Here is a 57,671-nt window from a genome sequence, read left to right as displayed (position 1 = left end):
TGCTCTGTAGATACGATCTTTGATGTAATTTCGATTCGGCAACTTAGTCAATTGATCAAAGAATGCAAGTTCATTAATTTGATCCTGATCTTTCTTACGATTGCTAATATCCGTGATTGCCCCAATCATTCTTAGCGGCTCGCCACTTGCTTTTCTTTCAACCACTCGACCGCGATCCTGTACCCAAATAATATGGCCATCCTCACGCACCATACGGTACTGCACTTGATAGGGTGCATTATTAAGTAAGGTAATCTCGAGGTGATTTAATACCATACCTAAATCATCGGGATGTATATGCATCTTGAAATCATTGTGGGTCATTACTCTTTCGCCAGAACTGTGTCCGACAATGTCATGCCAGCGTTCGTTATGTTTAACTTCGCCAGTGGCAATATCCCAATCCCAAATACCATCGCCCGTAATATCCAATACATAGCGTAGCTGCTGCTCTGATTTGGCGATCTTTTGATCAGCTAAATCTAATTTCAATTGATTTAACTCTTCAGCAATGCTGATTCTTTTAATCTCTAATAATTCAATTGCCAGACCACCAAAAATCATAAACCTTAAAATCGATACAATTAAGAGGGTCACAAAAATTACACTATTGATCGCACCACCTTCAAACGCAAATCCAGCTTTAAGCTGAACCACGACAATAAAGCGGATGAACCAAACTAAAGCGGATATTAAGAATGTAATACTGAGGGCTGCGGCAAGACCCAGTTGATTCTTTCTATAAAACCTTAGAGCCAGTAAGAATCCATGAAAATTCACAGCGGCTAAAAATACAGCTACCACTGCCGGTTGATAGTTTGGGCCAATATATTCACGTACAAACCATAAGCAGGCGAGTAATATGGCTGTAGTAATCACATAATAAATAATCAAGCGCTTAAAAGGACGCTCGCACTGAAGCAGAATGGATATCGAATGATTAAATAGGAGTGATGCTACGAAAGCACAGATCACACTAGCTTGATATGCGAGAGCCTGATTCAAATATGGAATGGATGCAGTAATTAATCCGCCTATACCCATTAATACGCTTGCAGCTATCCAATACATCACGTATTTACGCTGGTCTTTCATGTGATAGAGACTTAATAAAGCAGCACTAAAAAATGAAAAAAGGCTAAAGAAAACTAAGATGGTTTGGGATAGATTGGTATACACAATGATTAATCCAATAAAGGGCTTTTCTCTATATTATTTTGGATTGCTGAAATCAATCAAATAATTGAGAGCAAAAAATAGTCTATCCCCATTACAAGGCGCCTTTTGCTGCAATGCCTTGTTCATTTCAGAGGCGCTAAGGGGCTTGGCTGCGAACTCACGATCAGCCTGAGTCTGAATAAATATTTCATATATGAGGCCTGACGCAGCATAGGCTGAGCAATTCGCAATTGCATCCAAATATAGATCTCGCTCTGCTTGGATTAATTTATTGGTACCACTGCCATTTTGCACCCAAAAACGGGCCTTAGATTGCGCCTGAATATTCTCTAGCATGACTGCATAACGCTCAGGCGTCATGTTCCCTGAAAAGAAGCTGGAGATATAAACAGGGATGGGAAGAATATCGCCTAACTCACTAACTTGACGCTTTAAGTAGTGCGTTAACTCTGCGCGTGCAGACATATCCCTCCATTGCCGATCATCCACCTCTAAGGGTAGATACCATCCTATGATGGAATTTTTTGGAATCACTTTTGCCCATTGCTGAGCCAAATTCAAATTCAACTCATTGAGCTTTCGGAAATAACTTCCCACAATGGGTGCTGGCTGCTTTAAACGCTCAAATGTATCCGGGTCACTACTAAGACCGATGACCAGCTTAAGATTTGCTCCCGCTGCTTCTAACATACGGTCTTGCAACCACTTCTGATTTTGAGGAGATGCAAATACATTGTCAAAGCGAGTCCATTGAATCACAAGCGTATTAAATCCGCGCGCTTTAGCAAGCGTAAAGATCTTTGGCCAGTTTTCTGAAGGAATACTAAGATCAGCTTCTCGTGGCTGAAAGATAATGCCGTCTATCTCACCTGCATGGTTTAGGCTAGATAAAAAACAGAACAGAAGTGCAATCAGAATGCGCATCACCAACGACCCCCTAGGCTCAATAAAACAGCGCTCTTATCATTCAAGTAGGTCTTGAAGGCGTATTGATATTCCAATCCCACTAAAATTTTGCTTGGATAGGCATTGTATTTGGTTTGACCCTGCCAGATATTCCAACGAGCCCCCACCCCAACACGTTCGTCCACTCCATTCGCTTGATTTAGACTAGTCCACTGCATATGCACATAGGGCTCAATCGTTTGACCCTCTTCAATCTTGTGGTGATAACTAACACGATAATCTGAGACTAGAGATGAAACTGATGTAGAAAGATAGTAAGCGGCATCTAGATATAAATTTTGTGCAAACCAACCAAGGCCATTAGGATGCCAATCATCACTGTATTTACCAGAATTCAGAAACGAAGCACTAGCACGCAGCATCATCGATGTCTGAGTATATTGACCTCGATCTAAAGGGGTTTGCTCTTCGACCGCCAAATTAATAACATAGTCAGATAGAGGCTTCCAACGCAAACCACCCGCAATCATGGGGGCATAGATAGGGGCTGCTGAGTTATTGAGCCCTCCCCCAGCAAAAATACGGGCATAAGCAGATAGTGTTTTGCCATTATCTACAGCAGGATCGCCCAGACGATAAGCAGCCTCTGCTTGCGAGTAACTACGATAATTGCTACCAGGCTGCCCCACATTGGGCGCTGCAGTTACTTGGTTACCACTCATGGCATCAGCGGTAAAAGACCAGCGACGCTCTAGATCCTCATGCATCCTCCTCATGCCAAATTGCTGACTATTAATCTCTGCAGTCTTCTCTGTCGGACTGTAGCGATTAAAACTATCGATTGCCTCTTCGGCATATCGAATGGCTTGTTGATTGTTTCCTAGCTTTTGATTTGTATAGGCTAGCTGCTTGACCAATTCTTCATCATCGGGTCGTGTTTTAAGAGAAGCTGTCAGAAACTGCTTCGCACGTTGATACTTACCCTGCCGATAATAGGCGTACCCTAGAGATGCTTGGGTCACGCTGTCATAGGGATTAAGTAATAGGGCTTTGTCAAAATATTTGATGGCTTCGTCAACCTTACCCTGCTCCATTAATACTGAGGCAATCTGGGAATAGTAAGTCACTGATGGCTGAAGACTTGCAGCGCGGTGCAAATCCTCAAGAGCTGCTTTTGGATCTGACTTCAATTTCGTTTGCGCCGATAGCCACCAGTAGCGGTCAGTTTTTAGACCTTTTTTGTCAACATAAATTTGCAGCCACTTATTTAACTCTCCAAGATCTCCGAGTGATTGCGCAGTAGTCGCAGCGCTAAGAGCATCGGTATCAGTAATTGAAGCCAGTGGTATGGAATTCCAGGCAGTGATTGCCCGCAGATAATTCTTAGCAGTAAACGATTGATACGCTACTGCTCGCTCTTTATCAGGTCCTGGCGCAAGTTCCTCGGCCCGCTCAAATGCATATAACCCCAAGCCCGGAACCTTATCGCCATAACAATATCCAAGACGAGACCAATCTTCAGATTTATAAAAAGCTGAGTGATCCCCCAGTACCTTACGAATATCTGGGCAATCCTTCAAAATCGACAACAAGCGAACCTGAAGTGATCGCAATGCCGGCGTATCAAGTGGCACGCTAAACTTTACCGGGATACCATTGATTGCATCATTGTGACGCTCTACCAGCGTTATCAAGCGATTCATTAACTCTATCTTTAGGGATTCATTAGCGCCTCTAAATGGGAAGCTATCCACCAGCAATTCAACTGCCTGGTGTTCACCATTCTCATTGAGTAATTGATAACTTAAATGATCTATAAAGATAGGGTTGTGCTTAATAGCACTTGGTAAACGCCCTATATAGGCATCAGCCTCTGCTTGACGTCCGGACATGAGCAACTTTTGCAATACCTTTTCGGCTTGATAGATCCGGTTGGATTCAAACTCCGGCTGATAGCTCAGGAGTAATTCAGGCTGCTTTACAAAATCCGTGATTAAAAGATTAATCCAATTTCTCTCATCAAAAGCGTTTTCAAAGCGATATCTCTTTTCCTTTAGCCCTTCTAAAAATTGAGCCGGATCTTCCTCTTGAAGTACCTTTAAGCGCTGCACCTCTTCATTGGCAAGCTCTTGGTTCACAAACTTGAGCTTTTCTTTGGCAATGAGATTATTTGCGTTAACACGAAGCTCTTCTTGAAGCGATTGTGCGGCGGCTAAATAGTCTTTTTCCAAAATCAAGGTGTTAGATAGCCTAATACGAATCTGCCGATTCTCTGGGGTCATGGCTAACTGCTGCTCTAGAATATCTTTAGCCTTGGGGAAATCGTCATCCTGAATATAGGCATTGGCGAGATATAGGGCCGTGACTGGACTCTTAGGCGCTTTTTTGCGAGCCCATAAGAACTCATCAATCGCCTTACTCATATTCCCGCTCTCTAGAAAACTTAAGCCTTTATCGATATGGGGATAAATCAGAAATTTTTGATAGGAAGTGACGCCCGGGCCGAAATCAATCTGATTAGGCTTCTGTGCGTAGACCTGATTAATACAAAAGAAGAGGCTTAATACCCAAATCCATCTCATGATCTTGCATCCTGCAGTGGAATACCAGATGCAATTAATTGCGACATATCAGGTTGAAGCTTACGTTGGAGCTCAAGCGCCTTTTCTAGAGTCTCTCTCGAGATAATATTTTTATCTACTAAAAAATCACCCAAATATAAGTTTGTAACGGAATGTTGCAGTAGTAGGGCTCTTAAAGCAGCTTCATTAATGTGGCCTAGAGATTGCAAGATCTCCGCTAACAAGAGCTGCCTTGATACATAAAATCGCCAAATCTCTTCTGCTTGATTGGGCTTTATTTTTCCTGAACTTAAGGCATCGTCTAGCGCTTGACGAGGGTCAGCCGACTTATTGCGGGCGTACCATTTTCTCAGGCCAATAGTGACCTGCCCCTTAGGCACAATGACGTACAAGATTTGACGGTGTAATTTTCGACTAATGGCTGCAAGCGATATAGGGTCTAAGGCAGACTCACTAGCAACAACCAATCCAGAGTCTTCTAATCGAAAAGGCAATATCGCGTAATGCAAGGCAATTGCAGGGGGAATCATCTCTATCAGATCTTTGGAAATGGCATAAGGATCAATCGATTCAGCAGAGACACCCGCCTGGATTGCAAGAGCATCCGCTAATTCACTTGAAGTCAAAATACCTTCATGTACTAATGCACTGCCAATCTTCATACCAGTCTGCTTGTGCATCAATACGGTATTCAGTTGATCACCAGTAATCACACCGCGATCCATCAAAATCTGTCCTAATTTCTTACGCTCAGCATTCTCTAGGCCAATAGTTGGAAAGTCATGCGTGGTCTTATCCCAGGCAATACGGCGGACATCCCCATGTGCAATAACCTGCTTCACAGCTTTCCAATTAGCCATGAAATTGATGTAGTTACCCCAAAACAATCGAGGAACTGAAAGTAAACCCTCAAATAATCCGTAATAAGACGTCACAAAAAATATTCGCTGGGCAATACGATTCATCATCAAAAAGAAGTTCAACCACAGAAAGCCCATCAACCATTCACTTGATTCAAAAATGGATAGGAAATGATACGCACCAGGCCATAGATTTTGATATAGCCAAAGCAAAATCAATTGCATCAAAATGATGGTGGCAATAAAGCTAATGAAATTGGTGATCGCCCCTTTTCGATCTCGCCATAAAAAGTAATTCAAGATTGGATTACTTGTCCAGTGATGGGTTTTATATCCCTGAAAAACAATGCCTGTAATCCATCGTGATTTTTGTCGAATGGCAGTAGTGATGGTATCTGGAAAATATTCTCGAACACAGATCACGTTCGACTCTCGAATACTTTGTCCGACCAGGAGCTTTTTTCTAGCCGCCGCTGAATCATCCAGGATGACCGGAAAGCGAACAAAGATTTCATTTAGACCTTTGGCTTTCAAGCGAAAGCCAATGTCATAGTCTTCCGTCAAGCTTTGTGCATCAAATGCAATACCATCACCATCCTCTAGTAACGCCAGTACTGCCTTACGGCTAAAACAAGTGCCTACTCCTGCGCTTGGTACCTGCCCTGCTAAGGCCTCTCTTACCACTACGTCTTTGCCATGCAACTCTGCAAATTCATCTAGGTAGTGCATACAAGTAAAGTTTTTCCAGCTTCTTTCAAATGGGTAGACCGGAATTTGAATCAAATCCTTCTTCGGCAGGAGATAGTTAAATAGGCGAAGCTCCAATGGGGAAAGCACATCTTCGGAGTCATGCAAAATAAAGCCAGAGAACTCTAAGCTCGCTTGCAATTCAAACTGCAGAATGGCATCTAATACATTATTTAAGCAATCCGCCTTGCTGGTAGGCCCTGGTCGCGCGCACACCACCTTATGCACATTAGGAAATACCGCACAGACTTTATCCACATCCAATTGCGTATCTGGATCGTTTGGGTAGGTACCCACAAAGATATGGTAATTCTCATAATCTAAGGTGATGGCTGCTAACTCAGCCATCTTGCCAATGACGCCAGTCTCATGCCACGCCGGCACCATAATTGCGAGAGGTTTTTCTGGAACATCGAATAAAGCGGAGTACAGCATACGAGGATGCTGACGGTAGATTGTTAGCGCACGAATCAGGCGACGACCCCAATATACACAGTCAATTATTAAGTCGTCGATACTACTAATGGAAATGATGATAGCAACTGCAATAGCAACGTATTTCAGTATAAAAAGATAGCTCGCTACTATATCAACCCAATACATAAAATTAACTTAGGTGTGCCTCAAGAGTTTGTGCAATACGCTCGCTTGCACGACCATCCCCAAAGGGATTACTGAGTGGTTTCATAGCCTCATACAGAGATGTATTACTCAAGAGAGACTCAACTTCATGAATAATCGCCTCGCCGCTCGTTCCAATAATCTTAGCGCAGCCGGCCTCAACTGCTTCAGGCCTTTCAGTTTCCTTTCTCAACACTAATACCGGCACTTGGAAGGTTGGCGCCTCTTCCTGTATGCCGCCAGAATCCGTCAGGATGAGCCATGCATTTGCGATGGCTTGCTGCATCTCTAGGTAACCCAAGGGATTTACTAGAGACACATTAGGTAGACCACCTAGGATGGGGTCGACTGATTTCTTCACTACTGGATTCAGGTGCACTGGAAAAAGTACATGGAGATTAGGATGTCTCTTGGCAAGGCTTGCAATCGCTGTGCAAGCCTCCTCAATATCACTACCCCAGTTCTCACGCCGATGCATGGTGACAAGGATATTTTTGTACTGGGACTCTTCCTTATGGATTTGATATTTCTCTATCACCCATTTTTGCGCATCAACTACAGTATTCCCTGTAATGACAATATTTTTCTCCGGAATAGCTTCACGGATTAAAGCAAGTCGTCCACCCTCGGTGGGTGGAAAATGGAATTGGGTAATACGCGATAGCATTTGACGTAGACCTTCCTCAGGGAAAGGTCTCGTTAAGTCATACGTTCTCAACCCTGCCTCAACATGCGCTACAGGAATACGCTGATAGAAAGCCGATAAACCACCCAGAAAAGCGCTTTCAGTATCCCCCTGAACAATGACAGTGCTCCATTTTGAGGATTCCATCACCGCATCCAATTGCTGACGACATCCAATACTAAATTCTGAAAGCGAGCTTCCAGCCCTCGTCAAAACAATGTCGGGGACAATATCAAAGCACTCTAAAATTTGCTCAGCCATTTCTTGATGCTGGCCGGTATGCAACCATGTCACCTCGCACCAATTTTGGGTGCGTAGAAAATGGTAAACCGGAGCTAATTTAATGATCTCGGGGCGAGTCCCACAGACAATTAATATCTTCATTGGGATCAACGACATACTTGCCTTGTAAAGAAAATTGTTACTAATAACAAATCTCAAACAAAACACCTAAATAGTTAGGCCCAAAGCTTTGAATTGTCATCCTTATTGTAATGATTATTGACTTTATGGCTAATAAAGCAGCCTATTCAGTAAGGACCTACAACTCTTGTGGTTTCTCTTAAAAGCCTCTTTTTGGTGCAAGAAGTGAAGGCGGCTCTGAGCTTCAACTTGCGCTAGATGGCCCTAGCAAATTCATACCCTACCAATGTAGGGCCTAAGGTCTGATGCATGAAAGCAAACTTCTCAAGTTCAATCCAAAAAAGGACTGGGTTACCAATTACTGATCTTCAGGAGTGGTTGAATCAATTACTCTTCTCTATTCGATACTCATTGCAAGCGGTTTTCTCACCAGTATGCTTCAGTAATCAATATATATAGCAGTAAATTCACACGTATAGAGACTTACTAGCGCTTGATAAATCATGGGAATATCAATTGCCTATTTAATTTAAAATGGGTGCATTGCTGTATTAATCAACCTCCAAAGGAATATGAATGAGTCTCGTAGATAAATTACAGTGGCGCTACGCTACTAAAAAGATGGATTCAAGCAAAGTAGTCCCCGAAGCAAAGCTAAAAAATATTCTGGAAGCCATTCGATTGAGTGCCAGCTCAAGTGGGCTTCAACCTTATGAGATCCTTGTTATTAGTAATAAAGCCATCCGTGAAAAAATCCGCGCTATAGCCTCGGATCAATCTCAAATAACGGATTGCAGTTATTTACTTGTCTTTGCCGCCTGGGATAACTACACGGCTCAGCGCATCAATGACGCATTTGATATGACGGAGGAAATGCGTAAGCTTAAGAGTGAAGCCGGGACAGCATATCGCCAAAACCTCCTGAAAAATTACACCGCAAAAGACGCTGAAGTGAACTTCAACCATGCTGCCAAGCAGGCCTATATTGCATTAGGCACGGCCTTGATTGCGGCAGCGTTCGAAGAAGTCGATTCCACACCGATGGAAGGATTCAATCCGGCTGCACTGGATGAGATCCTCAATCTGAAGGAAAAAGGACTGCGCAGCGTAGCCCTACTCCCTTTAGGCTATCGAAAGGCAGATGAGGACTGGTTAGTAAATCTGAAAAAAGTAAGACGTCCTATGGATCAACTGATTAGCAAGATTGAATAAAAAATGAGAGCGGGCAATGCATCAGCACTGCCCGCTCTAGCTTATTTGCTTACTACTTAATCAAGCTGAATATTATTGTCCTTAATAACCTTTGCCCATTTAGCGGATTCTTGATTTAGAAATACGCCAAACTGGGCTGGTGAACTAGCAACAACCTCATTCCCCTGCTCAGCCATACGAGCTTGAACGGAAGGATTTTTCAAAGCTTGTGCAAAGGCATTATTGATCTTGTCAATAATAGGTGCCGGTGTTCCTGCAGGAACCAATACACCAACCCAAGAGCTCACATCAAAGTTACTTAGACCTTGCTCACTTGCTGTAGGCACTTGAGGCAAAGCAGGTGTCCGCTTCTTGCCTAGCACTGCCAAGGCTTTTAAGTTACCGCCCTTAATTTGAGGCACTGTAATCACGGCACCCAAAATCGTTATATCAGTCTCACCACCAATTGTCGCAGTCATTGCAGGGCCACCTCCCTTGTATGGAATGTGGGTCATCTCAATACCTAAATTGGTTTTGAGTAATTCAGCTGCGAGGTGTCCCGAGCTACCCGCACCACCACTAGAAAAGGTAATCCCATTGCTTCTGGATTTCGCTAAGTCAGCAAGCTCACGTAAATTATTGGCTGGCAACTTATTTCCCGCTACCACTACTAATGGAATTTTCACTAACTCAGTGACTGGAGCCAAATCTTTAAATGAATCAAAGGGGAGATTCTTATAAACGTGGGGATTCACAGCGAAGGTGTCATACACCATCAAAATGGTGTAGCCATCAGCTGGAGACTTAGCAACAAAGTTTGCGCCAATCGTGCCACCAGCGCCGGGCTTGCTTTCAATCACAATTGGCTGACCCAAGATTTCTTGTAAGGTAGGCGCCAACATACGTGCCATCGTGTCAACTGCACCACCAGCTGCTAATGGATTAATAATTCGAATCGGCTTATTAGGGTAAGAAGCTACATCCCTGTTTTGCGCATTCACTAAGCCAATGGCACAAAATTGAATTAAGCCTGCTACTACTACTTTTTGAAGTGTGTTTTTCATATTAGTCCGCCTTTATATTGCCATTTTTAACAATCTTGCTTAATCGCTGCATTTCTTTTTGAAAATATGCGTTGCTCTCTGCTGGTGTGGAGATATTCATCACCTCACCACCATCATTTACCAACTTCTCTTTAAATGCAGCAGAAGCAACTACTTGCTCAAGAGCTTTACTTAACTTACTCACGATTGGTGCTGGCACACCGGCTGGCGCCCAAACAGCATAGACAATTGACATCTCATAAGCTTTTAAGTTGCCAGCCTCCTCAATCGTCGGTACATCCGGTAAAAGCTTTGCTCTAGTAGGTCCTGTAGTCCCTAAAGCAATGAGCTTGCCACTTTTGACATGTGGCAAAGCCACACCAAATGCAGAAAAACTCATTGGGACTTGACCACTTAAGGTATCCGTAATTGCAGGAGCCCCGCCTTTATAGGGGATATGAGTCATTTTGATACCCGCTTGGTTTGTAAATAGCTCGCCAGCTAAGTGACTTGCACTGCCATTACCAAAGCTCGCATAGGAAAGTTCATCCGGTTTCTTTTTTGCCAATGCAATGAGCTCTGCGATATTTTTAGCTGGCAAATTGGGATTAGCCACCAATAACATCGGCACTGAGGCCACTACTGCCAATGGAACAATATCCTTCTCTGTTGAGTAAGGAGTCTTGCCATACATGGTTGGATTAATCGCATGCGATGTGACCGATTGAAACATTAAGGTATATCCATCTGGCGCTGCTTTGGCAACTGCATCAGCACCTATCATGCCGTTAGCGCCACCCCGGTTTTCTACTACGATTTGTTGACCCAGAATAGGCCCGAGTTGATTGGCGACAGCACGTCCGAGCGTATCTGCAAAACCACCCACTGGCCAGGTAATGACCAACTTAATCGGTCGATTGGGGTAACTATCTGCTTGCGCATGCACTGCCGTCTGAAATACGCCGATTGAAGCAAGGCCAATCAGTAAGCTTGTTACTTTTTTACTTAGGACAGATTTCATTTTGTCTCCTCCGATCCCTGTATTTGGGACTTATTGAATTACTTTTTTATTTTTTAATTCCTTTAATTCACCTGCGCTTAATCCAAGGTAATGCTGTAATACTTTATCTGTATGTTCCCCAAGCAGCGGGGGAGCATGATTCTTGTTATTCACTGTTCCATGCATTGTGAGTGGTGACGCCAATGATTTGAACTTACCTACTTTTGAGTGCGCAATCTCAAGCACCATATTTTTAGCAGCAGTCTGCTCTGATGAAAGCGCTTGCTTAACGGTATTTACCCTACCAATTGGAATGCCGTTGGCTCTAAATAAATCAATCAATTCATTGCTAGGAAATAATTTCAACTGTTCTGCAACGAGACCGTCAATCAGCTCCCTGTTTTGTACCCGTGCAGCATTGGTTTTGAAACGATCGTCTTCCGCCCACTCGGCATGACCTAAGAGTTGCGATAACTTCACAAATTGCTTGTCATTGCCTACCGCAAGCGCAACCATGCCATCAAGGCAATGGAAAGTTGTATAGGGAACAATCGTAGGGTGACCATTGCCATAGCGTCCAGAATCTTTTGCCGTAGCTAGATGACTATTACCTACATTAGCAAGCAAGGCAATGGATGTATCAAATAGGGACACCTCAACCGCCTGCCCTTTGCCCGTTCTATATCGAGCCAATAAAGCAGCCTGAATTGCATTCGCTGCCATCATGCCTGTAGCAAGATCCACAATCGCAACTCCATACTTCGTTGGCTCTCCATCTACTGCCCCAGCAATACTCATCAAGCCAGATTCAGCCTGCAAAATAAAGTCATACCCCGGTAATGCCGAATGCGCTCCACGACTGCCATAGCCAGTGATAGAGCAACGCACTACTTTGGGTGCATTTTCTTCAAACCAAGCCGAATCAAATCCCCATTTATCTAAAGTACCACTTTTGAAGTTTTCAATCAGAACATCAAATTGAGGGATTAACTCTGCTAATAATTTTTTTCCTTCTGGACCTGAGAAATCAATCGCCACGCCTTGCTTGTTCCGATTGCAACCCAGAAAGTAGGCAGACTCACCCTCCAAAAAAGGAGGGCCCCAGGTACGTGTGTCATCACCACCAGCAGGTGACTCAACCTTGACTACTTCCGCACCCAAGTCACCTAACAACTGACCACACCAGGGCCCAGCTAGCACACGACTCAGGTCGAGCACTTTAAATCCTGCTAAAGCGCCTTCCTGGATCATTGCACTGGCCTGAGCTTCTGATTTCATATGCTGGACTAATCGCGCATATCTGGAGGTGCGTTCAAATTCTTTCTAAAGCCATCCATGTAATCCTCTAGAGCAGCTTTATTTTTTAATCTAAATTGCTGGAAGTCTGGTTTACGTCCCTCCAGGAAGGCATTCATACCCTCAAGACTTTCTTCTGATCCCCATACATAGGCAAGCAATTCCATACCATGCTGCCATGATGCATATAACTGATCTGATTCAAAGTTCAAACTCTTCTTAGTCATGCGAATTGTTTGCGAGCTATTGCTCTTAATGTTTTCACACCAAGCCAATGTTTCCGTGAGGAGATCTGCCTCAGGCACGCACTTATTGATCAGACCAATTCGCTCGGCTTCCTTAGCGTCAAATCGTTTGGCCAAGAAAATCATCTCGCGTGCAATACGTTCACCAACAATACGTGGCAGATATTGGGTTGCACCCACCGTTGGGCAGGCACCTACTTTTGCTCCTGTTTGACCAAAAACAGATTTTTCAGAGCCAATGACCAAATCACACCACAGGGCGAGCTCATGACCGCCGCCAACACACCAACCGTTCACCATCGCAATCGCTGGAATCGGAACACCACGGATAGCCATTGCTAAGCCGAGCATTCGATCATTCCACATAGAGCCGTTAGTAAAGGTAAGACGCTTCATGGCATAAAAATCACCGCCTGCAGAAAAGGCTTTATCACCTGCGCCTGTAAACACAATGCATGCAATCGATGGATCTTCTCTGGTGAGTTTGACTGCATCAATCATTTCATCAAGCGTTTGCTCTCTGAAAGCATTTAACACTCTTGGGCGATTAATGGTGATCCACGCTACCTGATCTTTGACTTCAAAGAGAATATCCTTGTACGGTTTTTCTGGCTTAATGCTCATCATGTCTCCGATATATTTGTTGTGGATTTTCTGAAGTAAATATAAAGATATTTACACGTTGAGTAAATAATACCCAAAAAAATCTGATTTGTGATGAATCAAATATACGGATAAGTTTGGCCTTCAGGCCTTACCAATTGGGCTAACTGGCGTTACTCAAGCCTACTGTCATTCCGCCGCAAACATAGAGCGTTTGCCCTGTTACAAAACTAGCGCGCTCATCCATTAAGTAGGATGCTGCATGCGCAATATCTTCAGGTTGCCCCATGCGCTTGACAGGAATACTTTCAATGATCTTGATCGTTTTAGGCGCTCCCGGTGGATTCCCCGAGGTAAATAGCTCTGTGGCAATGGGGCCTGGACCAATCGCATTCACCGTGATGCCAAACTGGGCCAACTCTAGAGCCCAGGTTCTAGTCATGCCCTGCACGCCAGCCTTGGTAGCAGAATAGGCAGTGCGCTCCTCCTTACCCAAGGCAGCACGGCTTGCAATATTCACAATTCTTCCAAAATTTGCCTTGCGCATCTGTGGCAGCAAGCATTGAGCAAGCACCATAGGCGCCTTGAGGTTTAGGGCGTAGACCGCATCAAAATCGTTTTCTACGACATCCTCAAGCGCCCCTGGTTTAATCATGCCCGCATTATTTACCAAACGAATCACCTCAGTACGACTCGTGATTTCTTGAATCAAGCTTTTCACTGCATCGCTATCCGTAATATCAATACAGTGAAATTCTTCACCAGCCAACAAACTAGTCGGGGCAGACTTATCAAAATTAATAATTTGATAACCCTCTTCGGTTAAGCGCGTAGCAGTTGCCCTTCCTATTCCACGACTAGCGCCAGTGACGAGTACTTTTTTCATATCAAGGCTTTTCTTTCAGAATTATTTTTCAAGGCCCGGCTAATGTCTTAGTCAACCGTAGCACCAGAAGTTTTCACTACCTTCTCCCATTTTTGGGTCTCATTAGAAATGAGTTTGCCAAAGTCTTCTGGAGTACCTGGAATTGGAGTGCCTCCCAAGTCTGCCAAGCGCTTCTGAATTTTTGGGTCTACTAGCAACTGATTAATAGCCACATTGAGTTTTTCAACGACATCACGTGGAGTTCCCTTAGGAGCACTAACACCAAACCAAGCGCTAGCCTCATATCCAGGCACAGTCTCGCCAACAGTTGGCACATTTGGCAAGGAGGCTTCACGAGTAGCTGTGGTTACTGCCAATGCACGAATACGACCATCCTTAATAAAACCCGCTGAAGATGGCAAGTTATCAAACATCACTTGCACTTGTCCTGCAATTAAGTCATTTAATGCAGGGCCTGCGCCTTTATATGGGATGTGCGCCATCTTGCATCCAGTCATGATCTTAAATAATTCGCCAGATAAATGAATGGAGGAACCACTACCGGAAGAAGCCATGTTGACTTTAGTCGGATTGGCTTTGCAATAAGCGATAAATTCTTCAACGTTTTTGACTGGCAATGAGGGGGTGACCACCATCACATTCGGAGTCCGAATAATGCCAGCTACCGGAACAGTGTCATTAATAAAGTTGAATGGCAAATTTTTATACAAAGTAGCATTAATTGCATTTGCAGGATTTGTCATATTGAGGGTGTAGCCATCTGGCGCTGAGCGAATCAGAAATTCCGTACCAATATTATTTCCGCCACCAGGCCTGTTTTCTACAAGCACTGTCTGACCCAATTTTTCTGTCAAACCTTGGGCCATGATCCGCGCGAGGATATCGGTTGTTCCCCCTGGAGACCAAGACACAATCAATTTGACCGGCTTTTCTGGATAAGGGGCAGCCATTGCAGGACCGGAAGTCATTGCTAAAGCACTGAATAACATCACCATGTAACGGGAGAATTTCAACATTTTTTAATGCTCCTTTGTTTGACAATCAATTGATGCAGTTGTGTTTATAAAATATATTTACTAAATTTACTTACTATGTCCACTTACTAAGTGATGCACATCGGCGGCTTCCTTTGAGCAAAGTGAGTCAATTGCTCAAAGGCGTAAGCCAACTGCAAAATTCCAAAATCATCTCGGTGGCGACCCACAATCTGAATACCAACAGGCAAATTGGTATTGGTAAATCCGGCTGGAACTGAAATTGCAGGATTACCTAATGCGCTAATGTGATAGGCCGACTTTTGCCAGTCAATATAAGTCTTCATTTTTACTCCGTTGATTTCTTGTGGATACTCTTGATCAATCGGGAACGGAGCAACTTGAGAAACAGGTAGGACTAAAAATTCATACTTATTAAAAAACTCGCGCATCCGGTGATAGAGCTCAGTGCGTTTAGCTTCAGCTCGAACCAATTGAGGCCCAGTAATTGATAATCCTTGTTCAGCATTCCAAATTACCGTATCTTTTAGTAATGCACGATGATCTTTGAGTAGCGGAGTAATGCGTAACTCCGTTCTCCAGGCACGCCAAAGCATAAAGATCTCATCAGCCTCAGAGATATCAGGTTCATCATTAATCACTTCGCAACCTAATTCCTGAAAAACAGCCCTAGTTGACTCGACTACTTTCGCCACTTCAGGCTCAACAGGTAAGCCACCAAGGTTGGCACTAAATGCAATCTTGCAACCTTTAAATGATCTTGCCAAAGGATTTAAAAAGATTTCGCCAGGCGCTTCTAATGCAATTGGGGATCGATCATCCGGCCCTGACATCGCCGCCATTGCTAAAGCGACATCTTGTACGGTGCGAGCCATGGGGCCGGGAACACTAAATGGATACCAACCTAAGGATTCTGGCCAAGATGGTACCCTTCCTACTGAAGGTCGTATGCCAACCAAATTACAAAAGCTAGCGGGATTACGTAAAGAACCGCCGAGATCAGTACCATCGGCGATAGCAACCATGCCACTCGCTAGGGCAACTGCACCACCACCAGAAGAACCACCACAAGTCTTCGTCAAATCATAGGGATTAGGAGTTGAACCAAAAACGGCATTAAAGGTTTGACTGCCGGCCCCAAATTCAGGGGTATTTGTTTTGCCCAAACTAATACCGCCTGCCTTTTTAAGACGCTCCACAGGCAAGGAATTCATATCAGGTACAAAATCTTTGTATGCGAGCGAGCCAAAAGTAGTACGAACGCCTTTTGTTAAAAATAAGTCTTTGTGTGCAACGGGTAGTCCATGTAGCACTCCCAACTTATCACCCTTCTCTTGGGCTTTATCTGCGGCATGTGCTTCGGCCATTGCAGAGTCCGCCGTTAAGGTGACGATCGCATTGAGAACGGGATTGTATTTTTCGATTTGATCTAAATGCGCACGAATCAGCTCTTGTGCTGAAATCGATTTTGCGCGAATGAGTTTTGACTGCTCAGTCGCAGATAAAAAACACAACTCTTCATTAAGCATTTTTGACTTTGTCTCAGGGAACTACTTTTTTATTTATTTTTATAGTATAGGTGAGACTATTTCATCTGCTAGAGATAATTATGGTGCAATACAGCAATCTAGAAAGATCAACTGATTGCACCAAGAGACAGCTAACAACCCTTTTGCTTCAGAACAGCATCAATCCATTTGTCGTTATAGCTTCCATCTTGAATCGATTTCAAGGTAGCCTGTTCTTGGGCCACTTTTTCTTTGCCTAATTTGGCAATTTCCAAGGCTTGCTTTGGTGAAAAAGCGACCACGCCATCCGAGTCACCTAAGACAATATCGCCTGGGTTAATCAACATGCCGCCGACAGTAACAGGTACATTCAATGAGCCAGGACCCTCTTTGTATGGCCCTCTTAAGTTAACCCCTTTGGCCCAACACGGAAATTTAGCTTCCTCAAAAGCATCCACATCCCGAATGGCGCCATTAATGACGGCGGCTAGTGCACCTTTTGATTTAGCAACGCTCATCATAATTTCTCCAAAGAGCGCACGAGAGAGATCACCCTCTGCATCTACGACCAAGACATCCCCAGGCTGAAGCACTCTCAGTGCAAGATGAATCATGAGATTATCGCCAGAGCGTACTTTGACCGTCACTGCATTGCCACAGGCTGTAACTGGACTCCGGTTCACAGGATGCAATCCTTCCGCACCAACCATGCGCCCCGTCACATCACATACGATGGATGTTGGGAGCCCAGTGAGAGCCTTAATACCTTCAACTGATGGCGCTACGCGATCTTTAATTTCAAATCCATTCAACATATACATTCCTTAATACTGAAGTTTTTTATTTCTACACTTGGGCACCATGGCCCAACACTTTATTTCGGAATATATTTGGTATAGAGCACTTGAGTACCATCACGCGCGCACCCTTTAGCAACCAAATCATCATATAAACGTTTTGCCAGTGATACCGCAGGCATATCCAACTGAATCTTGCCTGCTTCATCAAGCGCAATACCCAAGTCTTTCAAAAAGTGTTCAACATAAAAGCCTGGAGCAAAATCTCCAGCGATCATCTTCGTTCCTAAATTGAGTAGCTGGAAGCCAGATGCCGCGCCACCACCAATAGACTCCATCACCTTGTTAGCATCAAGGCCTGCCTGCTTGGCATAAGCCAGTCCTTCACTCACACCCATGATGGTTCCAGCGATGACAATCTGATTACACATCTTGGTATGTTGCCCAGCGCCTGGACCACCTTGCAAGACGATATTGCTGCCCATGATTTTCAAAATCGGTAGTACAGCATCAAAGTCTGCTTGCTTACCACCAACCATGATTGAGAGTTTGGCATTACGTGCGCCAATGTCGCCACCTGATACTGGCGCGTCTAGAGAATGACAACCCCTTTTCTCGGCCTCTTGTGCAATACGCGCTGCCAATGAGGGACTAGACGTAGTCATATCAATAAAGTAAGCATTGCTTGCTCTGTCTAAAATCTTGCCAGTACCAAAGTAGATCTCTTCCACATCGGTTGGATAACCCACCATCGTGATGATCACATTAGAATTTGCAGCGAGGTCGCCTACGGTGTCATACCACTTAGCGCCTTTTTCTACTAAAGCATTGGTTTTGTCTTTTGAGCGGTTATATACATTGACCGGATAGCCAGCAGCGAGCAAATGCCCTGCCATGCTGGAACCCATAATTCCGAGTCCAATAAATCCAATGGTTGGTTTCTGATTTGAGTCCAAGCTAATCCCCTATTTACTAGTCATATTGACCATCTATAGTAATGGTAAGTAAGCCTTCTTACTTAAGCCAGCTTGTGAACTCATCCACTTTGGCGCGAGGCGTCTGAAAAGTATTGACCTTATCCGCTTGGTCGGCATAACCCAGCGCCATACCGCAGACCAACATCTCCTCTGAAGTGGCGCCAATAGCGGGGAGGATGATTTTGCTAAATTTATTCCATGCCGCCTGAGGACAACTGGCTAAACCATGGCTTTGAGCTGAGACCATGATGTTTTGCAGGAACATGCCGTAATCCAAAATTGAGCCTGTACCCAAATCCCGATGAATCGTAAAAAAGAGTCCCACTGGTGCATCAAAGAATCGAAAATTACGCTGGTGCTGCAAAAACATTTTCTCTTTCTCGCCTTTTTCAATACCTAGCAAGCCATACAGACTCCAGCCATTTTCACGTCGACGATCAATGTAGGGGCTAAACCATTTCTCTGGATAGTAGCTATAAGCTTCTTTATATTGATCTGCCAATTCGGGATTATTGGATATTGCCTCATAGGCATCACAGACTTTGTCACAAAGCTCAGCAAGAATATTTCCCTCTAATACATAAACCTTCCAAGGTTGAGTATTCGTGCCGGATGGTGCCCTACTGGCCACTTGCAATATATGTTGAATCAATTCGCGAGAGGGCGCCTCGGATGTAAATGCTCGCGCAGACATACGCGCTTGAATCACATCATCTACTGTGGAATTGCTCATCTTCAAATCCTATATTGATCTGCTGGATAAAAACTCTACTTTAGCTTTAGGAGATATCCTGGCTCGATCTTGCCATATTCTGCTGCGCTGCCACATGCAACTTCGAAAGTTATCCGCACTAGTTTGGCTCACGCTATAGCAATGCTACAAAGGACGCCAAAATTAACTTGGACTAAAAATGATGTTGATCCATTAGCCGATGAGTGAAGATATACGCTGAGAGAATATCGCTTGCTCATCAGGCAATACCCTTACACACTAGTGTGGTTATTACGGCCAAAGAATGCTTAAATAGTTGCTTGAATTAAAAAAATATTAAGCAGTTACTCATAGAGAGATAGGAGGCGTTTACATGAAGCAGATTAATGAGCCAATGATGAAGAGATTTTTCCCGGTTGCAGCCATATTATTAGTGTCTTCCGCTATTGGCCTACAGGGTTGCTCAAGCACCAATGAAACCCCTAAAGCAGCGCCTGCAACGCCTGCAGCTAAACCCGCAGCCGCTGCCCCAGCTCCGGCATGGAAGCAAGGCATGGGTGCAGATATGTCTACCTCCAAGTTAGCTCCTTTAGCAGGCAAGATGACTGCAACTCCAGCTAACGAAATTCCATTAAATAATTTAAAACTTCCACCAGGCTTCAAAATTGAAATCTATGCAACTGGCATGCCAGGTGCTCGCGAAATGGCCATGGGTGACGATGGCAAGATTTATATCGGCACACGTGGCATCGGTCGTGTTTATGAAGTTTCTGACAATGGCAAAACTAGCCGAGTAGTAGTTGATAAATTGGTTCAACCTTCTGGCGTGGCATATAAAAACGGCTCACTCTATGTCATGGCAATTAATAAAGTTTTACGCTATGACGGAATCGCTAAAAATCCAAACGTTGCACCAGTGGATCTCACAGCGAAATTTAATTTACCTCCAGAGCAACACCATAACTGGAAGTACCTTGCCTTTGGACCGGATGGCAAGTTGTATGTACCATTTGGTGCGCCATGCAATATTTGCGAACTACCTTCTCCAGAGTATGCGCAGATCCGTCGCTACAACCCAGATGGCTCTGGCATGGAAGTGCTAGCTACTGGCGTTCGTAATACACAAGGTTTTGACTGGCATCCCGTTACCAAACAACTTTGGTTCACAAACCACGGTCGCGACTGGATGGGTGATGATAAGCCGAATGACACACTGAATATTTTGAGCAAAAAAGGTGCGAACTATGGCTTCCCATACTGTCATGAAGGCAACATGCCGGATGATCAGATCAAAAAGGCAAATCCATGCGAAGGTGTAACACCCCCAATCGCACTCATGGGTCCTCATTCAGCTGTAATGGGTATCAAGTTTTACACCGGCAATATGTTCCCAGCGGAATACAAGAATGTGGCATTTGTTGCACGTAAGGGTTCATGGAATCGCAATACCAAGATTGGTTATGACGTTGTAACGGTTAAGTCCGATGCTAATGGCAAGAATGCCAAGGTCACTCCTTTCCTTACTGGCTTCATGAACTCTGGTGATCAGTCCTTCTGGGGTCGTCCAACATTCTTTATGCAAATGCCTGATGGCTCTATGTTGCTCACTGATGAGCAGTTAGGTGCTATCTACAGAATTACTTACAGCAAGAAGTAAGAAGTCGTTTTGACAGCATTAAAAGTAGCGGCGTTACTGTCGGGGGTTTATCTCTCGATAGTTGCGCCGCTTTCTTTTGCGCAAGATGTCAGCGCTAAGCTTATGGTGTGCGGCGCTTGCCATGGTGCTGACGGTAATTCCACAATGACTGGCTCCCCATCGCTGGCAGGCCAACCTAAGATTTTTTTAGAAAATAATCTCATCATGATTCGCGAAGGAATTCGAGAAATTCCTGTGATGAAAGGCCAATTAGATGGTCTGAGTGATCCTCAAATCATTGCCTTAGCCAAGTTTTACTCTAGCCAGACCCTAAAGCCAGAACCAGGTAAACGGGATGATGGGCTGTATGAGCGCGGGCAACTGCTCTCAAAGCAAGCCTTATGCGGCACATGCCATTTACCAAACTATGTGGGTAGAGAGCAAATGCCGAGGTTAGCTGGGCAACGTGAAGACTATCTATTGCACTCGATGCGTCAATTTACTAGTAATAATGCGAAGGGTCGCGACACCATCATGGCGGCATCCCTATACGGTATGAACGATGATGATCTCAAAGCTATAGCGCATTACTTATCCCAAGCAAAGTAAGTCTGAATTCATAAAGCAATAAGGCCACCCTTGGGTGGCCTTATTTTTAACCTACTTTATTAGTACGTTTTATAGGACAAATACTTTCCAGACAACACCACCTGAACACGATCTCCTTTAGGATCTGGTTCACGCTGTATATCCATTGAGAAATCGATTGCACTCATAATGCCATCGCCAAACTCTTCATGAATCAACTCTTTAATGGTTGTTCCATAAACACTCACAATTTCATACCAGCGATAGATCAATGGATCTGTAGGTACAGCAGTAGGCAGGGAACCTTTATAAGGAACGATTTGCAACCAAGCCATCTCCTCATCGGTTAATTCAAATAACTTACCTGCAGCCTCGGCTTGAGCCTTGGTGAAGGTCATTTGACCGAGGCAACCAGCGGTTACCCACTCCTTTGATTCGCCAATGGCCTTAGCGATATCACTCCACTTCATGCCTTTACGCACTTTAGCTTCGATAATTTTTTGTGTAACTACTGAACGGTCCATCATTTTTTTCTCCTTATTTGAAGTTTTAACTTATTGGGTAATTGGTGTATCAACACCGGGTCGAACAACTGTTGGCTGATATCCATCTAGCTCTCCAGCCGATCCTTTGACTTGCAAATCTTTTGAGCGATTCACTAAAAAATCTACTAGATGGTTGCGCATGGGGTAATACATTGGATCATGATGCAAGCTTGCACGTTTGCGATCTTTTGGCAGAGTATTGACAACAATTTCAGCAATCCTTGCATTTGGGCCATTACTCATCAACATAATTTTGTCTGCCAATAAGACAGCTTCATCTACGTCATGCGTAATCATGAAAACAGTTTGCTGAGTTTCGCCACAGATCTTCAACAACTCATCTTGAATGACGCCACGAGTTAAGGCATCAAGAGCTCCAAATGGTTCATCAAGCAATAACATCTTTGGCTCAATTGCAAATGCTCTCGCAATACCTACCCTTTGTTTCATACCACCCGAGAGCTCTGACGGCTTTTTATTTTCCGCATTCACTAAGCCAACCATTGCGAGGTATTTTTTAGAGTGCTCTGCAATCTTTTGCTTTGACCAATCAGGAAATTTAGACTTCACAGCAAAGGCAACGTTCTGCAAGGTAGTCATCCATGGCATTAAGGCGTGTCCTTGGAATACCACTCCCCGATCAAGACTAGGCCCCTTAATTTCGCGCCCCGTCATATAGGCGTATCCGCCAGTCGCATCCTCCAAACCTGCCAGGACATTCAGAATGGTAGTTTTGCCACATCCAGAATGGCCAATGATGCAAATGAACTCACCGCGCTCAATTTCAAAATTGATTCCCTCAAATACTGGGGGTGCATCAAGCTTGTAAGACTTGCTGAGATTCTCAACTTTTAAGAAAGTATTTTCAGTCTGCATAGGACACCATTTTTTGTAATCTTGCAAAGGCTAAATCTAATAGCATCCCCACTACACCAATCATGACAATCGCAAAGATCACGCTTGATAACGATAAGTTATTCCACTCATTCCACAAGAAGTAACCAATTCCTGTACCGCCAACGAGCATCTCTGCTGCCACGATAACCAACCAAGCAATGCCCATGGAGATGCGCATCCCGGTAAGAATTGTTGGCGCTGCAGCAGGCAAGATCACCAAGAAAGCCTTGCGTAATGGAGAAACTTCTAAAGTTTTAGTGACATTCAATAACTCCTTACGAACATTGGCAACACCAAATGCAGTATTGAGTAGCATTGGCCAAACAGAACAGATGAAGATCACAAATATTCCAGAGATTGAAGAGTCCTTGATGGTGTAAAGAGCGATTGGCATCCAAGCCAAGGGTGAGATTGGTTTGAGAATTTGAATAAACGGATTAAAAGCCTCGTACGCTAAGGGCGACATCCCAATTAAAAATCCAAATGGAATGGCTACCAACATGGCCAATAAAAATCCTAGCGCAACACGCCCTAGTGAATAGGCCAGTTGAATACCAATCCCCTTGTCATTAGGACCATTGTCATAAAAGGGATGCGAGAGTTGCTTGTAAAATGTTTCTCCCATTTGGGTCAAGCTTGGAAAGCCAGACTTTTCTACAGTTGCTCCCCCGCTTCCTTGACCCATTAGCGCCTGGTACTCGCTGGACCCAGAAGCAGTAACCGGATTAACAACTACTTTTGGAACAGTAGCCATATGCCAGATGAGTAAAGCGACGATCAAGATCAGCAGCGAAAGGATTGCGCCTTTCGCTTTTATGGATAACTTTTTCATGAATAACCTTGCTTATCCCTTGCTTCCAGGAAATGACTTGAGGTAAGCCACTGGCTGAGCTGGGTCAAACTCCTTGCCCATGATCTTATCTTTCTTGTAGCCCGCTTTAGCCAAAGGTGGAACAGCAATACCTGTCTCACCCATATACTTCTTAGCATCGGTCAATAGAAATACTTTCTCAGAAATATCCTTATAGTTAACATCGCCTTTGACATAACCCCAACGTTGCATTTGGGTCAACATCCAAGTAGCCATTGAATACCAAGGGATTGGATTGAAATCAATACGATCTGGCACATTCTGAACATTACCCAAGCCATCTGCATACTTACCAGTGAGTACTTGCATTACTACAGTCTCAGGCTGATTGAGGTAATTCGGAGCAGAAATCACTTTTGCAATTAATGGTCTGTTGGCTGGATCGCGCGCCATGGTTGAGGCATTTAATACTGCGCGATATAAGGCTGCAAAGGTATTTGGGTTCTTCTTAATAAATTCCTCAGAAGTTCCAAAGGCGCAGCAAGGATGTCCATCCCAAATTTGTTTTGTCAGGATATGAATAAAGCCAACTTCATCATAAACAGCACGCTGATTAAATGGATCAGGCCCAAGGAAACCATCAATATTGCCGGCGCGCAAGTTCGCAACCATTTCTGGTGGAGGTGTTACACGGATTTGGATATCCTTATCAGGATCCAAACCTGCTTGAGCTACGTAATAGCGCAATAAGAAGTTGTGCATTGAGTATTCAAATGGCACAGCAAACTTCATACCCTTCCAGTTCTTGGGATCGCGATTATCTTTATGTTTATTGGCTAAGGTAATAGCCTGACCATTCACGTTTTGAATAGTTGCTACACGCATTTGACTTGGATCTGATCCCAAGCCCATAGACATTGATAGCGGCATTGGTGAAAGGAAGTGTGAAGCGTCATGCTCCTTATTGAGCATCTTGTCGCGAATCAAAGCCCAGCCTGCAGTCTTATTCAAGGTGACGTTCAAGCCTTGCTTCTTATAGAAACCCAATGGGTCAGACATAATTAAAGGTGTAGCACAGGTAATCGCAATAAAGCCAATCTTTAAATCAGGTTTCTCGAGTGGCGCCTTTTCTTGTGCCATCGCTTGCAAAGAACCTACTGGCAAGAATCCAGATAAGGCGCTCATCGCACCTCCCGCGCCGACCGCCTTCAAAAAGGCACGTCTACGATCTTCTTGTGGAAACAAGGCTTTGACTAGGCTAGCCTCCACAAAATCAGCGCTGACCTTTTCTTCATCAATCTTCGCTGATAAATCCAGCGCATGATCAGCATCAGATGCGTGACGGCCGCAACTACAGCGGCTACTAAACAAAGGCCTATCAGGATCAAAGGGGCGATATGAATTCATTTGCATCTCCAAGTAGTTTTATTAAGACGATTTAAATATCAAAATCTATGCATCATTGTTAACAATGGGTCATCGCATGAAGATGCCCATATGCACCAAACAATTTCGGATCACCAATACATGCACCAAAAAAGTGAGTAGCTATTTGAGAGTCAAAAAAACGGGGTTACTCGACTTAGCCCTTCAAATTGAGGCATCAGGGCTATTTATAGGCGCCAAATTACGCCCCAAATCAGTGCTTTATCTGGAATGGGGGTACCAAATAAGATTTCATAAATCACTAAGCTAATGACTTCATTACTTATAGATAAGAAAGAGCGGGTCCAATAATGGAACAAAAATTGCCACTACCCCCATTTACCAAAGAGACAGCAATACAAAAAATTCGAATGGCTGAAGATGCATGGAATACGCGCGACCCAGAGAAAGTCTCGCTGGTTTATACCGAGGACACCATTTGGCGTAATCGCTCTGAATTTCCAAGAGGTAGAGAGCAAGTGAAAGAATTTCTACGCCGTAAATGGGCAAAAGAATTGGACTACAGACTAATTAAAGAGCTTTGGGCATTTACAGACAATCGCATCGCCGTGCGGTTTGCTTATGAATGTCATGACGACTCTGGAAACTGGACTCGTAGCTTTGGAAATGAAAATTGGGAATTTAATGAAAATGGTTTCATGATGCGTCGCTTTGCTAGCATCAATGATTTACCCATTAAAGAATCTGATCGTAAATTCTTTTGGCCTCTTGGCAGAAGACCTGATGATCACCCATCACTCAGCGACTTTGGTTTTTAATCAACTTAATGGAACTACGTATTCACTATTGATCCCAAAGACTCCAATTTAAAGATGGGGGTGATGCTTGAGTCCAAGATACCGGATATTTTCTTGAGCCCACTCCCAGTCGACTCCAAATATAGGCCACTACGAAAATAATCAATACGCCTGTTAGTACGGTAATACCGAGGTGTATAAAACTCGCATGCGCTTGAATCATAATCAGTGGGTTGGCACCTGCCGGAGGATGAACACATCTAGTGATTAACAAGACGCCAATGGTTACTACTAACGCGGCGACATACACCCAAAACCCATCACCAAATAATTGATAAGCAATGATGCCAATCAAGGCTCCAATCAAGTGGGCACCAAACACTGCCCTTGGTTGGGCAGCAGGAGCGGTAGTTAATACAAATAAAAACAAAGTAGTTCCACCCAGAGAAGCTAATAAGAGCGGAGAGTTTGCTTTAGTAGCCCACAAAGCCAAGCTGATTGCAACCGTTGACCCAAGCAATACCCAAAGCAAACGTAGGATGAGTAGCTTCATTCTTTACTGCGGCAACTCATCTTCCTCTACGACTGCCCAAGTACTATCGCCCAGCTTTTTAACGGCCATCGAGTAGACCCACCCATCCGGAATTCCGCAGCTCCAATTCTGAGGGCCGTTTTGAATCAAGATATTCGTTTGGTTGCGCTCATCGTAATAGAGGAAATAAATCTTGCCATGGATTGGGTTAAAGCTAAATTTGGCGCAGTGAACCATTTCGGTTGCATCTAGTCGGGCTTGCAAGGCTTTCGCTTGCTTCATCAGTACTTCTGCCTGCTCCATAATGCGGTCGTACTCTAACTTGGCATTCTGGCGCGCGACATTCACTGCCTTATCTTTCTCCTCTACTACCTTAATCGGTGCAAAGACAGGAGCGCTTACCTCCATCGGGTATTCAATGCCAGCATGTCTTGCTGGATCGGTATCTTCTATTCTCACATTGACTCCTTATTTCTTAATTAAGCACGCTATCTTTTAGCTTTGCGCTTTTGATAATCTGGATTTCACCAACCAAAGGGCGCCCGGTCCAAGCACTCTGGAAATCGCATGCCGATTTTTTGCAAAGAATCGATATCCTATTTGTAAAACAGGTTGCACTGTCTTTCTAGAAAATAACCAAGCTAAGCTTGGTAAATTAGCTCTTCTATAGGCTTCCTGAAAAACTGCAGGTCCATTAATGAGAGAGCCATCTGCGTATTGACCATACATAGAATCCAAAGCCTCCTCACATGAAACACCCACCTTCAGAGGATCATATCCATCAGAATTGATATCGATAAATTCCAATAAATTGGCTTGATTACGACCAGATAAAAAGAGGATCTCTGCCTGACACAAAGGGCAAGCACCATCAAAAAAGAGGGTTAATTTAGGCAGATTAGCGGGCATTAGGTAAGTTTAAGACTTATTCAATAAACTAGCTGAAGACCCTTCACTACCCAAAAGAGCTTATGGCATTGCTTTCTCAACCCTATCGCGCACTCATTATTGGCTCTACCGGCACCATTGGCTCTGCTTTTATGGAGCTACTTCAAGATAAACCAACCTGCTCAGCGGTCTTAGGATTGAGTCGTCAATCGCCTCACCCCATTGATTATCAAAATCCAGACTCTATCGAATTGGCAGCCAAATCTCTGGTCGATACAGGGCCCTTTCAGCTCATTATCAATACCATAGGGGTGCTCCATACGGATCACTGGATGCCAGAAAAACGCTTGGATGAGCTCAATTCTGATCAACTGATGGAGCTCATGAAAATCAATGCCATCGGTCCTGCATTAACTATTCGGCATTTCTCTAAGCTCTTAGATCCAAGCAATAGCGTCATGGTCACCCTCTCTGCAAAGGTAGGCAGCATTGAAGATAACCGTCTTGGAGGTTGGTATAGCTATCGAGCATCCAAGGCGGCACTCAATATGCTCATCAAAACTGCTTCTATTGAACTCGCTAGAAGCAAACCCAATACTGCCCTGATTGCACTTCATCCTGGCACCGTCAATTCTAGACTCTCGAAACCATTTCGTGGCGAGCAAATTGGTAGACCGCCACTAGATGCAGCGAGCGATATGCTTCAGGTCATAGAGAGTCTTAATAAGGAAGACTCAGGTAGTTTTATTAGCTACTCAGGTGAGCGCCTACCTTGGTGAATTCACATCTTCCTAAGATTTAATCTTCGGAGCATTCTTTCTGCAGGCATCAGAACAGTATTTAACAGACTCCCAATTTTTTTCCCAAGACTTTCTCCAAGTCATTTCTTTTTTGCAAATCACACAGAGTTTGCTAGGCAAATAACTTTTATTACCCTTAAAAGTAGATTGCGAACTACCCATTAAAGATCATCCAAGTGATTGAGGATATTCTTGGCATGCGCCTGAATGGCAGCCTGATCACTATCACTAATTTTCTTTAGGTTTGCCGTCATTAAGCGTGTACGGGGACTGGCATCAAACTGATCGCGATGATTGATCAAGAAATTCCAATACAGATTAGTTACGGGGCAGGCAGATTCCCCATAACGCACCTCAGGCTGATATTTGCAGTCACTACAGTAATTACTCATGCGCTTGATATAAGCCCCGCTAGCAATATAGGGCTTACTCGTGAAGCGTCCGCCGTTGGCAAATAAAGCCATACCTGCGGTATTGGGCAGCTCTACCCATTCAATTGCATCAACATAGACCGCTAAATACCAATCACATACTGCGCTTGGAAGGATTTCTGCTAATAAGGCAAAGTTACCCGTCACCATCAACCGTTGAATATGGTGCGCATACCCATATTCCATGGTTTGGCCGATGGTATCTTTCATACAAGCCATTCCCGTTTGCCCAGTCCAATACCATTTAGGTAAAGCACGCTGATGATCATAAAAATTATCTTGCGCCATTTGAGGCATATCGAGGTAATACATGCCCCGCACAAACTCCCTCCAGCCCAGAATTTGACGAATAAAGCCCTCGATACTAGATAGCTCTAAAGAATATTTTTTCCAAGCCTGGAGAACTGATGCGATTACCTCTCGTGGATTTAGCAACTTCAGATTGAGGGAGCTCGACAAAATCGAATGCCAGCCAAACGGCGTCTCCGTCCACATGGCATCTTGATAAACCCCAAAGTTTCGCAAGCGATATTCTACAAAGTACTCAAGTCCTTCTAAAGCCTGCTCTCTCGTAACGGGCCAGTTAAAGTGAGCCAGGGAGCCAGGATGGTCAGGGTAAGTTTGTTCAACATAAGCTAAAACGTCTTGGGTAATGGCGTCTACTGCGAATGCAGCAGGCGCATCAATTAGTCCTGGACCTTTCTTGGGATAGGGCTTGCGATTATCTTGGTCAAAATTCCATTGACCACCTTCAGGATTACCATCACCATCCACTAAGACTTGATTTGTCTTGCGCATCAAGCGATAAAAGTATTCTAGTCTGAGCTCTTTTTTATCAGCTACCCATGCCTTAAATTCTTGAGGTGTGCAGTAGAAATGAGTGTCATCCCGAATCTCTAGCTGAATATTGAGTTCCAAAGTCAATGCTTCCAAAGCTTTTCTGATTCGCCATTCTCCTGGCTCAATACAAACCAAATGCGTTACCTTCTTACGAAGAATCTCTTGCTTTAAAACCTCGACAATCGTCAGGGGTGATTCTTGAATATAGGTCAGTGGATAGCTGTGCTCTCTTAATACCTGAGCAAAGTGACGCATTGCCGACAGAAATAAGGCGATCTTGACTTTATGAGACCACACATACTGAGCCTCATTAGAAGACTCCACCATAATGATTTCATCTGTTTGTGGATCAAAGTCTCGCAGAGCAGCACTCTGAATATCGAGTTGATCACCCAAAATCAAAATGAAACGCGCCTGCTTCTTTGCCACTTTCATTTGCTTTTGTATTGCGTGGGGCAATAGGCCCGCTGAACTTCTTTACTGCGAAGCGCGCTATGTTTGGTTGCTCTGCCCGTGACCCGCTTACGCCATAACTCAAAGGAGCTACGTTTTAATTGACTGCGCATGAGTTCAATCACCTGGGATTCAGATAGACCAAAGGATTTCTCAATAGCATCAAAAGGGGTGCGATCTTCCCAGGCCATCTCAATAAGACGGGAGGTATCGGACTCCGAAAGGGATTTAGCAAGTGATTTTGGCACCCAGCAAGTTTAAGGCTTATTTACTAAACTAGCAGAGCCCTGATTCTCATTGGCGACCAGATCAAAACCTGGCGCTTGCTACGGAACCCTTTTGCATGATTGGAAAAATTCGACAGAAATTAATCTCGCTTGAGCCGACTTTGGTCAAGAGCGATGCCATTTTGCTCTGCCCAATATGCGATCGAGCCATTCCAGACTCGCAAAAAGATGCGCACCATCTCATTCCTAAATCCAAAGGCGGTAAAGCTACAGAATTCCTGCACCGTATCTGCCATAAACAAATACACGCCCTCTTTACCGAAACAGAATTAGCAAATCAACTCAATCACGCAGCCATATTGAGAGAGCACCCCGATATGCAAAAGTTTATTCAGTGGGTTAAAGGCAAGCCTGATAGCTTTTATGAAAAAACTCGCAAGAGTGCTCGGATCAAAAGCAGCTGAGATTACTTCTGATCGTAATCCTGGCTTTGCAAGAAGTGATACTTTTGCAGTTTTCTAGCTTCATCCATGCGCATACCCTCTCGGATACTCTTTCTCACTTTATTTTCTCTTGTAACAATTTCTTCAGCATAAGTGAATACTTGTTCTTGCATAGTGCTTGGAACCACAACCACTCCATCTGGATCTCCGCAGACTAGATCGCCAGGGTTGACGCTCACGCCCCCTATTGTTACAGGGACTTGCAAGCCAACCAACTGAATTCTTCCCTTACCAGTTCGCATCCAGTAGCCGCTGCTATAAATTGGGTAATTAAGATCACGGCATAAAGAAACGTCGCGATTAATGCCATCAATAACTGTCCCAGCAATTTTTCTTTGGTGTGCCATTTCAGTCAAGATATTGCCCCAAGTGGTCATCTCATCACGACCTTGATTGTCGATCACGATGACATTACCAGGAGGGACATCATCGATATATTCACCGACATTCCCCTCCTCGCCTGGAACGGCCAAGCGATATAGCACAGTATAAGCATGCCCTACCATCCGAAACTTCGGGTCACAAGCAGCAATTTTGTAGCATTGACCAACAATTCCAGAACGATCAAGCGCATCACTAATAGCAGCACAATCCAGTTTCTTGGCTCGCTCAATCCATTGAGTAGAGGTATTCATATCATTCATTTATTTTAATCCGACTTAATTTAATCTACAGTGATATTGGCAGTCTTGATCACCTTAGACCAGTACTGAATATCTTTACGAATGGTGGCGTCAAACTGAGTTGGATTCATATAACGCAACTCCACACCAGATTTTTCTAGAGCTGCTTTCACTTGTGGGTTATTTAGTGTTGTTCTAGCGGCATCATTGAGAGTGGCAACAATAGCGGGCGGTGTACCTGCTGGAGCCAGGATTCCAATCCATGCCTCTAACTCAAAACCAGGAAATCCTGCCTCAGCAGAAGTTGGCACATCCGGCATTTGTGGAATGCGCTTCTTAGCGGCAACAGCTAATGCCTTCATTTTTCCCTGCTGTACAAACTGCATTAAAGAAGGTGGTGTTGCTACTGTCATTTGCACATTACCCGCAATCACATCCAGCATTGCAGGACCAGCACCACGATATGGTACGTGCGTAATATTGAGTTGATTTTGTTGTTTGAAGAGCTCCACCCCTATGTGGGGTACGGAACCATTACCTGAAGTGGCATAGTTGAGTTTTCCAGGATTGGCTTTGGCATAACTTACCAATTCTTGTAAAGAATTCACCGGTACAGATGGATTAACAGCCAATACATGTGGTGATACAACCAACATGCTCACTGGAGCAAAGTCTCTGATCGGATCCCAAGCCAAGTTTGCATACATTGAGGGATTGCCTACATGGAACATCGAATAACCCAAGAGCAGGGTATATCCATCGGGAGCAGATTTAGCAACTGCCGTAGCTGCAATATTTCCACCGGCACCTGTTTTATTCTCAACCACAATTGGCTGGCCCAATATTTTGGACATCTCTGGTGTAATCATGCGCGCTACCGCATCCAAGATTCCACCCGGAGGAACGGGTACAACTAGTGTGATGGGTTTATCAGGATAAGCTGCCGAAGCACTAATGGAAAAAGCGCTTAGCACTAGGAGTAATAGTTTTTTCATCTTCATTTTTTATCTCGTTTTAGTTTTTAGCTCGATTTAATTACTGTTAATCTACAGTGACTTCAGCGCTCTTCACTAGCTTGATCCAAAATTTCTCATCTTCAGCCAAAAATCTTACGAATTGAGCGGGTGAAGTAGATAAAGAAACATCTGTACCCTCTCGTTCCAATGCGGCTTTGACATTAGGCTGCTTTAAAGCAGTTTGTGCAGCATCAAATATCTTTTGCACGATTGCTGGTGGCGTGCCCACTGGAACAAATAAACCATACCAAAATTCAATAGCATAGTCTGGAAGTCCTGCTTCTCTCATACCAGGTAAGCTTGGCGCAAGAGGCGAACGCTCTTTTGCTGAAATCGCAAGGCCCTTTAGACGACCCGCCTGAATCATTGGGAGCACAGAAGGTGGCGTTCCAAAGGTGAGTTGAGTATCTCCAGCTATCACCGACTGAATTGCCAAGGATCCACCACGAAATGGAATATGCGTCATCTTCACATCCGCTTCTTGGCTAAATAATGCCGCTGCTAAATGGGGAGCAGAGCCATTACCTGAAGTAGCGTAGTTCAGTGCACCAGGATTCTGCTTCGCTTTAGTAATCAATTCCTTTATAGAATTAATACCTGTATTAGGGTTGACCGCGATGACTACAGGGGAGCTGGTGATCTTAGTAATAGGCTGGAAGTCGCTTGGCTTATATCCCAGCTTAGGACTTAAGGCTGGATTAACTGAAATACTGCTGGGGCTCGCTATTAAGATGGTGTAGCCATCTGGTGCTGACTTAGCAACCTGCTCAGCAGCAATGCTAGAGCCCGCGCCTGGTTTATTTTCAATCACAATCGACTGACCCAAGGCTTGACCTAAAGGAATGCTGATATTGCGAGCGACATAATCTGCAGCGCCGCCAGGTGCAAACCCGACAACCAACTTAATGGGTTTATTGGGATAGGCTTGCGCATATACAGTTGATGAACATATTCCCAATACAACTGCGAAAAGTAATGTAGTTCGATTCATGATGATTTCTCCTGTGTTCCAGCTAAGATAATTTTTCCAAGATGTTGATTTGTATCCATGATGACCTTTGCTTCAAGTAGTTGCTCAAAAGCCAGGGTTTTATAAATCACGGGCACGATTTTTCCAGAATCTACGAGCGGCAGAATGAGTTTCTTGAAATCCGGCATTGCCGCAGCGCGTTGTTCTGCAGTACGTAACTTATTTGACACTCCAAACAACTTCAAACGTTTCGCATGTAAAGCTTCAATATCCATTTCTGCTTTTAACACGCCATCTACATAACCTACGGTTGCCAGGCGTCCCTGAAATGCCATCGCACGAATACACTCAGCAAATACTGATCCACCAACGGTATTTACAACTAAATCCACTCCCTTGCCGTCTGTCGCCTTCATTAAGGCATCATAAAAGTTTGGCTCTCTCGTGCAAATACCCAGATCCAAGCCCAGCACTTTAAGTTGATCTAATTTTTCTTGAGAGCCTGAAGTACCAATGACTTTTGCACCCAATGCTTTTGCCATCGTGAGCGCAGAAACACCCACTCCTGAGGTAACCCCGGTGACAAATACCCATTCGCCCGGCTTTAAATTACCCTGCACCACCAACATATCAAATACTACCAATGATGTCAGTGGCAATGCCGCTGCTTGCTCCCAATTGAGTGATGCTGGCATCGCCATAGTTTCTGGCTCTGACATCAAAGCATATTCTGCAAAGGCTCCGGGGCAGCGGCCCATCACTCGATCTCCTGGCTTAAAACCAGTCACTCCAGGACCGCAGCTGATTACTTCACCAGCCGCCTCCATACCAATCTGCTTTGCAGTACCCGCCTTATGTAAGCCATGGCTCAGAATAAATTCTCCTCGATTTAAACCCGCAGCCCGTACCCTCACCAATAACTGACCAGGACCAGGGGTGGGTATATCTACATTACGTAACTCGATATCCGCATTGACGCCATCGCTTTGCATCCAATATGACTTCATCTTTTACTTTCTAATATTTTTTATTTGCCGCGGAATACCGGTTTGCGCTTTTCCATAAATGCGCGACGACCTTCTGAGTAATCTTCGCTCTCGAAACAATCCTTAATTAACTGACGGCACTTATCGTGATCAATCTCAGGTGAGGCTTTTAGGATCTCAGCAATGATGGCCTTACCTGCACGCACTGTAATTGGGGCATTCTCTGCCAAGGCTTTTTTGTATTCCGCCTGCACAGCCGGCAGCTCACTAGTCTCACATACGCGTGTAATCAGGCCAATATTGCGTGCCTCATTGGCATCAATCCGCCTAGCAGTGAAAAACAGATCCTTTGCCATGGCAGGACCAACTAGATCCACTAAGTTTTTCAAAGCTGAATAGCGATAACCCAAACCCAGGCGAGCTGCTGGAATAGCAAATACCCCATCGCTACTGGCAATCCGAATATCGCAACTCATTGCCACATTAACGCCGCCACCAATACAGTAACCCTTAATGCAAGCGAGTGTGGGTTTACTAAAGTTATAAATACCCATTAGAGCTTGTTCTGCCATTAACTCATAGCGAGCTACTGCTTCTTGAGCTGCACGCAGATCTTCAAACTGAGTAATGTCAGCACCCGATACGAATGCTTTCTCACCCGCTCCACTAAATACCACCAAACGAATTCGGTCATCGCTCTCAGCGGTGCTAAGAAGAGGCACGACTGCTTCCCACATATCTACTGAAAGCGCATTATGGCGATCAGGATTATTAAATTGAATTTGTAAAGTACTGCCATCTTCATCTAACCAAACTTTGACTCGCTCAGTAATAGATTGGTAAGTAACTGCGCTCATTAATAAACTCCCTTTGCTTTCAGATTCGAGAGTTCAGCCGCTTCTAGACCGATCTCTTTCAAAATTTCTTCACTATGCTCACCACGTTTTGGAGCAGAACGCGCGACAGTACTAGGTGTGCGCGTGAGCTGCATTGGCTGGCCAACCATTTTTTGAGGACCATGATGAATCGATACAACATCTTTCACGATTCCGAGATGCTGCACTTGAGCCTCTTCGAAAACCCCTTTGACATCGTTAATCAAACCGCAGGCAACACCACCCTCATTAAAACGCTCAACCCAATATGCGCAGTCTTGGGCAGCTAGGCGACGATTAATTTCTGCATTAATTGAATCTCGATTTATCGATCTACCTTGCTTATCTTTATAGCGCTCATCAGCAACCCATTCAGGTGCACCGAGAATATCGCAGAAACGCTCCCAAATCTTTGATCCAAATACAGCGATATTCATATAACCATCTTTGGCTTTATAAACCCCAGTCGGAATACTGGTTGGGTGATAGTTGCCAGCTTGAGTGGGGATATCTCCATCGATCAGCCAACGAGAGTTCTGGAAATCCATCATGTAAATCATGGATTCCAATAAAGAGGTGTGCAACCACTGTCCTTTACCTGAAGCATCACGCTCCAATAAGGCCACTAAGATTCCTTGGGCAGCAAAAATGCCTGCGCATAAATCGGCAATGGGGATGCCCACTCGCATAGGGCCATCTCCTGCCTTACCAGTTACGGACATTAAGCCACTCATCCCCTGAGCAATTTGATCAAAGCCCGGACGTTGAGATAGCGGGCCGCTTTGTCCAAATCCAGAAATACTGGCGTAGATCAAACCGGGATGATCTTTGCTCAAAGTTTCGTAATCAATCCCTAAGCGAAACTTCACATCGGGGCGAAAGTTTTCCACGACAACATCAGCGCTGGCAATTAGACGCTTTAGGATTGCAATCCCCTCTGGCTCCTTCAGATTGAGGGTAATGGAACGCTTGTTGCGATGGGTATATTGATAATCCGAACCATCTTGACCCCCGAGGGTGTCATCACCACGCATGTGATCAGGCATCTGCACTTGAATGACATCAGCACCCCAGTCCGCTAGTTGACGACAAGCAGTAGGGCCAGCGCGTACCTGAGTTAAATCAATCACGCGAAAACGGGATAAAGCAGTAGAAGCGGGCATGTGAGGCATCAGAATTACTCGATTAATAAAGGGATGGATTAGAGGATGGCATTAAGCCGCTATTTGATTTTTTAATACTTGACCATGGGCAAACAAACGCAGATTTTCAACAAATAATTCTAAAACGCGTGCCTCGTTTCCTGCTGAATGGCCGGCAGAATGGGGGGTCACAATGACCTTATCCATACCCCATAGAGGTGACTGAACATCTAAAGGCTCAGAGGTAAATACGTCGAGATAGGCACCAGCTAACTTCTCACTTTGTAATGCGGAAATGAGATCAGCTTCACAAATAATTTCACCCCGAGCAATATTGATGATGCGAGCGCCATCTGGCAATAAATCGATTGCGGATTGATCGATCAGATTACGAGTCTCATTACTTAAGGGGCAAGCGAGTACAAGCCATTGGGCTTGCGGCAGTACTTGTTTTAATTGAGAAATATGCACTATCTTAGAAGAAGCCAATTCAGAGAGAGCTTGATCTTTTAACGCAGCATTAAATCCTACGGAAATTGTATTGACCCCTAATACCTGCAAGACCTTCGCAATGCCATCCCCTATGGGGCCACGGCCAACAATGACAGCAGTCTGTCCAGCCAAGTCTGGCGGCAATGGATAGTTAATTAATGGATCCCAACGACGCTCTGCTTGGGCCTTGAGCATTCTTGGAAATTGCCTAGCCAACATCAGTATTCCGGCTATGGCATTTTGCATCACGATCGGCGCATTAACTCCCGAGGATCCCGAAATCGTCACGCCGCGCTTCATCAGATCTAAGTAAATTTGGCGATCGGCACCAGCTGAATGAATCTGAACCCACTTTAAGTCAGGTGAATTAAGCAATAAATCATAAAAGGACTGTGTAGAAGGAATAACTTTTTGTTTAGTCGATGTTGCCGTGACATCTCTTGATATCAGAGCAGCATCAAATTGCACACCTGGTGTTTGCTCATCACTATTCAGAAACTCCACATCTAAATCAGATGAATTTTTGACAAGCTTTTGCAAATCAGGCAATGCTTTCGGGCTAACTAAGATACGCATCGCTTACTCAGAGCTTTGGAAAATCGTAAAGGCGCGCTGGATTGCTAACCAAAACACGCTCAAGGTCTTGCGGCTTATCAATCCAGCGTGATAACAAATTCACCAGATTGCCATCATCAGGAACTAAGGCTGGGTCAAAGTAATTAATATGTGGCCAGTCAGTTCCCCAGACTACATTCTCAGGGTTAGCTTCTAAAAGTGCTTTTGCAAATGGGTCAACGTCTTGATAACCCTGCTTCACATTGCCAATTCGATCAGCCCCAGAAATTTTTACCCAGCCTTTTCCTTCGGCAAGTAATTTGTACAAAAACTGAAAGCCTGGATTATTTAATCCATGACTAGTATTCATGCGGCCCATATGATCAATGACTAATGGCAATCCCAAGGAAAGCAGTTGTGGGGCCAGCTCTGGCAAATCAGGTGCATGCGCCCAGATCTGGGCATGCCAACCACGCTCAGCAAACTTCGGTGCCAATTTTTTCAAGACCTCTAAACCGACTCCATTGCGATACATCGGCTTGCCGTCAATCTGCAACAGATTGAAGCGAGCACCTCGCACACCCAAGGCATGCCATTGATCTAACTCTCGATCGCTGACGTTGATGTCCGGCACGACTACTCCTCTAAGGCGGTCTGGGTACTGCTCCAAGCCCTGCAATAAAGAACCATTATTCGTGCCACAAACACTGGCGGTCACCAAGACCCCTCTTGTAAAACCAATATGATCTAGATGGGCAATAAATTGATCGGGAGAAAATTCCTGAGGGGTATAGCTGCGATCCTCCGCCAAAGGAAAGCGTGCAAAAGGTCCAAAAATATGGACGTGGCTATCGCAAGCCCCAGCAGGAACGGAAAAGTTAATCGCTGTGTACTCGGCCTGGGGAGGCAAACAAATCCTAGTCATCTAATTTATTCAGCCTTAATTTTTCCAGCTTGTACTAAAGCTTGAGAATTTAATGACTCTTGATTTAGCATGGCTGCCCACTCTTGAGGAGTAGAAGATTGTGCAGTACTACCCAAAACCCTTAAGCGCCCACGCACGCCGCTATCGTCAATCGCTTTTCTGAGTGAAGCATTCAAGGACTTCACCACGCTTGGCGGAGTACCTAAAGGCGCCAAGATACCGGCAGTGGTACTGGCATCTAAATCAACCCCCATTGCTTCACGTAAGGTAGGCGAATCTGGCAGGGCTGGATCACGGTCTTTAGAAAGTACCGCCAAGATACGCAGGCTTCCAGAATCTACAAAGGGTTTTGAGCTCGTTATTTGATCTACAACAAAATCAATTTGACCACCCATTAAATCCGTAAGAGCTGGTGCAGATCCCTTGTAAGGAATGACATTAAAGCTAGCCTTAGTCGCATCTTCCATACGCAAGATAGCAATATGATTCGATGTACCCTGACCAGCGTGTCCAACCGACACTGAACCAGGCGTGCCTTTTGCTGCCTGCAATAGTGCTTTTGCATTTGGAAAGCGCTTGTCATCTTTGCGGACCACTAATACCAAGGGGGTGACTGCTGCGAGACTAACTGGCTCAAAACCATCTGGCTTATATGGTGGAGTCTTGAGCATATAAGGCAATACTGAAATCGTATTCGTCGTTGCCACCAACAAAGTGTGCCCATCCGGCTCCGCTCTAGCAACATAAGTTGAACCAATGGCACCACCGGCCCCAGCTTTGTTTTCAACCACCACAGTTTGACCAGTTGCTTTAGCCAATGAGGGTGCAATTGATCGAGCAACTACGTCGATATTGCCGCCTGGCGCAAAAGGAACTATTAAAGTAATCGTCTTATTCGGATAAGTCTGTGCACTAGCCCAAAAAGAGCAGCAGAGCACGAGAGCCCCAAAGGTCCATCTTTGGAAAAAAGTTTTCTGCATATTTGTCTCCAGCTATTAGCGATGATGCTTTTATATTTTTATTGTTACTACTTGGCTTGCTGCCACTTACTAGAGATCGGATTAAGAAACTCCAGTAGTGATGCTACATCAAATTGGCTACTCTTGACTTAGTCCTTAAAACTGGGATCCATGCGCTCAACCATACGCAACAAACCAGGCCACTCCATCAAACCATAAGGCCTGCGAGTTTGCGGTTGGTAGTTCATATAAGTCTCCTCCAATATCGCAGGGGAAACTTCTTGGAGAGGTGTATTACAGGCCATTGCCGCTAACTGAGCACGGCAGGAGCTTTCAAGGCGATGCATCCAGTTAAAAGCTTCGCCGACTGTTCTACCCACAGTTAATAAACCGTGGTTACGCAAAATCATCGCCTCAGCATTACCTAAATCACGAACCAATACTTCTTGTTCGGCCATATCTAACACCACGCCCATATAGTCGTGGTAGCTAATTTTTAGGAAGCGCATCGCTGTTTGATTGATGGGGAGCAAGCCACACTTGAGAGAAGAGATCGCCATACCTGCAGGTGTGTGCGTATGAATGACGCAATCTACTTCAGGGCGTGCTTTATGAACGGCGCTATGCAAAATATACCCTGGCTTATTAAAGCCATAGTTCAAGTCACCAAAGTCAGGTTTAAATAAAACCTCTCCCTCATGATTGATTTTCAGAAAACAAGATGCCGTCATTTCTTCATACATCATGCCGTAGGGATTCGTTAAAAAAGCACCCTCTTCACCAGGCACACGAATCGTGATGTGATTGGCCATCATGTCCGACATACCGTAATGCGCTATCAAGCGATAACAAGCGGCCAAATCGACCCGAGCTTTCCACTCTTCTGGCGTCACTTGATCTTTCAGTGAAGGTAGTTTTAAGCGTCCTAAAGTCATGATATTTACCTGATGATTTACTAAGATTATTTTAGTTATTTAAATGGTCAATAACTCATTTTTGACCATAATTTAGTTAAATCTCGCACTGACAAACCAGATCCCCCGAGCAGCTCACCCGAGAGGGTTTGAGCTACTTGTAGGCCAACCCTTGGCTCTGCCAATTCGTGAAATTTATCCACTAACTCCTGATCCGTTAAAGGCTCGTCTGGATCTCCATGGCGAGTATGTTGATGGTGCGCATAGATCGAACCATCATTCATTTCAATCTCCACCTTCGCTGATCGGTGAAGCGGAAATTTTGCAGCGCATTCAGGATCAATACTCAACTCAATCTTCTCTTCCATGGACCGAATCTTCGGATTAGCTAGCGCTGTTTCTAAGAATGCGCGCTCTCGTACTCGCCCGAGAATAATCCGAGCGGATACGGTATAGGTCAAACTAAACTTAGCCTCGAATGGTGTTTGAGGATGAACATAGCGACATACTTCTGTAGTGGCCTTATAGCCACCCACCCGAATTTTCTGAATTTGCTCTGGATCAATTTGGTGTTCATTAAGCAAGTGCGATACAGCATCAATCGCAGGAAAATTATGTCCACAACATCCATGATTCTTAAAGGTCATTTGCTCGATGTTCCAGCTTGAACCGAGATCGATAAACAACTCATTCCATCTCGGATTTTCACAAAGAGCAGCACCAAAACCAGCATCACCTTCAAGTAAATCGGGAGTGCCCGTCATGCCAGCTTGAGCCAGTAAAGCTGCGTTCAAGCCCACCTCAGCTGCATGGCCTGGGTGCATAGGCTTAGTCATGGAGTCAGAACGAAACGCCTGCTGCAGGCCGCTGGCAAAGGTTCCAGCTGTAGCCAGAGCATCACACGCCTGAGAAGCATTTAATCTCAGTAGATGAGCACAAGCTGCAGCGGCACCAAATACGCCTACAGTCCCAGTCGTATGAAAATATTGATAGTGACTTGGTTGAATGACCTTACTAATCCGTGTAGAGACTTCATAGCCAATAATGATGGCAGCTAAAAGATCCTCAACCGAATCATTACGTGACTCTGCTAAAGCAAACACTGCAGAAATAGTTGGGCATGCAGGATGGTAAGCACCATCTCTAAAGATGTCATCAAATTCTGCAATATGCGAGATGGTGCCGTTCATAAATGCAGCTGCTCTCGCAAATACCTTTTTTTGACTGCCCGCAACTGAACAATGCCCCACACCAAACTCATCCCCATACGCCTCTCTTAATCGAGAAGCGGCTTCGGTATCGGCACCTGCAATGAGGGCGCCGTGCCAGTCCAACAAAGCACGGCGAGCACTATGGAGCGTTGCAGCAGAGAAGCTAGTTTGGTAACTAGCTTCTATAAAACGCCCAAATTCTTGTAAAAGGGTCATGGTCTATTCAGGTTTAGCCCCAGATGCCTTCACGATTGGCGCCCATAAAGCAAAGTCATTTTGGACAAACTTGGTAAATTCCTGAACATTCATGGGCACCGGATCAGCACCCAATCCAAGCAACTTCTGCTTAATGGCAGGCTCTTCCAAAATGCTCAAGGTGGTTTCATTCAACTTCTTAATGATGGCTGGATTAGTGCCTGCTGGCGCAAAGAAACCAAACCAAGCACCAGTAGCAATATCCACCCCCAACTCATTTAAGGTAGGCAAATCAGGAAGCGCACTAATTCTCTTCTTGGTGGACACGGCAATAGCATTGAGCTGTCCTGCTTTAATCAAGGGAACTACAGATGGTGCTGTTGCAAACATAAACTGCAAACGACCTGCTACTAAATCACGTGTTGCCTCAGCGCCCTTGTAAGGAATATGTAAGGCCTCCACACTTAATTTTTGAGCAAACAAATAACTAATTAAATGAGCAGTAGTACCAATTCCGGTAGAGCCATAATTAATTGCACCTGGATTTGCCTTTAAATAAGCCGTAAATTCTTTCCAGTTTTTAATACCGCTAGTAGCAGGTACGACCAAAATATTCGGAACGTCACCCAAGAGTGCTACTGGTTGTAAGGCTTTCTGAGGATTAACGGGCAAATTTCCGAACAGAGTTGGGTTGATTGAGATTGGCCCAATTGAACTAGCGAGCAAGGTGTAACCGTCTGGAGCAGCGCGGCCAACAATCTCTGTGCCCAAGTTACCAGCAGCGCCAGGTTTATTTTCCACAACTACAGGAACTTTCCAACGAATGCTCATTTGATTACCAACCTCACGAGCCAAAATATCCGTTGTTCCCCCAGCAGTGAAGGAAACAATAATTTTGATTGGCTTATCAGGATAGGTACCCGCTCCCTGAGAGAACGCGTTGGATACTAAAACCAAAGCGCAACCGAAAGATATTGCTATTTGCTTGATCAATTTCATATGAATGTCTCTTTAATTTTTTAAATTTTTTTAATAAATTACTGCGACTACTTTGCTCGTTGATTAAAACGTCTATCAAATACTTCTTCTGCAATTCTATTCTTCAAAATCTCGATCGATCCGCCAGCAATCATCCAGCCGCGGGTACGTCTTACGCAATACTCTACTAGGGTCTCCTGACTATAACCAGTTGCCCCCATAATTTGTAGGGCTTCATTGGCCACTTCAAAGCCGGTATTGTTACAAATGAGCTTAGCTGCTGTAGTTTCATAGGCTGAAGGGAGACCTTCTTCGGCATTCACAGCCGCCCTATAGAGCATGAGCTGGGCCGCATCCAATTTAACGGCCATATCTGCAAACTTCCACTGAATTCCCTGAAATTCACAAATTTGCTTACCAAATTGCTCGCGGACAGAAGCATATTCTTTCGCCTTATTAAATGCGTAGCGCCCCAAGGCAAGTGCTCTAGATGCATTACCAATTCGCTCCACATTAAATCCGCTAATTTGCTTTTTAAATCCACCAGGTCCGAGCAAAAGGCCATCATCAGAAATAAAACAGTCTTCAAAATACAACTGCGACCACTCTTCACCACTCATAAAGCTATTCGGTTGGCCGACTGTTAAACCAGGTGCATCGCGATCAACTAAGACAGAACCGATACCATCTAAGCCAGGACCAAAACGAACGTATACCAAGAACACGCCAGCCTCAGGACTATGCGTAGAAAATACTTTTGAGCCATTAATTAAATAGCCCCCATCTACTTTCTTTGCAGATGTAGCCAATTCAGTAACCGCCGATCCGGCACCCGGCTCACTCATACCCAAGCCTAGAATTTTTTTACCTGCCAATAAATCGGGGAGGTATTTTTCTTTTTGTGACTCACTGGCGTACTCAACAAAGGTGCGAATCGCGCCAAAATTACCTGCTTGAACAACGTCAGCTGATTTTGGGCAATGCAATGCAACCTCCTGAATGGCAATCACAGCATCCATTAGCGTGCCGCCCATACCACCATCTTTTTCAGCAAAAGCAATTCCAAGCAAGCCTTGGCCACTGATCTTCTGGGCAATTGCCCAAGGGTATTCAGGGCTATGAGCACGCTCTAGAGCACCAGGAGCCAATTCCTTTTCAGCAAACTTAGATACTGCATCTGCAAACGCTCTTTGCTCACTGGTTAAATGAAAATCCATTTTTAACTTTCTCTAATAAATAGGGTGATTACTGAGTTGCATTAGTTCACACAGTTTTGCGGTGAACCCGCTACGTAGGAATTAATATTGTCAAAGGCAATCCCAAAGTACGCCTCATAGTTATCTCTTTCAACAAAACCAATATGAGGAGTACACAAACAATTTGGTAGGTGCAAGAGTGGATCGTTAGCGCCCAGCACAGGCTCTGACTCATAGGTATCAACCGCTGCATAAGCAGGACGCCCCTTCTTAAGCGCAGCTACCAATGCTCCAGGCGCTATCAATTCAGCGCGACTTGCATTAACTAGTAGCGAGCTTGGTTTCATGAGAGCCAAATCTTGAGCCGTAACAATGTAGCGCGTATCCTCATTCAGTCTCAGCTGTAAACAGACAATATCGCTCTCAGAGAAGAACTGCGCTTTACTGCTTGCCACAGCGAATCCTTCTTGCTGGGCTTTTTGTAAGCTGCTCTCACGACCCCATACCAGTGGGCGTGCACCAAAGGCTTTCCCCAAATGGCAAACTTGCTTACCAATTCGACCAAAGCCATAGACACCCAAAACTTTGCCCGATAACTGATCACCCAAGTAGCCCTGCCACTGCCCACCTTGTAATCTAGTAACCTCTTCTACGAGTCTACGGAGTGCAGCCAAGATCAGCAGCATATTGAGTTCAGCCGTTGCAGCGCCTGAACCTCGTCCATCCATCACAACAATACCCTTAGCTTTACAAGCTTCTAGATCAACATGGGATGCCATTTTTCCTGTTTGAGATATGACTTTTAATTTTGGCAAACGATCCAGTAATTCTTTTGTAATGACTGTACGCTCACGAATCAGAACAATAGCTTCAGCATCTTGAAAGCGCTCGACAAGAGCCTCTAACTCAGTCACGCTATTGTTATGAATGCGAACAGTGTGATCTTTGAGCTTATCAAAACAAGCAAGATCGCGAATACAGTCTTGATGGTCATCAGAAATCACAATATGCATTTGATGCTTTCCTTATTCCGAACCGTCTGACTCAAATAAACCACTAAGCTCAGCCTTAACAAAGCCAGGACCACTCACCTTGGCCAAGGTTTCTAGCTCAGCACTCAGCTTTTCTTTACCCATCTCATGCGCAATAAATACAGGACCACCACACCAGCGTGGAAATCCATAGCCATTTACAAGCGCTATGTCGCAGTCCGTCACATCGCCCACCACTTTTTCAGATGCCAAATGGGCGATTTCATTCATCATCGCCAATAAAACCCGCTGAACAATTTCTTGTGATGTAAAGGCGCGACGCGTGATTCCTTTAGCTGCGCTAGCCTCATCAATCACACTCTTAACTACAGGATCGACCACGCCGGATTTTGTCCCTGGTAGGTATTGGTAATAACCTGAGCCCGTTTTACGTCCAAAGCGTCCTGCCAAGCACAAAGTATCTGGAATACTCACGTAGCGGTGATCTGGATTCCGAGTGGCCGCTAAACTTTTGCGCATTGCCCAGGCAATATCCAAACCAGACATATCTGCCACTGCAAAAGGGCCCATAGCAAAACCATACTCTTCTAGCGCTTGATCAATTTGTTCTGGATACGCCCCTTCTTCGAGCATAAATTCACATTGACGCCGATATGCAGCATAAATCCGGTTGCCAATAAATCCAAAAGCATTCGCACTAATTACTGGAGTTTTACCTAAGCGTTTTGCAAACTGCAAACCAGCGGCGATCGCACTGGGATCAGTTGCTTGACAACGCACGATTTCAATTAACTTCATCACTTGGGCTGGACTAAAGAAATGTAATCCAAATACACGGGATGGATTTTGAGTTTTCGCTGCAATGGCATCAATATCTAAATAGGATGTATTGGAGGCTAACAATGCTTGTGGATTCGCGTTTGCATCTATTTGTTCAAATACCGCATGCTTTACTTGCATATCCTCAAATACTGCCTCAATCACTAAATCTGCGACAGCAATATCAGCCCATTGTGTAGAAAATGTAAAGCGCTTAAGTAATGCTGCTGCCTTATCAGCAGCCAACTTACCACCAGCTACACGAGCATCATAAAAATCTCTTATTTTCTTGATGCCATTTTGAAGAGCAGCTTCATTTTGATCTAACATCAGCACGGAGTAACCAGCCGATAAACAGGCCATCGCAATTCCGGAGCCCATAGTGCCTGCACCAATGACTGCAATGCTCTGAAAATCCTTGGGCTTAGATTCTTTTCCGCCAAGCGCTTTGAATAACTTACGTTCTGCAAAAAATTGATATCTCAGGGCTTTCGCCTCTGTGCCCACCCTTAGCTTCTGAAATACTTCACGCTCAGTAGCAAGACCCAAATCGATTGGCATACTCATCGTATTAGTGATCATCTGTATTGCCTGATGAACATTAGGACGATTCTTGGCTAACTTCAGAGCCTTTTGTGAGGCTACAAGGACGCTCTCAGCTTCTGCCTGCGGTGCTACTAAATCACGTATACGGGATTTTTTACCAATCAGTGATCTCGCATAAGCAATGGCATTGCCTAATAAATCCTCTGCAACCAATTTATCGATGATGCCCAGCTTGAGTGCCTCTGCCGCCTTAATACGAATACCACCGCAAATCAGTTCAATTGACTTCTCAATCCCGATCAATCTTGGCAGTCGCTGCGAGCCGCCAGCTCCAGGAATAATCCCTAGGGTGACTTCTGGCAAACCAACTACCGCTCCCTCTAAAGCAATGCGAGCATCACAACCCAAAGCCAACTCAAAGCCACCACCCAAAGCGGCGCCATGCAAAGCGCACACCACCACTTTAGGACAATCTTCAATGGCAGCAATCACGCTTGGTAAATGAGGCTCTGCTAGAGGTTGAGAAAATTCCTTAATGTCTGAGCCAGCAATAAAAGTGCTGCCACCTCCAATAATGACGGCAGCAGCTAGATTAGGATCGCTTTGGAAAAGATGAATTGCATCTAGCAAGCCTTTACGAACCTCAGTTGACCCCGCATTGATTGGCGGATTATTCACGGTAATCACCATGACATCTGCATCGTGATGAATTTGGATTTTGCTTGTCATATTCTTATGCCGACTCAAACCATTGAATCAATGTAGTGTTAATTTGATCCGATTTTTCATACTGAACCCAATGACCAGAGTCAACAACAAGCTCTTTTGACCTATTGGGTCGTCCAGTGACGAGTGTTTCAATTAAATATTCTGGTGTACAAGTAATATCATGCTCACCCCATATCAGCAATACGGGGCCAGTATATTTCTCTAGTTGCTCTGCTAAACCACCTGGTCTTGCAATAGGCTTACTTTTAAAACGTGTCGCCACACAAGCGTCTTGATGAATGCGGATAGCCTGCGCATCTATCCTGTCATAGCTGCTAATCATTTGCAAAAAGAGATTCTCTCGCATGACCTGACTAAGTTGAGCCGTATCCCCGCTTGCATAAATCTCCTTCCAAGCTAAGAGCTCACCTCTTGGGCGACGAGGACCTCCATGGCCAGCGCTACCTAGCAGTGCAAGCTTAGCAATGCCCTGACGCTGATTGGCCATATGCGCAGCAACAAAACCGCCAAACGAGAAGCCTGCAATATCCACTTCCTGATGCTCACCAAGCAAGGTATTCATGGTGGCAATCATGGGGTTGATGATTCCTGGCTGAAATTGACTATCAATAAATGATGACTCACCAAAGCCCGGCATATCTGGTACAAACACATGAAAGTGCTGTGACAAAGTATCAATATTGCGGGCCCAATGCTCCCAGCTACCATGACCACCATGCAATAAAACCAATGGCTTACGATGTGGTATCGGTTCGCCAAACTCATGCCAAGCTACACTTCCCTCTTGGTAAGGGATATGTTGGGTTCTAATCGCTAGGTCCTGAGTCATTTCAATGAATGGGCTTTATTTAGTTCAAAACAGCAATGCCATCTGCAGCCTTTACCCCATGACCTGCAGGAAATACAAAGATAGGATTGATTTCACATTCAATCAAGCGATCACCCATAGCAGCAACCATGGTTGAAAATTGAACAATCGCGTTGACTAAAGCATCGACATCACACCTGGGTCTGCCGCGATAGCCATCTAGCAAGGGCCATGTTTTTAACTCTTGTAGCATCTCCAATACCTCTGCTGAGCTCAATGCTTTTCCAGGAGAAATCAAACGCATATTGGTATCTTTAAAAAGTTCTGCCGTAACCCCACCCATACCAACCAAAATAGCTGTGCCCAGAGGATCACGGTGCATTCCCACCATGAACTCCATTCCACCTGAAGCCATTTCTTGAACGAGAAACTGCTCTATGTCCGCGCCAGACTTTATTTTCACTTCCGCCGCCATGGCATGAAGCTTTTCTGCAATTTCTGCAATAGGTATATTTAACGCAACGCCACCCACTTCAGTTTTATGCGTAATCTCATTTGACAAAATTTTGAGAACGCATTTTTCACCTAAATCATTCACGGCGTCTAAATTCGGCTGCTGCGCATTGACTACGGTTTCACGAACTCCCGGAATACCAAAAGCCGCAAAGAGATTCCTTGCCTGATGCTCATTCAAGGATCCATGCAACAGTGAAGCATCAAGAGCCTTAGGAATAGTAGATTGCGAACCCGTAGCAGTAATACCGCCACGCAGACTACTAGCATGCAACATGCTCGATAAGGCCACACTACAACTTTCAGGCTGTGAGAATGCAGGTACACCCAACTTCGTCATGAGCGCTCCGGCAATAGGCGCATGGGGGCTGACATAAGCAATGACAGGCTTCTCACTAGTTTGCATGCAATCACGCACTGCCCCCGCCATCAAGTCGGGCATCGATAGACTCGAAGAACCTAAGATCAAGATCAAAGCATCGTAGCTTGGACTGTCCAGCAATGCGCTGATAGCGCCACGCAGCAAATCGGGTTGCAAACCAGCTAGGGTGACATCAATCGGATTGCGGTCTAACACTGCTTGATCACCCGGCTGCAAGGCGCGTAGTCTTGCAGCCGTTTTTTCATCGGGTACTGGTGTTTCAAAACCCCACTCACCTAGACTATCAGCAACTAAGGTTCCCGCTCCACCAGTAGAGGTCAAAATGGCAACCCGCTTACCCTTGAGAACCCTTCCAGAAGAAAGCGCTGCTGGTATATCCAAAAAATCAGAGAATTTATTGGCGCGAATAATTCCAGTTTGCTTAAATAAGGCGTCATACATTTTGTCAGTGCCAGCTAAGGCACCAGTATGAGAAACCGCTGCTTTAATACCCGCTTCGGATTTGCCAACCTTATAAACCACAATCGGCTTGCCGGCCTGCCTAGCTCTTAAAGCTGCTGCACGAAATCGCTCTGGATGTCTAATACTCTCGATATACAGCACGATTACTTTAGTACTAGCATCGTCAACTAAATAATTAACAAAATCAGCCATACCTAAGTCAGCTTCATTGCTAGTGGAAACCAATTTTGAAAGTCCTAAGCCTGAAGCTGCCGCACGTGATAGCAGCGACCCCAAAATGCCACCACTTTGTGAGATCACGCTAACACCACCCTTTGGAAATTCATCCATCTCTAAGGCGCTACTTGGAGACAAAGGTATGTCATCAGTTACATTGACCATGCCAATCGTATTAGGCCCCAGGATGCGCATTGCGCCAGCAGCAGCAATCAACTCTTCTTGTTTTTTTAAACCTTCTGGTCCGTGCTCTGCAAAGCCACTGGTTAAAACAATCGCTGCAGGTGTACCGCGTTGAGATAACTCCTGAACTGCACTCAGCGCCTTATCTGTTCCCACCATGATGATGGCAACATCGGGGGTCTCAGGTAGAGATCCAATATCTGGGTAGCACTTCAAACCTGCAATCTCTTCTACCCTAGGATTGACAGGATAAATTTTTCCTTTGAAGTGGTGTTTCTGCAAATAAGCTATAGGCCTTCCTGCAGTTTTTTTCGGATCAGTTGATGCGCCAATAACCGCAATACTGCGAGGCTCCATCAATTTTTGAATTGCATTACTCATCTATTAACCTTATTTATTTCTTAGCAGCGGCGGCTTTTTCCAGAAAGGCCATGACAGACTCACGATGCTCAGTGCTGGTATAGCAAATACCTTGAGCCTGACTTCCTTGTGCAAAGACTTGGGCAGCAGTGGTTTCAAAGGTTTGATTCAAGATCGTCTTACCTAATGCAAGCGCAGTAGCAGAACCTTTACTTAACTCTTTCGCCCAAGCTTGTGCATCAGCTACCAATGCCTCTGACTTACTAACCCTATCGACGATGCCGATTTGGGCAGCCTCTTCAAGATCTACCTTCCTGCCCGAGAAAATGAGTTCTTTAGCCTTCACTAGGCCCACACGTCTTGGCAAAAAGTACATACCACCTCCGTCAGGAATAATCCCGCGGTTGATGTATGACCAGGTGAAATTCGCACCTTCAGAAGCAATGATGAAGTCGCATGCTAATGCTGTGTCCGCGCCCAAACCAGATGCTGGCCCATTCACAGCTGCAATGGTTGGTTTTGGCATGGTGTGCAAAAGAGAAACTGCATGATGAACGCGTTGCTGACGATGCCAGCCGTTATAGGCAAGCTCTCCAGCTGGTGCCTGCATACGCTTCTCCATGCCAGAGATATCGCCGCCTGCGCAAAAACCTTTGCCGTTGCCAGTTAAGACCAACGCACGAATGGATTTATCTGCCGTAATCATCTCTAAAGCTTCAATCAATTCAGAGCGCATATCGTCACTCATCGCATTCCGTTTTTCAGGACGATTGAGGCGCAAGGTAGCAATACCTTGCTCAACTGAAAGTTCAATTAATTGGTATGTCATTTTTTTCCTAGCGAGTATTTTTAATCTGGGCTGATGTTGGCGTCTTTGATAACGGTACGCCAACGCAACTCTTCAGCCTTAACAAACTTTCCAAATTCTTCAGGACTTCCAGCTCTGACCACTAGACCCTCCCCTTCAACGCGCGCCTTAAAGGCTGGAGACTGTGATGCTTTTTTAATGGATGCATTTAACTTATTAATCACATCGGGCGGAGTCCCAGCAGGAGCAAAGTAACCATACCAACTTCCAGCGGAATATCCTGGCACGCCACTCTCTGCAACCGTTGGCAACATCGATAATTGCGGCGAGGGTGAGCGTGCTGGGGTTGTAACAGCAAGCGCCCGCAATTTGCCGCCATCCACCAAACTACCCACCGCTGATGCAGTTGCAAACATCACATCAACTTGACCGCCAATAACATCTGTTAATGCAGGACCAGCACCCTTGTAAGGCACATGAGTCAATTTTGTATTAGCCAGTGAATTGAATAGCTCTCCAGCTAGATGTGCTGAAGTGCCGCCACCTTGCGATGCATACGATAACTTTCCAGGGTTGGCTTTTGCAGCCGCAAGAAATTCTGGAAAGGTTTTGTAAGGACTATTCGCCGATACCACCACTACATTTGGAGAGACGCCAACCAAAATCACTGGAGCGAAATCTTTATCTTGTGAATAAGGCAGCTTTGCTTTTAAACTGGGATTAACTGCATGCGCCAGAGTTGCAACCACTAGCGTGTAACCATCAGCAGGACTCTTTGCAAGTGCTTCAGTGCCAATCATGGTGCTGCCACCAGGCTTATTTTCAATCACGATAGGCTGACGCAAATCTTCGGCCATCGATATACCCAAAGTTCTGGCAACGAGATCAGTTCCGCCTCCCGGGGCAAAGGGCACGATCACCTTAATAGGCTTATCTGGGTATGCAGCTTTTGCATGCGAGTGAATGAATAGAGCCGTTAAGCTAAATAAAGCTCCGGCAACGAGGTTTAAATGTTTTGAACTTGCGGCCTTAGAAAGCACATTAGTCTCCACTGGTATTGGTTTGATTATGGTTAAAGCAGTATGGCTGAAATCTATCCCCAATTTATGGTTTAATTCCACCAGATGGAATTAGCTAAGCCAAACTCCAAAACAAACCGCTCCCTGATTAGGGGGATAGAAATCCTGCGCTGCTTCAAGCCTGGCATGGGCCTGTTGGGCAATAGCGAAATCGCGGAACGGACCGGTTTACCCCCCTCCACCATTAGTCGCCTTACCCAAACCTTGGTTCTGTCCGGGTTTTTAGAGCATGACTCAGCTCGACAGGCCTACCGCTTAGCACCAACGGTCCTTTGCCTTGGTCATGCCTTCAAAACAGGTTCAACTGAGATCAAGCTGGCTGAACCACTCATGCGTAAGGCCTCTGAAAAGTTAAAACTCAATGTTGGCCTTGCGGTGGCTGATCGACTCGAAATGGTCTATCTAGAATCGATACGCTACACCAAGAATGTTGCTTTGAGAACAGTGGCGGCCGGCCAAAGGGTGCCAATTGAGCGAACCTCTTTAGGGAGGGCATGGATCGCAAAGCTTGATCCCCATAGTAGAAAGCAGCTACTTCTCGAATTGAAAAATCAGAAAATTAAAAACTGGACGCAAATAGAAAAAGAAATTCAAGAGGCCATAGAATCAATGTCAAATAAAGGGTATTGTGTTGCTACATGGCTCCCTGAAATTTCAGCAATCTCTACTTCAGTTCAGCTACTCAATGGCAGTTATGCATCACTTAATCTAAGCACTCCTGCAGAAAGTAAATTAAACGAACTTTTGGAAAGCTATGCTCCTGCACTTTTTGAATTAAAAGATAAGATTGAGCTTGAGCTCAAAAAATCAAACTAGGCTAATTAATAATCATGAACACTGTATATATCTGTGATGCAATCAGAACCCCCATCGGCCGCTATGGTGGATCATTATCTGGCGTTCGCGCTGATGATTTGGGCGCCGTCCCAATCAAAGCATTAATGCAGCGCAATCCTCAGGTGAAATGGGATGAAGTAGATGAGGTCATCTATGGGTGCGCCAATCAAGCAGGCGAAGATAATCGCAATGTCGCCCGCATGAGTGCGCTGCTAGCCGGCATATCCCCGAACGTACCGGGCGCAACAATCAATCGCTTATGCGGATCCGGCATGGATGCAGTGGGTACCGCCGCTAGAGCGATTGCTGCTGGTGAAATTGAACTCGCCATTGCAGGAGGCGTAGAAAGCATGAGCCGCGCACCCTATGTGATGGGTAAAGCGGATTCTGCGTTTTCTAGAAACCATTCTATTCAAGACACCACTATTGGTTGGCGTTTTATCAACCCGCTCATGAAAAGTGCTCATGGCGTAGATTCCATGCCTGAGACTGCTGAAAATGTTGCGGATGACTACAAGATCAATCGGGCAGACCAAGATCAGATGGCACTCAGAAGCCAAAACAAAGCTGCTGCAGCTCAAGCTAGTGGACGACTTGCAAAAGAAATTACTCCGGTTGTTATTCCTCAGAAAAAAGGAGAGCCGCTAGTCGTTTCTCAAGACGAACATCCGCGTGCTACCACGATTGATGTACTAAGCAAACTCAAACCGATTGTGCGCCCCGATGGCACAGTCACTGCTGGCAATGCCTCTGGCGTCAATGATGGTGCATGCGCCCTCCTGCTCGCTAGTGAAGAAGCTGTTCAAAAATATGGCCTTAAACCCAGAGCAAAAATAGTGGGGATGGCTACTGCGGGAGTACCGCCACGCATTATGGGTATTGGGCCCGCACCAGCCTCCCAAAAACTACTCAAACGCTTAGGAATGACTATTGATCAGATCGATGTGATTGAGCTGAATGAAGCTTTTGCTGCGCAAGGTCTTGCTACGCTTCGAGAATTGGGCGTAGCCGATGATGATGCGCGTGTTAACCCGAATGGGGGTGCCATCGCTTTAGGGCATCCCTTAGGCATGAGCGGTGCGCGCCTCATTACTACTGCTCTTGTCGAACTAGAAGAACAGCAAAAACGATATGCCTTATGCACCATGTGTATTGGTGTAGGTCAAGGTATCGCCATGGTCATTGAACGCGTCTAAGATCAGACCATGAAGCAACTGCAAGTCCAACCCTTAATCTCCGAGGGATGGCTTGCGCCACTGAGGCATACGGTATTTCGTAACCTATGGTTAACCTGGTTAACAGCCAGTATCTGCATGTGGATGAACGATGTGGCAGCGGCATGGACTATGACATCGTTAACGACATCGGCAACCCTCATTGCACTAGTACAAACGGCCTCAAGCTTGCCCGTTTTACTATTGGGTGTACCAAGCGGCGCACTTGCTGACATCATTAACCGCAAACACTATTTTGTTTTTGCACAGATTTGGTTAGCAATCAATGCAACTGTTCTGATGCTGTCTTTGGTCTTTGGCGTACTCAATCCTTACTTATTGCTTCTTCTCACTTTTACCAACGGCATTGGCCTGGCGATGCGCTGGCCCATCTTTGCTGCCATTGTTCCAGAGATCGTCCCGAGAGAATCTCTTTCCTCCGCGCTAGCACTCAATGCGATTGCCATGAATACTTCACGCATTGTGGGTCCACTTACTGCTGGCGCCATCATTGCATTAGCAGGCAGTACCTATGTATTTGCCTTGAACATGATTTTATGTGTGATCACAACCGTGGTAATCATGCGCTGGAGATATCAGAGCTACGTCAGCACATTGCCAGGAGAGCGATTTGTGGGTGCTATGCGTGTAGGCATGCAGTACGCATGGCAGTCCAATCGGATGCGCAATATTATTTTTCGTGCGTTCTTATTTTTCTTTCAATCAACCGGACTAATTGCACTTCTGCCAGTAATTGCTAAGACGCACTTTGATGGTGATGCTCATACCTTCACCCTTTTGCTTGCCTGCTTAGGCTTGGGCGCCATCATCGCGGGATCCCAATTACCTCGCTTAAGAAAATACATCAAATCAACCGATCTGATTAGTTACGGTCTATTTGTTCTTGCGTTTACTTCAGTTGGCGTAGTCCTTGCGCCCAATATTTGGCTGGGTGCATTTTTCATGCTGATCTGCGGTGCGGCCTGGATTAGTATTGCCAACTCATTAACCACTTCAGCTCAACTCACTCTTCCTGGATGGGTCAGAGCAAGAGGAATGTCAATCTACCAAATGGGTTTAATGGGAGGAAGCGCAGCAGGTGCTGCAGTTTGGGGTAGGCTGGCTGATGAGTTTGATGTTGTTATCAGCATTGTGCTGAGTTCAATTTTTGGATTAATCGTATTATTTTTTCTACGCAAATACAGAATCGATCAACATCCATTGGAAGATTTCACACCAGTCTGTCCAATTGAACGTCCTCATGCTGGAGCGGATATCGATTTACATGCTGGGCCCATCATGATCTCCATTGAGTATCAGACTTTGCCAGAAAAAGCGGAAGAATTTAAGAAGCTCATGGCCAAAACAAGGAAGTCTCGCTTAAAACAAGGCGCACTTTCCTGGAGCTTGTTTGAAGATGCAGAGCATCCAGGTCGATTTGTAGAAGACTTTGTCTTTGAAACTTGGGCTGATTACTTAAGAAGATTTGATCGATTCACCACCGAAGATCTCATGATGCAAGAGGAGCGCCATGATTTTCATATCGATGCGCACCCGCCAAAAATTACCAGACGAGTTGCATCCACCATTCAGGACTAGGCAACTACACCATCAGATGAGAGCTTCTGCATTTGATCTGCACTGTAACCAAGTTCACCCAAGATATCGTTTGTTTGCTCCCCTGCTTTCGGTGGATTTAAACGTACTCCCAGTCTTTTTCCATTCATCATCAATGGCATCAATGGTGTTGTTGTTTGACTGCCAGCTCTAGGGCCATCCGTCAAAGTAATGGGTGCTAAACCACCCGTTGCCATCAGATGGGGGTCATCAAATAATTGCTCAGGTCTTGTAATGGGTGCAAAAGGGAGTCCATTTGTTTCAAAAATAGCCGTTATCTCTTTTGCCGTAAAGCCCGCTAAGCGTTTTTTGATCTCCGGAATCAAAGTGGGTCTTGCCTGAACACGTTGATTATTGAGTTTGAGATTAGGGTCGGCATATAAATCTACAAAACCAAAGACATCACAGAAAATTTTCCACTGAGTATCCGTAACAACGGCTAAAAATATTTTTTCGCCCTCTGCTACTTCAAAAACATCATAGATAGCCCAAGCAGAAATACGACTTGGCATCGGTTTAGCAGCATTACCCGTCACGGCGTATTGCATCATGTGCTGACCCACTAGGAAGACATTATTTTCAAACAGAGAGCTCTGAATTTCTTGTCCTTCACCAGTCAATTCTCGTTGTCTTAATGCCGCCATCACACCAATGGCACCAAAGACGCCTCCCATAATGTCATTGACAGAGGATCCCGCTCTCAATGGCCTGTCTTCGGGACCGGTCATATAGGCCAAACCACCCATCATTTGGACCACTTCATCTAAAGCAGTGCGATGATCATATGGACCCGGTAAAAATCCTTTGTGTGAAACATAAATCAATTGGGAATTGGTTGTTTTTAAGGTTTCGTAATCTAAACCCAACTTTGCCATGGTGCCCGGCTTAAAGTTTTCACTAATGACATCTGCAGTAGCCACTAGTTTTCTAACCAACTCTAGTCCAGCTGGTGTTTTCATATCAACTGCAATGCTTTTTTTATTGCGATTGAACATGGGGAAAAAACCTGCTCCAGAACCTAATAAATTTCTGGTCTTATCACCATCAATTGGCTCCACTTTAATAACCTCAGCTCCTAGGTCAGCCAAAATCATTCCGCAGGTTGGGCCCATCACCATATGGGTAAATTCCACTACGCGAATCCCTTCATAAGGGAGATGATTCTTATCGCTCATGAAAAGCTCCCTTGGCTCGCTGGGACAAATCCCTTTGGGGTTCCCGCCTCAGGCACCATGCCGTAAATCATTTCATCTGGGACACCTGCCTGCAAAGGCTTGCGTGCTTCAAATAGCAAATCCAAGTTAATGCCTGTCTTAATACCCATTGCCTCAAACATAAAGACCAGATCCTCAGTGACAACATTTCCAGAAGCCCCAGGTGCATAAGGACAGCCGCCTAAGCCACCCATTGAGGAATCGAATGAGGTAACACCCTCTTCGAAAGCAGCCAAACAATTTGCGAGACCTAAGCCCCGGGTATTGTGAAGATGCGCTGCACCAGCTTTATTTCCGATGGCAGCTTTGAGGCGTTTAAATAATCGTTTGATTTGCGCTGGATTGGCATAGCCTGTAGTGTCTGATAAGCCGGACTCATCTGCACCAGCGGCAATGACCTGCTCAGCCATCCAGATGACATCATCTTCTGCAACCAATCCTTGGAGGGTGCAACCGAACGCAGTGGCAATGCCAGCCTCTACCTTGATATGTGGAGCGTATTGATTGCGATAGTCAACAATTTTTCTGACTTCTTCAACCATCTCCTCCCGTGTTTTACGAACATTAGCAAGAGAGTGCGCAGCGCTAGCGGAAACAGGAATGGTTAATTTATGTACACCAGCCTCAATGGCAGTTTGAGCGCCCCTCAAATTCGGCACCAAGGCCATCACCGTCAAACCAGGAAGTGTTTTGGCATGTTGTACGACCTCAGTGGCATCTGCCATTTGCGGTAATAGCTTAGCCGGTACAAAGGAAGCCACCTCGATCTCACGCAGACCAGCCCGATACAAAGCATCGATCCATAGATTCTTTTGAGCAGTTGGCATGATGGACTTAATCGACTGCAAACCATCGCGAGGGCCTACTTCGCTAATCAAAACATCAGTTGACGCAGAATGCATTGTGTTCTATCCTATGGAATATAGTTCTATTATTAAAACAGATTTAACCCATACTGTCCATGCCAAGAAAATCCAGCAAGCAAAGCGAAGAAAAAATTGCTCTAGCCGAGTCTGGGGTAGCCTCTGTTGATAAAGCGCTGACCATCTTGCGTCTTTTTTCATCGCAGAATATCGAGCTTTCTTTAAATCAGATAGCAGAAGCTACAGGTTTATACAAAAGTACTGCGCTTAGAATGCTTGCTTCACTCAGCAACGCCCTTTTAGTAATGAAGCGCTCTGATGGAATGTATGTGCTGGGTCCTGCCATTGCCACACTCAATGCCGCCTATCAGCAGCAGCAATCATTGGAAACGGTGGTCATTCCTATTTTGGAACAGCTGATGAAATCAACTCAAGAAAGTGCTGCCTTTCATGTAAGGCAAG

56 protein-coding genes (2 of these 56 cut by a window edge) are annotated in these 57,671 nt (G+C 45.0%); 10 read left to right on the top strand and 46 right to left on the bottom strand.

The features are described 5' to 3' along the window. The 5 genes in view from ICN41_RS09635 to wecB are tightly spaced (at most 33 nt apart) and all read right to left on the bottom strand, a layout consistent with a single transcriptional unit that may run on beyond the window. Nucleotides 1-1,179 carry the start of a GGDEF domain-containing phosphodiesterase gene (locus tag ICN41_RS09635; RefSeq protein WP_216292713.1) on the bottom strand. Its footprint begins 1,230 nt before the window's first position, so 1,179 of the gene's 2,409 nt are visible here — the first part of the coding sequence; its start codon is at nucleotides 1,177-1,179; its stop codon lies beyond the left edge, outside the window. Between the two features lie 33 nt (nucleotides 1,180-1,212). Then, entirely contained in the window at nucleotides 1,213-2,103 is an 891-nt protein-coding gene (locus ICN41_RS09630) for a DUF4434 domain-containing protein (protein WP_216292712.1), read from the bottom strand. Beyond that, nucleotides 2,103-4,667: a tetratricopeptide repeat protein gene (locus tag ICN41_RS09625; RefSeq protein ID WP_216292711.1), complete on the bottom strand. Its 2,565-nt coding sequence runs from the start codon at nucleotides 4,665-4,667 to the stop codon at nucleotides 2,103-2,105. The genes ICN41_RS09630 and ICN41_RS09625 overlap by 1 nt, the downstream gene beginning before the upstream one ends. Next, complete coding sequence (gene nrfB / locus ICN41_RS09620; protein WP_216292710.1) at nucleotides 4,664-6,877, bottom strand: cyclic di-3',5'-guanylate-activated glycosyltransferase NrfB; 2,214 nt, start codon at nucleotides 6,875-6,877, stop codon at nucleotides 4,664-4,666. The genes ICN41_RS09625 and nrfB overlap by 4 nt, the downstream gene beginning before the upstream one ends. Before the next feature lie 4 nt (nucleotides 6,878-6,881). After that, nucleotides 6,882-7,979, bottom strand: coding sequence for a non-hydrolyzing UDP-N-acetylglucosamine 2-epimerase (gene wecB / locus ICN41_RS09615; protein ID WP_216292709.1), 1,098 nt, complete (start codon nucleotides 7,977-7,979; stop codon nucleotides 6,882-6,884). Nucleotides 7,980-8,519: 540 nt separating this feature from the next. Between wecB and ICN41_RS09610 the strand changes: the two genes are divergently transcribed. After that, nucleotides 8,520-9,155 carry an NAD(P)H-dependent oxidoreductase gene (locus ICN41_RS09610; protein WP_216292708.1) on the top strand — a complete coding sequence of 212 codons (636 nt, stop codon included), beginning with the start codon at nucleotides 8,520-8,522 and terminating at the stop codon, nucleotides 9,153-9,155. 56 nt (nucleotides 9,156-9,211) lie between these two features. On the opposite strand, the gene ICN41_RS09605 is transcribed toward ICN41_RS09610, so the two are convergent. The 10 genes from ICN41_RS09605 to ICN41_RS09560 all read right to left on the bottom strand — a co-directional run bounded on the left by ICN41_RS09605 (nucleotide 9,212) and on the right by ICN41_RS09560 (nucleotide 19,217). Beyond that, a complete protein-coding gene (locus ICN41_RS09605) occupies nucleotides 9,212-10,198 on the bottom strand; it encodes a tripartite tricarboxylate transporter substrate binding protein (protein WP_216292707.1) in 987 nt (328 codons plus the stop codon). Nucleotide 10,199: 1 nt separating this feature from the next. Next, nucleotides 10,200-11,198, bottom strand: coding sequence for a tripartite tricarboxylate transporter substrate binding protein (locus ICN41_RS09600; RefSeq protein ID WP_216292706.1), 999 nt, complete (start codon nucleotides 11,196-11,198; stop codon nucleotides 10,200-10,202). A gap of 30 nt (nucleotides 11,199-11,228) precedes the next feature. Then, complete coding sequence (locus ICN41_RS09595) at nucleotides 11,229-12,455, bottom strand: CaiB/BaiF CoA-transferase family protein (RefSeq protein ID WP_216292705.1); 1,227 nt, start codon at nucleotides 12,453-12,455, stop codon at nucleotides 11,229-11,231. Nucleotides 12,456-12,463: 8 nt separating this feature from the next. Beyond that, a complete protein-coding gene (locus ICN41_RS09590; RefSeq protein WP_216292704.1) occupies nucleotides 12,464-13,342 on the bottom strand; it encodes an enoyl-CoA hydratase-related protein in 879 nt (292 codons plus the stop codon). A 142-nt stretch (nucleotides 13,343-13,484) separates the two neighbouring features. After that, nucleotides 13,485-14,207, bottom strand: coding sequence for an SDR family NAD(P)-dependent oxidoreductase (locus tag ICN41_RS09585; protein ID WP_216292703.1), 723 nt, complete (start codon nucleotides 14,205-14,207; stop codon nucleotides 13,485-13,487). 47 nt (nucleotides 14,208-14,254) lie between these two features. Then, nucleotides 14,255-15,223 carry a tripartite tricarboxylate transporter substrate binding protein gene (locus ICN41_RS09580; protein WP_216292702.1) on the bottom strand — a complete coding sequence of 323 codons (969 nt, stop codon included), beginning with the start codon at nucleotides 15,221-15,223 and terminating at the stop codon, nucleotides 14,255-14,257. 86 nt (nucleotides 15,224-15,309) lie between these two features. Continuing rightward, entirely contained in the window at nucleotides 15,310-16,731 is a 1,422-nt protein-coding gene (locus tag ICN41_RS09575) for an amidase (protein WP_216292701.1), read from the bottom strand. Between the two features lie 131 nt (nucleotides 16,732-16,862). Next, nucleotides 16,863-17,525, bottom strand: a complete 663-nt coding sequence (locus ICN41_RS09570; RefSeq protein ID WP_216292700.1) for an RraA family protein — start codon at nucleotides 17,523-17,525, stop codon at nucleotides 16,863-16,865. A 59-nt stretch (nucleotides 17,526-17,584) separates the two neighbouring features. Next, entirely contained in the window at nucleotides 17,585-18,463 is an 879-nt protein-coding gene (locus ICN41_RS09565) for an NAD(P)-dependent oxidoreductase (protein ID WP_216292699.1), read from the bottom strand. Nucleotides 18,464-18,521: 58 nt separating this feature from the next. Next, the gene (locus ICN41_RS09560; RefSeq protein ID WP_216292698.1) at nucleotides 18,522-19,217 is read right to left on the bottom strand and encodes a nitroreductase; all 696 of its coding nucleotides are present in this window, start codon (nucleotides 19,215-19,217) and stop codon (nucleotides 18,522-18,524) included. 352 nt (nucleotides 19,218-19,569) lie between these two features. On the opposite strand from ICN41_RS09560, the gene ICN41_RS09555 reads away from it, so the two are divergent. Both ICN41_RS09555 and ICN41_RS09550 read left to right on the top strand, forming a co-directional pair. After that, entirely contained in the window at nucleotides 19,570-20,853 is a 1,284-nt protein-coding gene (locus ICN41_RS09555; protein ID WP_255537965.1) for a sorbosone dehydrogenase family protein, read from the top strand. A 9-nt stretch (nucleotides 20,854-20,862) separates the two neighbouring features. Then, entirely contained in the window at nucleotides 20,863-21,441 is a 579-nt protein-coding gene (locus ICN41_RS09550) for a cytochrome c (protein ID WP_255537964.1), read from the top strand. A 59-nt stretch (nucleotides 21,442-21,500) separates the two neighbouring features. On the opposite strand, the gene cynS is transcribed toward ICN41_RS09550, so the two are convergent. Genes cynS through ICN41_RS09530 form a run of 4 tightly spaced genes read right to left on the bottom strand, consistent with a single transcriptional unit; the run spans nucleotide 21,501 to nucleotide 25,080 of the window. Beyond that, nucleotides 21,501-21,944 (bottom strand): cyanase, encoded by a 444-nt coding sequence (gene cynS, locus ICN41_RS09545; RefSeq protein WP_215305056.1) that lies wholly within the window; start codon nucleotides 21,942-21,944, stop codon nucleotides 21,501-21,503. Between the two features lie 30 nt (nucleotides 21,945-21,974). Further along, entirely contained in the window at nucleotides 21,975-22,841 is an 867-nt protein-coding gene (locus tag ICN41_RS09540) for an ABC transporter ATP-binding protein (protein WP_216292697.1), read from the bottom strand. Next, complete coding sequence (gene ntrB, locus ICN41_RS09535; RefSeq protein WP_216292696.1) at nucleotides 22,831-23,694, bottom strand: nitrate ABC transporter permease; 864 nt, start codon at nucleotides 23,692-23,694, stop codon at nucleotides 22,831-22,833. Before ntrB ends, ICN41_RS09540 begins: the two co-directional genes overlap by 11 nt. Nucleotides 23,695-23,706: 12 nt before the next feature. Then, nucleotides 23,707-25,080 carry a CmpA/NrtA family ABC transporter substrate-binding protein gene (locus ICN41_RS09530; protein ID WP_216292695.1) on the bottom strand — a complete coding sequence of 458 codons (1,374 nt, stop codon included), beginning with the start codon at nucleotides 25,078-25,080 and terminating at the stop codon, nucleotides 23,707-23,709. A 329-nt stretch (nucleotides 25,081-25,409) separates the two neighbouring features. Between ICN41_RS09530 and ICN41_RS09525 the strand changes: the two genes are divergently transcribed. Beyond that, nucleotides 25,410-25,877, top strand: a complete 468-nt coding sequence (locus ICN41_RS09525; RefSeq protein WP_216292694.1) for a nuclear transport factor 2 family protein — start codon at nucleotides 25,410-25,412, stop codon at nucleotides 25,875-25,877. Between the two features lie 25 nt (nucleotides 25,878-25,902). Here ICN41_RS09525 and ICN41_RS09520 read toward each other — a convergent pair whose 3' ends face one another. The 3 genes from ICN41_RS09520 to ICN41_RS09510 are packed head-to-tail and all read right to left on the bottom strand — an operon-like array spanning nucleotide 25,903 to nucleotide 27,297. Next, entirely contained in the window at nucleotides 25,903-26,409 is a 507-nt protein-coding gene (locus tag ICN41_RS09520) for an HPP family protein (protein ID WP_216292693.1), read from the bottom strand. Between the two features lie 3 nt (nucleotides 26,410-26,412). Further along, a complete protein-coding gene (locus ICN41_RS09515; RefSeq protein ID WP_216292692.1) occupies nucleotides 26,413-26,847 on the bottom strand; it encodes a DUF2452 domain-containing protein in 435 nt (144 codons plus the stop codon). A 36-nt stretch (nucleotides 26,848-26,883) separates the two neighbouring features. Further along, entirely contained in the window at nucleotides 26,884-27,297 is a 414-nt protein-coding gene (locus tag ICN41_RS09510) for a thiol-disulfide oxidoreductase DCC family protein (protein ID WP_216292691.1), read from the bottom strand. A gap of 62 nt (nucleotides 27,298-27,359) precedes the next feature. On the opposite strand from ICN41_RS09510, the gene ICN41_RS09505 reads away from it, so the two are divergent. Then, nucleotides 27,360-28,055: an SDR family NAD(P)-dependent oxidoreductase gene (locus ICN41_RS09505; RefSeq protein WP_216292690.1), complete on the top strand. Its 696-nt coding sequence runs from the start codon at nucleotides 27,360-27,362 to the stop codon at nucleotides 28,053-28,055. A gap of 12 nt (nucleotides 28,056-28,067) precedes the next feature. Here the strand turns inward: ICN41_RS09505 and ICN41_RS09500 are convergent, their stop codons facing one another. Genes ICN41_RS09500 through ICN41_RS09490 form a run of 3 tightly spaced genes read right to left on the bottom strand, consistent with a single transcriptional unit; the run spans nucleotide 28,068 to nucleotide 30,048 of the window. Next, nucleotides 28,068-28,238, bottom strand: coding sequence for a DUF2256 domain-containing protein (locus tag ICN41_RS09500; RefSeq protein ID WP_216292689.1), 171 nt, complete (start codon nucleotides 28,236-28,238; stop codon nucleotides 28,068-28,070). Beyond that, nucleotides 28,238-29,776, bottom strand: a complete 1,539-nt coding sequence (locus ICN41_RS09495) for a cryptochrome/photolyase family protein (protein WP_370629123.1) — start codon at nucleotides 29,774-29,776, stop codon at nucleotides 28,238-28,240. The genes ICN41_RS09500 and ICN41_RS09495 overlap by 1 nt, the downstream gene beginning before the upstream one ends. Nucleotides 29,777-29,778: 2 nt before the next feature. Beyond that, on the bottom strand, nucleotides 29,779-30,048 hold the full coding sequence (locus tag ICN41_RS09490) for a TIGR03643 family protein (protein ID WP_216292687.1): 270 nt from the start codon (nucleotides 30,046-30,048) through the stop codon (nucleotides 29,779-29,781). A 95-nt stretch (nucleotides 30,049-30,143) separates the two neighbouring features. Here ICN41_RS09490 and ICN41_RS09485 point away from each other — a divergent pair, with 95 nt between their 5' ends. Continuing rightward, nucleotides 30,144-30,491, top strand: a complete 348-nt coding sequence (locus ICN41_RS09485; RefSeq protein ID WP_216292686.1) for an HNH endonuclease — start codon at nucleotides 30,144-30,146, stop codon at nucleotides 30,489-30,491. Between the two features lie 2 nt (nucleotides 30,492-30,493). Here the strand turns inward: ICN41_RS09485 and ICN41_RS09480 are convergent, their stop codons facing one another. From ICN41_RS09480 to ICN41_RS09390, 19 genes are all read right to left on the bottom strand, one after another. Then, a complete protein-coding gene (locus ICN41_RS09480) occupies nucleotides 30,494-31,165 on the bottom strand; it encodes an RraA family protein (RefSeq protein WP_370629122.1) in 672 nt (223 codons plus the stop codon). Between the two features lie 29 nt (nucleotides 31,166-31,194). After that, the gene (locus ICN41_RS09475) at nucleotides 31,195-32,154 is read right to left on the bottom strand and encodes a tripartite tricarboxylate transporter substrate binding protein (RefSeq protein WP_216292684.1); all 960 of its coding nucleotides are present in this window, start codon (nucleotides 32,152-32,154) and stop codon (nucleotides 31,195-31,197) included. Between the two features lie 40 nt (nucleotides 32,155-32,194). Next, nucleotides 32,195-33,160, bottom strand: a complete 966-nt coding sequence (locus ICN41_RS09470) for a tripartite tricarboxylate transporter substrate binding protein (protein ID WP_216292683.1) — start codon at nucleotides 33,158-33,160, stop codon at nucleotides 32,195-32,197. Further along, a complete protein-coding gene (locus tag ICN41_RS09465) occupies nucleotides 33,157-34,146 on the bottom strand; it encodes a zinc-binding dehydrogenase (protein ID WP_216292682.1) in 990 nt (329 codons plus the stop codon). Before ICN41_RS09465 ends, ICN41_RS09470 begins: the two co-directional genes overlap by 4 nt. Nucleotides 34,147-34,166: 20 nt before the next feature. After that, entirely contained in the window at nucleotides 34,167-34,982 is an 816-nt protein-coding gene (locus tag ICN41_RS09460) for an enoyl-CoA hydratase (RefSeq protein WP_216292681.1), read from the bottom strand. Further along, the gene (locus ICN41_RS09455; RefSeq protein WP_216292680.1) at nucleotides 34,982-36,172 is read right to left on the bottom strand and encodes a CaiB/BaiF CoA-transferase family protein; all 1,191 of its coding nucleotides are present in this window, start codon (nucleotides 36,170-36,172) and stop codon (nucleotides 34,982-34,984) included. The genes ICN41_RS09460 and ICN41_RS09455 overlap by 1 nt, the downstream gene beginning before the upstream one ends. 42 nt (nucleotides 36,173-36,214) lie before the next feature. Further along, nucleotides 36,215-37,210 carry a D-2-hydroxyacid dehydrogenase gene (locus tag ICN41_RS09450; protein WP_216292679.1) on the bottom strand — a complete coding sequence of 332 codons (996 nt, stop codon included), beginning with the start codon at nucleotides 37,208-37,210 and terminating at the stop codon, nucleotides 36,215-36,217. 7 nt (nucleotides 37,211-37,217) lie between these two features. Further along, nucleotides 37,218-38,114, bottom strand: a complete 897-nt coding sequence (locus tag ICN41_RS09445) for an amidohydrolase (RefSeq protein WP_216292678.1) — start codon at nucleotides 38,112-38,114, stop codon at nucleotides 37,218-37,220. Between the two features lie 5 nt (nucleotides 38,115-38,119). Continuing rightward, nucleotides 38,120-39,094: a tripartite tricarboxylate transporter substrate binding protein gene (locus ICN41_RS09440; protein ID WP_216292677.1), complete on the bottom strand. Its 975-nt coding sequence runs from the start codon at nucleotides 39,092-39,094 to the stop codon at nucleotides 38,120-38,122. A 128-nt stretch (nucleotides 39,095-39,222) separates the two neighbouring features. Next, on the bottom strand, nucleotides 39,223-40,008 hold the full coding sequence (locus tag ICN41_RS09435; protein WP_216292676.1) for a class II aldolase/adducin family protein: 786 nt from the start codon (nucleotides 40,006-40,008) through the stop codon (nucleotides 39,223-39,225). A 47-nt stretch (nucleotides 40,009-40,055) separates the two neighbouring features. Beyond that, nucleotides 40,056-41,414 (bottom strand): MmgE/PrpD family protein, encoded by a 1,359-nt coding sequence (locus ICN41_RS09430; protein ID WP_216292675.1) that lies wholly within the window; start codon nucleotides 41,412-41,414, stop codon nucleotides 40,056-40,058. Nucleotides 41,415-41,417: 3 nt separating this feature from the next. Further along, nucleotides 41,418-42,392 (bottom strand): tripartite tricarboxylate transporter substrate binding protein, encoded by a 975-nt coding sequence (locus ICN41_RS09425; protein ID WP_216292674.1) that lies wholly within the window; start codon nucleotides 42,390-42,392, stop codon nucleotides 41,418-41,420. Between the two features lie 47 nt (nucleotides 42,393-42,439). Further along, the gene (locus ICN41_RS09420) at nucleotides 42,440-43,588 is read right to left on the bottom strand and encodes an acyl-CoA dehydrogenase family protein (RefSeq protein WP_216292673.1); all 1,149 of its coding nucleotides are present in this window, start codon (nucleotides 43,586-43,588) and stop codon (nucleotides 42,440-42,442) included. Nucleotides 43,589-43,629: 41 nt separating this feature from the next. After that, nucleotides 43,630-44,580 carry a D-2-hydroxyacid dehydrogenase family protein gene (locus ICN41_RS09415; protein ID WP_216292672.1) on the bottom strand — a complete coding sequence of 317 codons (951 nt, stop codon included), beginning with the start codon at nucleotides 44,578-44,580 and terminating at the stop codon, nucleotides 43,630-43,632. A gap of 12 nt (nucleotides 44,581-44,592) precedes the next feature. Then, on the bottom strand, nucleotides 44,593-46,653 hold the full coding sequence (locus ICN41_RS09410; protein WP_216292671.1) for a 3-hydroxyacyl-CoA dehydrogenase NAD-binding domain-containing protein: 2,061 nt from the start codon (nucleotides 46,651-46,653) through the stop codon (nucleotides 44,593-44,595). Between the two features lie 4 nt (nucleotides 46,654-46,657). Further along, nucleotides 46,658-47,482, bottom strand: coding sequence for an alpha/beta fold hydrolase (locus tag ICN41_RS09405; RefSeq protein WP_216292670.1), 825 nt, complete (start codon nucleotides 47,480-47,482; stop codon nucleotides 46,658-46,660). Between the two features lie 19 nt (nucleotides 47,483-47,501). Next, a complete protein-coding gene (locus ICN41_RS09400; protein WP_216292669.1) occupies nucleotides 47,502-49,598 on the bottom strand; it encodes an acetate--CoA ligase family protein in 2,097 nt (698 codons plus the stop codon). 13 nt (nucleotides 49,599-49,611) lie between these two features. After that, nucleotides 49,612-50,406, bottom strand: coding sequence for an enoyl-CoA hydratase/isomerase family protein (locus ICN41_RS09395; RefSeq protein ID WP_216292668.1), 795 nt, complete (start codon nucleotides 50,404-50,406; stop codon nucleotides 49,612-49,614). A gap of 20 nt (nucleotides 50,407-50,426) precedes the next feature. After that, nucleotides 50,427-51,425, bottom strand: a complete 999-nt coding sequence (locus tag ICN41_RS09390; protein WP_216292667.1) for a tripartite tricarboxylate transporter substrate-binding protein — start codon at nucleotides 51,423-51,425, stop codon at nucleotides 50,427-50,429. Between the two features lie 84 nt (nucleotides 51,426-51,509). Between ICN41_RS09390 and ICN41_RS09385 the strand changes: the two genes are divergently transcribed. Genes ICN41_RS09385 through ICN41_RS09375 form a run of 3 tightly spaced genes read left to right on the top strand, consistent with a single transcriptional unit; the run spans nucleotide 51,510 to nucleotide 55,114 of the window. After that, nucleotides 51,510-52,280 carry an IclR family transcriptional regulator gene (locus ICN41_RS09385; RefSeq protein WP_216292666.1) on the top strand — a complete coding sequence of 257 codons (771 nt, stop codon included), beginning with the start codon at nucleotides 51,510-51,512 and terminating at the stop codon, nucleotides 52,278-52,280. Nucleotides 52,281-52,294: 14 nt separating this feature from the next. After that, the gene (gene pcaF, locus ICN41_RS09380; RefSeq protein WP_216292665.1) at nucleotides 52,295-53,497 is read left to right on the top strand and encodes a 3-oxoadipyl-CoA thiolase; all 1,203 of its coding nucleotides are present in this window, start codon (nucleotides 52,295-52,297) and stop codon (nucleotides 53,495-53,497) included. A gap of 9 nt (nucleotides 53,498-53,506) precedes the next feature. Then, complete coding sequence (locus tag ICN41_RS09375) at nucleotides 53,507-55,114, top strand: MFS transporter (protein ID WP_216292664.1); 1,608 nt, start codon at nucleotides 53,507-53,509, stop codon at nucleotides 55,112-55,114. Here ICN41_RS09375 and ICN41_RS09370 read toward each other — a convergent pair. Further along, nucleotides 55,111-56,307, bottom strand: a complete 1,197-nt coding sequence (locus ICN41_RS09370; protein WP_216292663.1) for a CaiB/BaiF CoA-transferase family protein — start codon at nucleotides 56,305-56,307, stop codon at nucleotides 55,111-55,113. The two genes, ICN41_RS09375 and ICN41_RS09370, sit on opposite strands and share 4 nt — an antisense overlap. Next, the gene (locus ICN41_RS09365; RefSeq protein WP_216292662.1) at nucleotides 56,304-57,248 is read right to left on the bottom strand and encodes a hydroxymethylglutaryl-CoA lyase; all 945 of its coding nucleotides are present in this window, start codon (nucleotides 57,246-57,248) and stop codon (nucleotides 56,304-56,306) included. Before ICN41_RS09365 ends, ICN41_RS09370 begins: the two co-directional genes overlap by 4 nt. Before the next feature lie 59 nt (nucleotides 57,249-57,307). On the opposite strand from ICN41_RS09365, the gene ICN41_RS09360 reads away from it, so the two are divergent. After that, nucleotides 57,308-57,671 carry the 5' portion of an IclR family transcriptional regulator gene (locus ICN41_RS09360; RefSeq protein WP_216292661.1) on the top strand. The gene runs 353 nt beyond the window's last position, so only the first 364 of its 717 coding nucleotides appear in the window; it begins with the start codon at nucleotides 57,308-57,310; its stop codon lies off the right edge, out of view.

The organism is Polynucleobacter sp. 15G-AUS-farblos (assembly GCF_018882445.1).
Taxonomy (GTDB): Bacteria; Pseudomonadota; Gammaproteobacteria; order Burkholderiales; family Burkholderiaceae; genus Polynucleobacter.
The sequence above is the reverse complement of the archived record's forward strand: the minus strand, read 5'-3'. Positions and strand labels throughout refer to the sequence as shown.

Bases quoted from the DNA above. Each gene is read 5' to 3' on its own strand.
- ICN41_RS09630 (WP_216292712.1), bottom strand. From the start codon at position 2,103: ATGCGCATTCTGATTGCACTTCTGTTCTGTTTTTTATCTAGCCTAAAC.
- ICN41_RS09625 (WP_216292711.1), bottom strand. From the start codon at position 4,667: ATGAGATGGATTTGGGTATTAAGCCTCTTCTTTTGTATTAATCAGGTC.
- nrfB (WP_216292710.1), bottom strand. From the start codon at position 6,877: ATGTATTGGGTTGATATAGTAGCGAGCTATCTTTTTATACTGAAATAC.
- wecB (WP_216292709.1), bottom strand. From the start codon at position 7,979: ATGTCGTTGATCCCAATGAAGATATTAATTGTCTGTGGGACTCGCCCC.
- ICN41_RS09610 (WP_216292708.1), top strand. From the start codon at position 8,520: ATGAGTCTCGTAGATAAATTACAGTGGCGCTACGCTACTAAAAAGATG.
- ICN41_RS09605 (WP_216292707.1), bottom strand. From the start codon at position 10,198: ATGAAAAACACACTTCAAAAAGTAGTAGTAGCAGGCTTAATTCAATTT.
- ICN41_RS09600 (WP_216292706.1), bottom strand. From the start codon at position 11,198: ATGAAATCTGTCCTAAGTAAAAAAGTAACAAGCTTACTGATTGGCCTT.
- ICN41_RS09595 (WP_216292705.1), bottom strand. From the start codon at position 12,455: ATGAAATCAGAAGCTCAGGCCAGTGCAATGATCCAGGAAGGCGCTTTA.
- ICN41_RS09590 (WP_216292704.1), bottom strand. From the start codon at position 13,342: ATGAGCATTAAGCCAGAAAAACCGTACAAGGATATTCTCTTTGAAGTC.
- ICN41_RS09585 (WP_216292703.1), bottom strand. From the start codon at position 14,207: ATGAAAAAAGTACTCGTCACTGGCGCTAGTCGTGGAATAGGAAGGGCA.
- ICN41_RS09580 (WP_216292702.1), bottom strand. From the start codon at position 15,223: ATGTTGAAATTCTCCCGTTACATGGTGATGTTATTCAGTGCTTTAGCA.
- ICN41_RS09575 (WP_216292701.1), bottom strand. From the start codon at position 16,731: ATGCTTAATGAAGAGTTGTGTTTTTTATCTGCGACTGAGCAGTCAAAA.
- ICN41_RS09570 (WP_216292700.1), bottom strand. From the start codon at position 17,525: ATGTTGAATGGATTTGAAATTAAAGATCGCGTAGCGCCATCAGTTGAA.
- ICN41_RS09560 (WP_216292698.1), bottom strand. From the start codon at position 19,217: ATGAGCAATTCCACAGTAGATGATGTGATTCAAGCGCGTATGTCTGCG.
- ICN41_RS09555 (WP_255537965.1), top strand. From the start codon at position 19,570: ATGAAGCAGATTAATGAGCCAATGATGAAGAGATTTTTCCCGGTTGCA.
- cynS (WP_215305056.1), bottom strand. From the start codon at position 21,944: ATGGACCGTTCAGTAGTTACACAAAAAATTATCGAAGCTAAAGTGCGT.
- ICN41_RS09540 (WP_216292697.1), bottom strand. From the start codon at position 22,841: ATGCAGACTGAAAATACTTTCTTAAAAGTTGAGAATCTCAGCAAGTCT.
- ntrB (WP_216292696.1), bottom strand. From the start codon at position 23,694: ATGAAAAAGTTATCCATAAAAGCGAAAGGCGCAATCCTTTCGCTGCTG.
- ICN41_RS09530 (WP_216292695.1), bottom strand. From the start codon at position 25,080: ATGAATTCATATCGCCCCTTTGATCCTGATAGGCCTTTGTTTAGTAGC.
- ICN41_RS09525 (WP_216292694.1), top strand. From the start codon at position 25,410: ATGGAACAAAAATTGCCACTACCCCCATTTACCAAAGAGACAGCAATA.
- ICN41_RS09520 (WP_216292693.1), bottom strand. From the start codon at position 26,409: ATGAAGCTACTCATCCTACGTTTGCTTTGGGTATTGCTTGGGTCAACG.
- ICN41_RS09510 (WP_216292691.1), bottom strand. From the start codon at position 27,297: ATGCCCGCTAATCTGCCTAAATTAACCCTCTTTTTTGATGGTGCTTGC.
- ICN41_RS09505 (WP_216292690.1), top strand. From the start codon at position 27,360: ATGGCATTGCTTTCTCAACCCTATCGCGCACTCATTATTGGCTCTACC.
- ICN41_RS09500 (WP_216292689.1), bottom strand. From the start codon at position 28,238: ATGGGTAGTTCGCAATCTACTTTTAAGGGTAATAAAAGTTATTTGCCT.
- ICN41_RS09485 (WP_216292686.1), top strand. From the start codon at position 30,144: ATGATTGGAAAAATTCGACAGAAATTAATCTCGCTTGAGCCGACTTTG.
- ICN41_RS09480 (WP_370629122.1), bottom strand. From the start codon at position 31,165: ATGAATACCTCTACTCAATGGATTGAGCGAGCCAAGAAACTGGATTGT.
- ICN41_RS09475 (WP_216292684.1), bottom strand. From the start codon at position 32,154: ATGAAGATGAAAAAACTATTACTCCTAGTGCTAAGCGCTTTTTCCATT.
- ICN41_RS09470 (WP_216292683.1), bottom strand. From the start codon at position 33,160: ATGAATCGAACTACATTACTTTTCGCAGTTGTATTGGGAATATGTTCA.
- ICN41_RS09465 (WP_216292682.1), bottom strand. From the start codon at position 34,146: ATGAAGTCATATTGGATGCAAAGCGATGGCGTCAATGCGGATATCGAG.
- ICN41_RS09460 (WP_216292681.1), bottom strand. From the start codon at position 34,982: ATGAGCGCAGTTACTTACCAATCTATTACTGAGCGAGTCAAAGTTTGG.
- ICN41_RS09455 (WP_216292680.1), bottom strand. From the start codon at position 36,172: ATGCCTCACATGCCCGCTTCTACTGCTTTATCCCGTTTTCGCGTGATT.
- ICN41_RS09450 (WP_216292679.1), bottom strand. From the start codon at position 37,210: ATGCGTATCTTAGTTAGCCCGAAAGCATTGCCTGATTTGCAAAAGCTT.
- ICN41_RS09445 (WP_216292678.1), bottom strand. From the start codon at position 38,114: ATGACTAGGATTTGTTTGCCTCCCCAGGCCGAGTACACAGCGATTAAC.
- ICN41_RS09440 (WP_216292677.1), bottom strand. From the start codon at position 39,094: ATGCAGAAAACTTTTTTCCAAAGATGGACCTTTGGGGCTCTCGTGCTC.
- ICN41_RS09435 (WP_216292676.1), bottom strand. From the start codon at position 40,008: ATGACTTTAGGACGCTTAAAACTACCTTCACTGAAAGATCAAGTGACG.
- ICN41_RS09430 (WP_216292675.1), bottom strand. From the start codon at position 41,414: ATGACCCTTTTACAAGAATTTGGGCGTTTTATAGAAGCTAGTTACCAA.
- ICN41_RS09425 (WP_216292674.1), bottom strand. From the start codon at position 42,392: ATGAAATTGATCAAGCAAATAGCAATATCTTTCGGTTGCGCTTTGGTT.
- ICN41_RS09420 (WP_216292673.1), bottom strand. From the start codon at position 43,588: ATGGATTTTCATTTAACCAGTGAGCAAAGAGCGTTTGCAGATGCAGTA.
- ICN41_RS09415 (WP_216292672.1), bottom strand. From the start codon at position 44,580: ATGCATATTGTGATTTCTGATGACCATCAAGACTGTATTCGCGATCTT.
- ICN41_RS09410 (WP_216292671.1), bottom strand. From the start codon at position 46,653: ATGACAAGCAAAATCCAAATTCATCACGATGCAGATGTCATGGTGATT.
- ICN41_RS09405 (WP_216292670.1), bottom strand. From the start codon at position 47,482: ATGACTCAGGACCTAGCGATTAGAACCCAACATATCCCTTACCAAGAG.
- ICN41_RS09400 (WP_216292669.1), bottom strand. From the start codon at position 49,598: ATGAGTAATGCAATTCAAAAATTGATGGAGCCTCGCAGTATTGCGGTT.
- ICN41_RS09395 (WP_216292668.1), bottom strand. From the start codon at position 50,406: ATGACATACCAATTAATTGAACTTTCAGTTGAGCAAGGTATTGCTACC.
- ICN41_RS09385 (WP_216292666.1), top strand. From the start codon at position 51,510: ATGGAATTAGCTAAGCCAAACTCCAAAACAAACCGCTCCCTGATTAGG.
- pcaF (WP_216292665.1), top strand. From the start codon at position 52,295: ATGAACACTGTATATATCTGTGATGCAATCAGAACCCCCATCGGCCGC.
- ICN41_RS09375 (WP_216292664.1), top strand. From the start codon at position 53,507: ATGAAGCAACTGCAAGTCCAACCCTTAATCTCCGAGGGATGGCTTGCG.
- ICN41_RS09370 (WP_216292663.1), bottom strand. From the start codon at position 56,307: ATGAGCGATAAGAATCATCTCCCTTATGAAGGGATTCGCGTAGTGGAA.
- ICN41_RS09365 (WP_216292662.1), bottom strand. From the start codon at position 57,248: ATGCATTCTGCGTCAACTGATGTTTTGATTAGCGAAGTAGGCCCTCGC.